The organism is Streptomyces sp. NPDC001980, from assembly GCF_040296885.1.
GTDB lineage: Bacteria > Actinomycetota > Actinomycetes > Streptomycetales > Streptomycetaceae > Streptomyces.
The window spans coordinates 1-57671 of the sequence record NZ_JBEOYD010000052.1 but is presented as its reverse complement, the minus strand read 5'-3'; the positions used below and the strand labels follow the sequence as shown (position 1 = coordinate 57671).

The 57671-nt window shown below is 70.2% G+C and carries 48 protein-coding genes (1 of these 48 running past the window's edge); 36 read left to right on the top strand and 12 right to left on the bottom strand.

Annotated elements, in window-relative coordinates:
* Positions 1-559 carry the 3' portion of a LysR family transcriptional regulator gene (locus ABT137_RS44705; RefSeq protein ID WP_351718302.1) on the top strand. It extends 422 nt beyond the left edge of the window, so 559 of the gene's 981 nt are visible here — the last part of the coding sequence; the start codon falls outside the window, past its left edge; the stop codon is at positions 557-559.
* A gap of 708 nt (positions 560-1267) precedes the next feature.
* Here the strand turns inward: ABT137_RS44705 and ABT137_RS44700 are convergent.
* Positions 1268-1729, bottom strand: coding sequence for a hypothetical protein (locus ABT137_RS44700; RefSeq protein ID WP_351718300.1), 462 nt, complete (start codon positions 1727-1729; stop codon positions 1268-1270).
* A gap of 156 nt (positions 1730-1885) precedes the next feature.
* Here ABT137_RS44700 and ABT137_RS44695 point away from each other — a divergent pair, with 156 nt between their 5' ends.
* Positions 1886-3985, top strand: a complete 2100-nt coding sequence (locus tag ABT137_RS44695) for a bifunctional polysaccharide deacetylase/glycosyltransferase family 2 protein (RefSeq protein WP_351718331.1) — start codon at positions 1886-1888, stop codon at positions 3983-3985.
* The gene (locus tag ABT137_RS44690) at positions 3982-5178 is read left to right on the top strand and encodes an acyltransferase family protein (RefSeq protein WP_351718298.1); all 1197 of its coding nucleotides are present in this window, start codon (positions 3982-3984) and stop codon (positions 5176-5178) included. The genes ABT137_RS44695 and ABT137_RS44690 overlap by 4 nt, the downstream gene beginning before the upstream one ends.
* A 62-nt stretch (positions 5179-5240) precedes the next feature.
* Here ABT137_RS44690 and ABT137_RS44685 read toward each other — a convergent pair whose 3' ends face one another.
* Positions 5241-5708, bottom strand: a complete 468-nt coding sequence (locus ABT137_RS44685) for a hypothetical protein (RefSeq protein WP_351718296.1) — start codon at positions 5706-5708, stop codon at positions 5241-5243.
* A 28-nt stretch (positions 5709-5736) separates the two neighbouring features.
* Positions 5737-10323, bottom strand: coding sequence for an RHS repeat-associated core domain-containing protein (locus tag ABT137_RS44680; RefSeq protein ID WP_351718294.1), 4587 nt, complete (start codon positions 10321-10323; stop codon positions 5737-5739).
* A gap of 371 nt (positions 10324-10694) precedes the next feature.
* Here ABT137_RS44680 and ABT137_RS44675 point away from each other — a divergent pair, with 371 nt between their 5' ends.
* From ABT137_RS44675 to ABT137_RS44640, 8 genes are all read left to right on the top strand, one after another.
* Positions 10695-11348 (top strand): hypothetical protein, encoded by a 654-nt coding sequence (locus tag ABT137_RS44675; RefSeq protein ID WP_351718292.1) that lies wholly within the window; start codon positions 10695-10697, stop codon positions 11346-11348.
* Between the two features lie 176 nt (positions 11349-11524).
* Positions 11525-12214 (top strand): hypothetical protein, encoded by a 690-nt coding sequence (locus ABT137_RS44670; protein WP_351718290.1) that lies wholly within the window; start codon positions 11525-11527, stop codon positions 12212-12214.
* Positions 12215-12474: 260 nt separating this feature from the next.
* On the top strand, positions 12475-13137 hold the full coding sequence (locus tag ABT137_RS44665) for a hypothetical protein (protein WP_351718288.1): 663 nt from the start codon (positions 12475-12477) through the stop codon (positions 13135-13137).
* Positions 13125-14153 (top strand): hypothetical protein, encoded by a 1029-nt coding sequence (locus ABT137_RS44660; protein ID WP_502984677.1) that lies wholly within the window; start codon positions 13125-13127, stop codon positions 14151-14153. Before ABT137_RS44665 ends, ABT137_RS44660 begins: the two co-directional genes overlap by 13 nt.
* A gap of 40 nt (positions 14154-14193) precedes the next feature.
* Complete coding sequence (locus ABT137_RS44655; protein WP_351718284.1) at positions 14194-14517, top strand: hypothetical protein; 324 nt, start codon at positions 14194-14196, stop codon at positions 14515-14517.
* 26 nt (positions 14518-14543) lie between these two features.
* On the top strand, positions 14544-15950 hold the full coding sequence (locus ABT137_RS44650) for a putative T7SS-secreted protein (protein WP_351718282.1): 1407 nt from the start codon (positions 14544-14546) through the stop codon (positions 15948-15950).
* A gap of 82 nt (positions 15951-16032) precedes the next feature.
* Positions 16033-16572 carry a hypothetical protein gene (locus ABT137_RS44645; RefSeq protein ID WP_351718280.1) on the top strand — a complete coding sequence of 180 codons (540 nt, stop codon included), beginning with the start codon at positions 16033-16035 and terminating at the stop codon, positions 16570-16572.
* Positions 16573-16575: 3 nt separating this feature from the next.
* A complete protein-coding gene (locus tag ABT137_RS44640; RefSeq protein WP_351718278.1) occupies positions 16576-17169 on the top strand; it encodes a hypothetical protein in 594 nt (197 codons plus the stop codon).
* Between the two features lie 41 nt (positions 17170-17210).
* On the opposite strand, the gene ABT137_RS44635 is transcribed toward ABT137_RS44640, so the two are convergent.
* Genes ABT137_RS44635 through ABT137_RS44625 form a run of 3 tightly spaced genes read right to left on the bottom strand, consistent with a single transcriptional unit; the run spans position 17211 to position 18901 of the window.
* Positions 17211-17846 (bottom strand): hypothetical protein, encoded by a 636-nt coding sequence (locus ABT137_RS44635; protein ID WP_351718277.1) that lies wholly within the window; start codon positions 17844-17846, stop codon positions 17211-17213.
* 4 nt (positions 17847-17850) lie between these two features.
* Complete coding sequence (locus ABT137_RS44630; protein ID WP_351718275.1) at positions 17851-18036, bottom strand: DUF397 domain-containing protein; 186 nt, start codon at positions 18034-18036, stop codon at positions 17851-17853.
* Between the two features lie 10 nt (positions 18037-18046).
* Positions 18047-18901 carry a helix-turn-helix domain-containing protein gene (locus tag ABT137_RS44625; protein WP_351718273.1) on the bottom strand — a complete coding sequence of 285 codons (855 nt, stop codon included), beginning with the start codon at positions 18899-18901 and terminating at the stop codon, positions 18047-18049.
* Positions 18902-19135: 234 nt separating this feature from the next.
* Here ABT137_RS44625 and ABT137_RS44620 point away from each other — a divergent pair, with 234 nt between their 5' ends.
* The 6 genes from ABT137_RS44620 to ABT137_RS44595 all read left to right on the top strand — a co-directional run bounded on the left by ABT137_RS44620 (position 19136) and on the right by ABT137_RS44595 (position 25613).
* The gene (locus ABT137_RS44620) at positions 19136-19612 is read left to right on the top strand and encodes an ATP-binding protein (protein ID WP_351718271.1); all 477 of its coding nucleotides are present in this window, start codon (positions 19136-19138) and stop codon (positions 19610-19612) included.
* A 139-nt stretch (positions 19613-19751) separates the two neighbouring features.
* Complete coding sequence (locus tag ABT137_RS44615; protein ID WP_351718269.1) at positions 19752-20717, top strand: hypothetical protein; 966 nt, start codon at positions 19752-19754, stop codon at positions 20715-20717.
* A 166-nt stretch (positions 20718-20883) separates the two neighbouring features.
* The gene (locus tag ABT137_RS44610) at positions 20884-22251 is read left to right on the top strand and encodes a nitrate/nitrite transporter (protein ID WP_351718267.1); all 1368 of its coding nucleotides are present in this window, start codon (positions 20884-20886) and stop codon (positions 22249-22251) included.
* Positions 22252-22339: 88 nt separating this feature from the next.
* Positions 22340-23503 (top strand): uroporphyrinogen-III synthase, encoded by a 1164-nt coding sequence (locus tag ABT137_RS44605; protein WP_351718265.1) that lies wholly within the window; start codon positions 22340-22342, stop codon positions 23501-23503.
* Between the two features lie 299 nt (positions 23504-23802).
* Positions 23803-24654 (top strand): alpha/beta fold hydrolase, encoded by an 852-nt coding sequence (locus tag ABT137_RS44600; RefSeq protein WP_351718263.1) that lies wholly within the window; start codon positions 23803-23805, stop codon positions 24652-24654.
* Between the two features lie 395 nt (positions 24655-25049).
* Positions 25050-25613: a helix-turn-helix domain-containing protein gene (locus ABT137_RS44595; RefSeq protein ID WP_351718261.1), complete on the top strand. Its 564-nt coding sequence runs from the start codon at positions 25050-25052 to the stop codon at positions 25611-25613.
* On the opposite strand, the gene ABT137_RS44590 is transcribed toward ABT137_RS44595, so the two are convergent.
* A complete protein-coding gene (locus ABT137_RS44590) occupies positions 25564-26100 on the bottom strand; it encodes a peptidoglycan-binding domain-containing protein (protein ID WP_351718259.1) in 537 nt (178 codons plus the stop codon). The two genes, ABT137_RS44595 and ABT137_RS44590, sit on opposite strands and share 50 nt — an antisense overlap.
* Positions 26101-26388: 288 nt before the next feature.
* On the opposite strand from ABT137_RS44590, the gene ABT137_RS44585 reads away from it, so the two are divergent.
* The 6 genes from ABT137_RS44585 (at position 26389) to ABT137_RS44560 (ending at position 33475) form a co-directional block, all read left to right on the top strand.
* A complete protein-coding gene (locus ABT137_RS44585; RefSeq protein WP_351718257.1) occupies positions 26389-26991 on the top strand; it encodes a CGNR zinc finger domain-containing protein in 603 nt (200 codons plus the stop codon).
* A 424-nt stretch (positions 26992-27415) separates the two neighbouring features.
* The gene (locus ABT137_RS44580; RefSeq protein ID WP_010039908.1) at positions 27416-27937 is read left to right on the top strand and encodes a sigma-70 family RNA polymerase sigma factor; all 522 of its coding nucleotides are present in this window, start codon (positions 27416-27418) and stop codon (positions 27935-27937) included.
* Positions 27937-28758, top strand: a complete 822-nt coding sequence (locus tag ABT137_RS44575) for an anti-sigma factor family protein (protein WP_351718256.1) — start codon at positions 27937-27939, stop codon at positions 28756-28758. The genes ABT137_RS44580 and ABT137_RS44575 overlap by 1 nt, the downstream gene beginning before the upstream one ends.
* A 60-nt stretch (positions 28759-28818) precedes the next feature.
* On the top strand, positions 28819-31170 hold the full coding sequence (locus ABT137_RS44570; protein WP_502984676.1) for a HelD family protein: 2352 nt from the start codon (positions 28819-28821) through the stop codon (positions 31168-31170).
* Positions 31171-31508: 338 nt separating this feature from the next.
* Entirely contained in the window at positions 31509-32912 is a 1404-nt protein-coding gene (locus ABT137_RS44565; protein WP_351718254.1) for an NAD-dependent malic enzyme, read from the top strand.
* A gap of 281 nt (positions 32913-33193) precedes the next feature.
* Complete coding sequence (locus tag ABT137_RS44560) at positions 33194-33475, top strand: HU family DNA-binding protein (RefSeq protein WP_189268239.1); 282 nt, start codon at positions 33194-33196, stop codon at positions 33473-33475.
* Between the two features lie 189 nt (positions 33476-33664).
* Here the strand turns inward: ABT137_RS44560 and murA are convergent, their stop codons facing one another.
* Positions 33665-35005, bottom strand: coding sequence for a UDP-N-acetylglucosamine 1-carboxyvinyltransferase (gene murA, locus ABT137_RS44555; RefSeq protein ID WP_351718252.1), 1341 nt, complete (start codon positions 35003-35005; stop codon positions 33665-33667).
* 251 nt (positions 35006-35256) lie between these two features.
* Here murA and ABT137_RS44550 point away from each other — a divergent pair, with 251 nt between their 5' ends.
* The 11 genes from ABT137_RS44550 to ABT137_RS44500 all read left to right on the top strand — a co-directional run bounded on the left by ABT137_RS44550 (position 35257) and on the right by ABT137_RS44500 (position 48233).
* Positions 35257-35829, top strand: coding sequence for a YqgE/AlgH family protein (locus ABT137_RS44550; RefSeq protein ID WP_217545775.1), 573 nt, complete (start codon positions 35257-35259; stop codon positions 35827-35829).
* 52 nt (positions 35830-35881) lie between these two features.
* Positions 35882-36160, top strand: a complete 279-nt coding sequence (locus ABT137_RS44545) for a DUF3039 domain-containing protein (protein ID WP_351718250.1) — start codon at positions 35882-35884, stop codon at positions 36158-36160.
* A 234-nt stretch (positions 36161-36394) separates the two neighbouring features.
* The gene (locus ABT137_RS44540; RefSeq protein WP_351718248.1) at positions 36395-37687 is read left to right on the top strand and encodes an extracellular solute-binding protein; all 1293 of its coding nucleotides are present in this window, start codon (positions 36395-36397) and stop codon (positions 37685-37687) included.
* On the top strand, positions 37684-38667 hold the full coding sequence (locus ABT137_RS44535; protein ID WP_502984675.1) for a carbohydrate ABC transporter permease: 984 nt from the start codon (positions 37684-37686) through the stop codon (positions 38665-38667). Before ABT137_RS44540 ends, ABT137_RS44535 begins: the two co-directional genes overlap by 4 nt.
* Before the next feature lie 5 nt (positions 38668-38672).
* A complete protein-coding gene (locus ABT137_RS44530; protein WP_351718246.1) occupies positions 38673-39518 on the top strand; it encodes a carbohydrate ABC transporter permease in 846 nt (281 codons plus the stop codon).
* Between the two features lie 13 nt (positions 39519-39531).
* Positions 39532-41154 carry a beta-N-acetylhexosaminidase gene (locus ABT137_RS44525; RefSeq protein WP_351718244.1) on the top strand — a complete coding sequence of 541 codons (1623 nt, stop codon included), beginning with the start codon at positions 39532-39534 and terminating at the stop codon, positions 41152-41154.
* Between the two features lie 289 nt (positions 41155-41443).
* A complete protein-coding gene (locus ABT137_RS44520) occupies positions 41444-42337 on the top strand; it encodes an FAD binding domain-containing protein (RefSeq protein WP_351718242.1) in 894 nt (297 codons plus the stop codon).
* Positions 42334-44052: a 2Fe-2S iron-sulfur cluster-binding protein gene (locus ABT137_RS44515; protein ID WP_351718241.1), complete on the top strand. Its 1719-nt coding sequence runs from the start codon at positions 42334-42336 to the stop codon at positions 44050-44052. Before ABT137_RS44520 ends, ABT137_RS44515 begins: the two co-directional genes overlap by 4 nt.
* Positions 44049-46361 carry a xanthine dehydrogenase family protein molybdopterin-binding subunit gene (locus tag ABT137_RS44510; protein WP_351718239.1) on the top strand — a complete coding sequence of 771 codons (2313 nt, stop codon included), beginning with the start codon at positions 44049-44051 and terminating at the stop codon, positions 46359-46361. The genes ABT137_RS44515 and ABT137_RS44510 overlap by 4 nt, the downstream gene beginning before the upstream one ends.
* Positions 46362-46363: 2 nt before the next feature.
* On the top strand, positions 46364-46894 hold the full coding sequence (locus ABT137_RS44505) for an AAA family ATPase (protein ID WP_351718324.1): 531 nt from the start codon (positions 46364-46366) through the stop codon (positions 46892-46894).
* A 169-nt stretch (positions 46895-47063) separates the two neighbouring features.
* A complete protein-coding gene (locus tag ABT137_RS44500; RefSeq protein WP_502984674.1) occupies positions 47064-48233 on the top strand; it encodes an SUKH-4 family immunity protein in 1170 nt (389 codons plus the stop codon).
* Positions 48234-48266: 33 nt separating this feature from the next.
* Here ABT137_RS44500 and ABT137_RS44495 read toward each other — a convergent pair whose 3' ends face one another.
* The 3 genes from ABT137_RS44495 to ABT137_RS44485 are packed head-to-tail and all read right to left on the bottom strand — an operon-like array spanning position 48267 to position 50973.
* A complete protein-coding gene (locus tag ABT137_RS44495; protein WP_351718320.1) occupies positions 48267-48965 on the bottom strand; it encodes a response regulator in 699 nt (232 codons plus the stop codon).
* 5 nt (positions 48966-48970) lie between these two features.
* A complete protein-coding gene (locus tag ABT137_RS44490) occupies positions 48971-50137 on the bottom strand; it encodes a sensor histidine kinase (RefSeq protein ID WP_351718237.1) in 1167 nt (388 codons plus the stop codon).
* Positions 50134-50973 carry a CPBP family intramembrane glutamic endopeptidase gene (locus tag ABT137_RS44485; protein ID WP_351718235.1) on the bottom strand — a complete coding sequence of 280 codons (840 nt, stop codon included), beginning with the start codon at positions 50971-50973 and terminating at the stop codon, positions 50134-50136. The genes ABT137_RS44490 and ABT137_RS44485 overlap by 4 nt, the downstream gene beginning before the upstream one ends.
* A gap of 244 nt (positions 50974-51217) precedes the next feature.
* Here ABT137_RS44485 and ABT137_RS44480 point away from each other — a divergent pair, with 244 nt between their 5' ends.
* Complete coding sequence (locus ABT137_RS44480; RefSeq protein ID WP_351718233.1) at positions 51218-51868, top strand: DUF3566 domain-containing protein; 651 nt, start codon at positions 51218-51220, stop codon at positions 51866-51868.
* A 238-nt stretch (positions 51869-52106) separates the two neighbouring features.
* On the opposite strand, the gene ABT137_RS44475 is transcribed toward ABT137_RS44480, so the two are convergent.
* Positions 52107-53105 carry a TrmB family transcriptional regulator gene (locus tag ABT137_RS44475; protein ID WP_351718231.1) on the bottom strand — a complete coding sequence of 333 codons (999 nt, stop codon included), beginning with the start codon at positions 53103-53105 and terminating at the stop codon, positions 52107-52109.
* 500 nt (positions 53106-53605) lie between these two features.
* On the opposite strand from ABT137_RS44475, the gene ABT137_RS44470 reads away from it, so the two are divergent.
* Positions 53606-57538: a S8 family serine peptidase gene (locus ABT137_RS44470; protein WP_351718229.1), complete on the top strand. Its 3933-nt coding sequence runs from the start codon at positions 53606-53608 to the stop codon at positions 57536-57538.
* Positions 57539-57671: the final 133 nt, after the last annotated feature.

Below are 57671 nucleotides of genomic sequence, written 5' to 3'. Positions count from 1 at the left end.
CGCGGGGCGGCTCGACGCGTCCTTCGGTCGGTTCGCGGGACTGGATCCGGCACTGCGCTCCGGACTCGAACACCAGCCCGTGCGGTTCGAACCCATGGCCGTAATTCTCCCCTCCGGACACCGGCTCGCGACCCTGGACGCGGTACCGCTGGCCGCGCTCGCGGGCGAGACGGTATACGCCGGTGCTGGAAACGAGCGCACCCTGGAATGGACTGACCTGGCCTTTCACCTCTTCGAGGGGCGAGGTATCACCGTCGCGCCGCCGCTGCCACTGGCTGTCGGGGAGGAGGAGTTCCAGCGAGTCATGGCCAAGGACCGGTATCCCATCCTTGCGGTAGTGGGTTTTCCGGCCATACCTGGAAGCGTGTCGCGGCCGCTCGTCGATCCGGTCCCGTTGTCGCCTGTGTCGCTCGTGTGGCGAAAGGGGCTGGTCCATCCGGGAGTCGACGCGTTGCGGCGGGCGGCCGCCGAGATCGGGCGGGCGGAACGGTGGCTTCAGTGGCCGGCCGGCGGATGGATTCCAGCCAGTGATCAAGAGGTGATGGACGACCACAAATGACACATCGGGAACACGGATCTCCCCCGTGCGCTAGCTTCATGGACCCGAGCGCGGAGAGCTGCAAGGGGGCGCTCGGAGCGGGTGGGGGACCGTTCCGCTGACGTGTGCTCGGGTTCGTCAGTGCGCCCGGAACACTCCCGTGGGGGGATGTAGGCGCGTGAAAAATTGGCGAGAAGAAACCCAACCCGAATTGCCGCAGGTGGCCCTGGATGCCCGGGATGTGCCGATGGCGGGGGACGACGGGGTGGAGGCGGGCGTACCGGACGCTGACGGTGGCGGAGCGGCCGGAGCGGCCGGAGCCGCCGGGACCGCCGGAGCCGCCGGGACCGCCGGAGCCGCCGGGACCGCCGAAGCCGCCGGGGGGACCGAGGTGTTGCGGGCCGCGTCGTTACGGGACCCGTGGAGCGTGGTCGAGCCGCTGCCCCCGGTGTTTCTGCGTGACCCGGCTCCGCACCTCGTCCACGACCCCGACGAGGTGACCGTCCAGAACGACGTCGGTGCCGTACGAATACGGCCGACGGGGTCGGCGGGGTCGGCGGGGCCGATGCGGTCCGCCGCGGCGGAGGGATCCGGTGTTTCCGAAGGCGCAGGTGCATCCGAAGGCTCAGAGGCTGCCGATGCCCCCGTCCCTGCCTTCGTCGACGAGTCGGGGCGCCGCAGCCGCCGGCTCCGCAGGCTCGGGATGGCCGTCGGCCTCGCCTGCGCGGTCTACGCGGTCGTCATCGTCGTCACCCTGCTGTCCGGGAGTTCCGACGCGCCCTGGCTGCCGGTGCCCGGACAGAACGCCGACAGGCCCGCCGGCAAGGTCGACGACTCGCCGCGGCCCGCGCGGTCGTCCCGGTCCTCGGACGACGGCGCCTCGGTGGCCGGCCCGGCCGTGAGCGGCGGTGCGACCCCGTCGGCCGGCGCCTCCTCCCGGGCGTCCGGGAGCGGAAAGGGCTCCGCCCGGCCGAGCGCGTCGGCGTCCGCGCGGCCGACGTCGTCCGGAGGGGTGACGGTCACCTCGCCGAAGCCGGGCTCGTCGTCCGCGTCCGCCTCGCCGTCCGCGGTGGCACCCTCCTCGGACGCGCCCTCCTCTCCCGCCTCGTCGCCGCCTCCGGTCTCGCCCAGCGAGTCGGCTGCCCCGACCGGCGGCCCGGTCGCGGAGGGCCTGGCCCCGCGCACCGGCACCGGCGGCGCCTCCGCACCCGCTTCCGTCCTCTGATGGCACCCCGCACCCGGCGCGGCCTGACCGCCGCCGATGCATCACGGCGCCGCCTGACCGCCGCCGATGCATTACGGTGCCGCCTGACCGCCGCCGACGCTTCCCGGCGCCGCCGCGTCTCGATGCGTCTGGCGCTGCCCGTCCTCCTCCTCGTCGCCCTGATGGCGATGCTGATGCTGCGCGGCTACGTGCACAGCGAGATCCTCGCCGACCACCGCGTCCGCCCCGAGGCCGCCACCGACAAGGTCCCGGAGAAGATCCTGGACGGCGGCCCGGTCATCGACACCTGGGGCGGCCGTACGACGTCCCTCCGCATCCCCGACCACCGCCTGGTCCTCACCTTCGACGACGGCCCCGACCCGACCTGGACCCCGAAGGTCCTGGACGTCCTGAAGAAGCACCACGCGCACGCCGTCTTCTTCGTCACCGGCACCATGACCTCCCGCCATCCGCAGCTGGTCCGGCGCATGGTGGCCGAGGGCCACGAGGTCGGCGTCCACACCTTCAGCCACCCCGACCTGTCGTACCAGTCGAAGAGGCGCATCGACCGGGAGCTGTCCCAGACCCAGCTGGCGATCACCGGCGCGGCAGGCATCCGCACCTCCCTCTTCCGGCCGCCGTACTCCTCCTCCGTCAACGCGATGGACGACCTCTCGTGGCCGGTGACCCGGTACATCGGCGGCCGCGGCTACATCACCGTCGTCAACGACAGGGACAGCGAGGACTGGCGCAAGCCGGGCGTCGACCGGATGGTCCGCAACGCCACCCCGGGCGCAGGCAAGGGCGCGATCGTCCTGATGCACGACTCGGGCGGCGACCGCCACCAGACCGTCCAGGCCCTGGACAAGCTCCTGCCCCAGCTGGAAAAGCGCGGCTACCGCTTCGACAACCTCACCGAGGCCCTGAACGTGCCGAGCGCCCACACCCCGGTCACCGGTCCCGACCTCTGGCAGGGCAGGGCCTGGATCTTCCTGGTCCAGGCGGCGGACGGCATCACGGACGTGCTGGTGGTCGCCCTGGCGGTGATCGGCGCGTCGGTGCTGGCCCGGTTCGCCCTGATGCTCTGGCTCTCCGCTCTGCACACCCGCAGAGTCCGCCACAAGGGCTTCCGCTGGGGCCGCCGCCCGGTGACCGAACCGGTCTCGGTCCTCGTCCCCGCCTACAACGAGGCCAAGTGCATCGAGAACACGGTCCGTTCACTGACCGCGAGCGAGCACCCCGTCGAGATCCTCGTCGTCGACGACGGTTCGACGGACGGCACGGCACGGATCGTGGAGAACCTGAAGCTGCCGGGCGTGCGGGTGATCCGCCAGGAGAACGCGGGCAAGCCCGCCGCCCTCAACCGGGGCCTGCGCAACGCCCGTCACGACATCGTCGTGATGATGGACGGCGACACGGTCTTCGAACCGGCCACGGTACGGGAGCTGGTCCAGCCCTTCGGCGATCCGGCCGTCGGCGCGGTGGCCGGCAACGCCAAGGTCGGCAACCGGGATTCGCTGATCGGCGCCTGGCAGCACATCGAGTACGTGATGGGCTTCAACCTGGACCGCCGGATGTACGACGTGCTGCGCTGCATGCCGACCATCCCCGGCGCGGTCGGGGCGTTCCGCCGTACCGCCCTCGAACAGGTCGGCGGCATGAGCGACGACACCCTCGCCGAGGACACCGACATCACGATGGCGATCCACCGCGCCGGCTGGCGGGTGGTCTACGCGGAACGGGCCCGGGCCTGGACGGAGGCCCCGGAGTCCGTCTCCCAGCTGTGGTCCCAGCGCTACCGCTGGTCGTACGGCACGATGCAGGCGATCTGGAAACACCGGGGGGCGCTGCTGGACCGGGGCCCGTCGGGCCGCTTCGGCCGTGTGGGCCTCCCCCTGGTGTCCTTGTTCATGGTCGTGGCCCCGCTCCTGGCCCCCCTGATCGACGCGTTTCTTCTCTACGGCATCGTCTTCGGCCCGACGCAGAAGACGATCGGTGCCTGGTTGGGGATCCTGGCGGTCCAGGCGGTCTGCGCGGCCTACGCCTTTCACCTGGACCGCGAACGCATGACCCACCTCGTCTCCCTCCCGCTCCAGCAGATCCTCTACCGCCAGCTCATGTACGTCGTACTCCTCCAGTCCTGGATCACCGCGTTGACCGGCGGCCGGCTGCGCTGGCAGAAGCTGCGGCGGACGGGAGTGGTGGGAGCACCGGGCGGTGCGGGGGAGAGGTCGGCGGCATGACGCAGGCAGAGGCAACCCCGGTCGGCACGGGCAAGGCGGCCGGAACCGCCGGCGGCCGGGACCGCTACCTGGACCTCCTCCGCTCCCTGGCCCTGCTCCGCGTGGTGATCTACCACCTCTTCGGCTGGCCCTGGCTGACCGTGCTCTTCCCCTCCATGGGCGTGATGTTCGCGCTGGCCGGCGCACTGATGGCCCGCAGCCTGAACCGCCCCGCGGGGAGCGTGATCCGGGCCCGGCTCCGCCGTCTCCTGCCTCCCCTCTGGCTGTTCAGCGCCGTCCTGCTGACGATGATGCTCACGGCGGGCTGGAATCCGCTGAAGGACCCGGACGCGGGCGGCGGTTGGAGCGGCCGCTCCCAACTCCTCGACTACGTCCTCCCGATCGGCGCCCCGCCGTACCCCGAACACCTCGGCTCGGTGTCGGGCCTGCTGGACGACACCTGGGCGGAACAGGCGGCGGGCCCGCTCTGGTACCTGCGCGCGTACCTGTGGTTCGTGCTCCTGTCCCCGATGCTGCTGCGGGCGTTTCGCAAGTGGCCTCTGCCGACGACCCTGGCCCCCTTGGCGCTGACGGCTGTACTGGCCACGGGGCTGGTGCGGATCCCCGGCGAGACGGGCAACGCGGTGACGGACTTCGCGGTGTACGGCGGCTGCTGGATCCTGGGCTTCGCCCACCAGGAGGGCGTACTGGCACGCGTCCCGCGCTACGCGGCGGTCTCGCTGTCCTGCCTGGTGATGGCGGTGGGCCTGTGGTGGGCGTCGGGCCACCAGGGCCCCGACGGCTGGGACCTCAACGACATCCCGCTCGCACAGGCGTGCTGGTCGTTCGGGGCCGTGCTGATCCTGCTGCAGTACTCCCCGTCCTGGCGTGAGCTGCCGGGCGGCCTGCGCCGCTGGGACAGACTCATCACCCTCTCCAACAACCGCGCGGTGACCATCTACCTCTGGCACAACATGCTGATCATGGCGACGGTCCCGATCATCGACGAGGCGTACAACCTGCCGTTCATGGACTCGGACCGGGCGGCGGGACTGCTGGACTCGACATACGGCTTCTGGATGTTCGTGGTGGTGTGGCCGCTGATCGCGGTGGCGGTGGTGACGTTCGGGTGGGTGGAGGACGTGGCGGCGGGGAGGAGGGCGCGGGTGTGGCCGGACGGCGCACGCCAGAGAAGGCCTCGCCGGCGACTGTGAGTGGAACCCTTTTGACTCTGCACACGTTCCCAGGGCCCTGCACTGCTCCGCTGCCGGTCGGCTCAGCCGCGGTGTCGCCGCAGGGCCCGCCAGGCATCGCCGATCGCGTCCTGGACGCGATGCCACCAGTACTCCAGCTTGTTGCGTACGGTCACATACACCCACCGGCGTTTGAACCACGGCGGCAGATCCCGGAACGGTACGAAGGTCAGCGTGTCCCTGATGGCGTGGGTGGCGAAGCCATGCGGCCCCTCCGCGCGCAGTGCTTCGTACAACTCCGGCGTGAGTGCGCCGTTGATCCGGGCGGCGTCGCCCGCCGCGGTGAACGCGAACCCCCGCTGGTTCGGATCCGGCATCCGCATCGCCTGCACGATCCGGGGGGAAGCCTCCGCCAACGGGCAGTTGAGCGCCAGTCCGATCACCGCCGTCCCGAGGTGGTCCTCTCCACGTGTGAACGCGGCGTCCCATTCCGCAGAATCGTCGAGACCGAGCAGGCCTTCGCCGCCCGCCCAATCCCATCCGGATGCCATGTCCCCTTCCCTCCTCATCCCTGCGCCTTCACCCGTCGCACTTGGGCGGAAGCACCCGCTGCTTCTTGGTGTTGTTGATCATGCCCGCCCTCTTCAGCTTGGTCAGATCACCCTCGTCGACGCTGTTCGACGGGTACGAGGACTGTACGTGGCCGTGGTAGATCTCCTTGACGATGTTGCCGTCCTTGTCCGTGATCGCCCGGTGCCGATCCAGGACGACGATCTCGTTGTTCACGTGGTCCACGCCGAGGCGCCGGGTGACGTTCGGGTTGTTCGGGTCCAGGTCGATGGACCGGTCGAGTGCGGCCTGGCCGTTGGTGGGGGAGCGGCTGATCTCACCCCTGGCGGACGAACTGCTGCCCGAACCGTGCTTGCTGTACTCGGAATCGTCGTAGACCCGAACCGGCTCGGTGCTGTCGCCCTCCAGACCCAGCGGGTCGGTCCAGCGCAGCGGGTTGTCCACATAGGCGTGGTGGTTCGGACCGGGGACCAGTCCCAACGGGTCGGGCGAGAGGTACTGCGCGGTGTCCGGGTCGTAGTACCGGGCCAGGTTGTAGTGCAGGCCGGTCTCGGCGTCGCGGTACTGACCTGGGAAGGCCAGCGGGCACAGGCCCTCGTCGTCGGCCAGGGGCCGTCCCCACAGGCTGGTGGCGGCCCGCCAGGCGATCGTGCCGTCCTCGTCCACGAGTTCGCTGGGTGTCCCCACCGAGTCGGTGACGATCGCGTAGAACCGCCTGCTGACCTCGTCCGCATCGAGGACGCTGCGTCGCCCCCGCGTCTGGGCCGCCGCCCGGTGGGTACCCGGATCCCAGTCCCACGTGTCGGTCTCCACCGCACCGTCCCGGAGCGCCTGCTGCTCCGCGAGGTTGGCTCCGTCCCAGGTGAAGGCGGTCTCGTCGACGGCCGAGCCGTCCTCGTGTACCCGCCATTTGGCGGTACGCCGGCCGAGGACGTCGTAGCGGTACCGCCATACGCCCCGGTCGGGAGTCGCGGCCTCGACGAGCCGGTCGTCGGCGTCCCAGGCGTAGGTCCAGATCCGCCGCAGCCCGGACAGCGTGCGCCGGATCATGCGGACCACGCGTCCTTGGTCGTCGTGCTCGTACGTGGTGCGGCCAGCCGACGTGACCTTCGTGCCGGAGCGTCCGACCGGGCCTTGCGCGTCCTGTCCCGCGGTTCCGGGATGGTTCGCGGTGGTCAGGTTGCCGAGTTCGTCGTACGCGTAGGTCTCGGTCCAGTTCGCGGCCGACACCCGGGTGACGCGGCCGGCCCGGTCCAGGTCGAATCTCCGGGTGCCGGCCAGCCTGTCGTCGACCGAGGTGAGGTGTCCGTCGCCCCGGTAGGCGTAGGAGCGGGCCTGCAGCACGGTGCCGGCATCGGGGCCGGCCGCACCGGTCCCCGAGTGGATGACCTGCTCCACCAGGCGATGTCCGGCGTCCCAGGATTGGGTCAGCGAGGCGGCGCCGGCCAGCCCGCGGGTGGTTTCCCGGCCGGCCGCGTCGTGGGTGAAGGTGAGCTCGCCTGCCGCGGTTACGAGCGAGACGGGCAGGCCCACGGAGTCGTACGACCACCGCGAGGTGGCGCCGGACGGAGTGGTCCGCCGCACCCTGCGGCCCAGCGGGTCGTACGCGCTGGTGACTGTGCGGCCGTCGGCGCTTTCGGTGAGCACCCTGCCCACCGCGTCGTACCCGAAAGCGACCACGCTTTCCGGGCCCGCGGCCTCGACCAGCCGGCCGGCCGGGTCGTAACGCAGGGAGACGACGGCGCCGCCGTCCGTGCGGGTCTCCACCACGCGGCCGGCGGTGTCACGGGTCATCCGGACCGTCTGCCCGATGCCGTTCCGCCGCTCGGTCTGCCGGCCGGTGGGATCGTGGGCGTAGGTGAGCGTCCGGCCGTCGAAGTCCGTCTCGCCGACGAGACGGCCCGCCGCGTCGTAGTGGTAGCTCCAGATGTCGCCGAGCGGATTGGTCACGCCGACCAGCCGTAGTTCGGCGTCGTGGGTGAAGCGGTAGCGGGTGCCGTCCGGATCGGTCCTGGCGCTGGGAAGGTCGAACGCGCCGTACTCGAAGGCGGTGGTGGCCCCGCCGCGGTCACGGTGCTCGGTGAGGTTGCCCTGCGGGTCGTACGACCACGTCTCCCGGCCGCCGTCGGCGTGTTCGCGCCACAGCAGCCGCCCCTCCGGGCTCCATCCCTGGTGGAGAGCCCCGCCGACGGCGTCATCGATCCGGACGATGCGGCCGAACGCGTTCCGGTGCACGGTGACGGTGCTGCCGCGTGGGTCCACGACCCGGACGGGCAGCCCCGCCTCGTCGGTGTCGAAACGGAAGGTGTTGCCGAGCGCGTCGGTCCGTGCGGTCCGGTGGCCGCGCCCGTCATAGGTGTAGCGGCTCACCGCACCGAGCGGATCGGTGCTGGTGAGCAGGTTGCCCCGGTCGTCGTACGTGCACTCCCAACGCGCTCCGTCGGCCTCCGTGACGGCGACGGGCAGACCTTCGTCGCTGTACGCCACTTCGATGACGGTGCCGTCCGGCCGCTCCATCCGGGTCGGCTGGCCGTGGGTGTCAAGAGTGAGGCCAGTGGTACGGCCCAGCTGGTCGGTGCGTGCGAGCAGCCGTCCGAAACGGTCCCACTCGGAGAGCTCGGTGTGCCCGAGCGGGTCGGTCACGGCGACCGGTTGGTAGAGCTCGTTGTAGCGGTATGTCGTGGTCTGGCCGAGCGCGTCCGTGTAGCGCGTCTCACGCGCGTCGTCGTCGTACTCCACAGTGCAGGACAGGCTGCCGTCGGCACCCTCGCCCCGGACACAGCGGTCCAGCCCGTCGTAGCCGAAGCAGTAGTGATAGCCATTGCGGTCGGTCCACGACGTAATGCGCCCGCCGGAGTCGTAGGTGAGGCTCATGGGCAGCTCGCCCGAGTCGTGGATCCCGGTCAGGTCACCGACGGAGCTGTAGTCGAAGCGCCGCAGGACGGTACCCTCAGGGCCGTCCTCAGGATTGCGCAGGCGCAGACCGGTGACGCGTCCGCCGTCGGTGGTGTCCACGTACACGTACCGGCCGCCCGAGTCGTGTACGGCCACGGGTGCGCCGTCGGCATCGCGGTCGAAGTCGATCCGGTAGCCGTTGCGGTCCGTCATCGCCGTGAGCAGCAGGGTGAACGGCTCGTCGATCGGCCCAGGCCGCTGCGGCGGGGCGAAATGACGGGTGATGTCGGTGAGCGGGTCGGTGATCCGTACCGGGGCACCGGAAGTGCCGTCCCAGTCCAGAGGCCACCGCGGCCCCTCCGCCGGCAGTACCGACGCCCCGGGTTCCGGCACGGGATAGACGAGGATCATGCCGTCCTCGGTGGCGAAGACGGCGCCTCGGTCGTCCAACTCCAGACGTTCGTCGAGTGTGCAGGCCCACGACGAGCCGAAGGAACGGCCCGCGCGGTACGTGGACAGGTGGGTGCGCCGTAGGAGAAGTGGAAGCAGCCCGGGTAGCTCGACATCGGTCTCGGCCATGTACATCTCGCCGGAGACCATGTCGATGGGGTCGCCGTTGAGGCACCGCCCCTTGCCCGGCTTGCTCTTGGCGAGCACATCGTCGGCCTCCTTGCGCAGCCCCTTCTTGCCAAGGCTCTCCGCCATGGCCTTGAGGCCGCCCTTGAGGAACTTCATCTCCTTCACGCCCTTGGCGAGCTTGCCGAGGCTGGTGATGCCCTTGCCGCCGGGTATGCAGTCCAGCGCGGCGAACGCCACATCCCACAGGGATGCTTGCCCCTTGGAGTATTTGTAGAGGGTGTCCGCGAGGACGACGAGCGCAGCCACCAGCACGATGGCGCCGAGGATGGGCCCGCCGATGATCATCGCGATGATGCCGACGACCGCGACGACGACCTTGCAGACGGTGACGATGGTGTCCCAGTTGTCCTCGAACCAGTGGCCGACGTCCTGCCACCAGTGCCGGTTCGGGATCCCCGCGTCGGAGGCCTCGTCGATCTTCCGCTTCGCCTCGCCCGCGGCGTCGTCGCGCATCTTGCGGGCGTCCTCGGCCATCTTCTTCGCGGCGTCGAGGGCGTTCTGGGCGGTGGTGACGTCCGACTGGGCCTGGGTGTGCGCGGACCTGGCGCTCTGCACGTCCCGGGTGGCGGCCCGGACCTTGCCCTCGTCCGGCTTGTCACCGTCCGATTTGCTGCCGGTGGGATCGTCCTTGTACTTGTCGGCTTCCTTCGTCGCCCGGGTGACCCAGGAATCGGCCGAGGAGAGGCGGGACTTGGCGGAGGACAGGTCCGACTGGGCCTCCTTCGCCTTGGCGAGGGCCTTGTCGGCCAGGGCCTGGGCGCGCTCCAGCTTGGGCCAGTAGTCGGCGAGGGCGTCGCCGCACATCTCGTAGGACTTCTTGAGCTTCTTCAGGTTCTTCGGGACGTCCTTGAACTGCTCCTTGAAGACCTCGGCGGATTTGCCGGCCCACTGCAGGAGGGTGTCCTCGCCGGCCATGCCCTTGACCAGGCGGAGCGCGTCGGAGACGTCGTCGGCGAAATCGTGCAGCTGCGTGGCGAGGGAGCGGACGCGCTGCGGGTCACCGGGGGTGGGGTCCCTGTCGAGGTCGAGTGGATGCCAGTCCGCCGGTCGGTACCCCGCCATGTCCCGCAACCCCCGTCGCGTACGCCTCATCAACAAACCTGTGCACACGTGAAGTTACAGGTCCCACCTGTATGAGGTGAAGGCCGCTCTGTGACTCCGGCACGGATAGGCGCTCCGCCTTGACGTGTGGATCAACCCGTCTTCCGGAAGCCTGCCCTGTCAACAGCCCTTTGCGGAGGCCAACTGGGGGTCGCGGCGATGTCACGGGACGGCACCAAAGCCGAGATGGGGGCGCTGAGTTGCCTGACTATGGTCTGCCGTGTGCGTTTCGTGCGGCTGGCGTGCAGCAAATCGCTCTGGTGTATTCCGGATGGACCCCGATACCGTATTCGCTGCTTCGCAGACCCCAACCGCCCCACCGGGAGCCCGCTGTGACCCGCCGCCCCTGCCTGCTCGCGACAGCTACCGCCGGTGTGACGGCCGCACTACTACTTGCTGGCTGCGGCGGAGGCGACGGAGCCGAGTCCGACTCGACCGGCAAGAGCGCGGACGCGGGGGCTTCGGCTTCGCCCAGTGCTTCGGCTTCGTCGGCTGACGCCGCAGGGCGTCCGAAGATCACCTTCCCTTCCGATGCCAAGAACGTCTTCGAGGACGCGAAGACGGGAGATGCCACCAAGGATGCGGTCCTTGCGGACAGTGCTCTCGGCGTCAATTCCGTGGATGAGGCGATTTTCAAGGGGAGCACGGGCACCGAAGCGCTGGATTTCTATCACAGCGGAAAGGCCCTGGAGTCGTCGATCGCCTATGTGCAGGGTTTCATCGATGACGGTGACACGTGGATCGGGGAGATTCGCTTCTTCGATCGCAAGGTGACCCTTTCCGGGGTGAACCGCGCCTATGTCACCTATTGCTCCGACGAGAGTAAGGCCTTCGTCAAGAACAAGAAGACCAAGAAGGTCGACCGGAACCCGGCGACTTCGAAGTCCTATGTGCTCTATCGCACTGTGCTCGCCAAGAATGCAGATGGTGTCTGGCGAACCGCTGACATCGTTTCAAACAGGGGAGACAGGGCGTGCCAGCCATAAGGAAGTTGCCGAGGGTTGTAACGGCCCTAGGGCTGGTCGGCGCTCCGGTCCACGCGTGTGGCAGACCGACGCTCTGACTTCGCACCGCGGCGACAAGGCCTGCCTCGGCTAGCCGACGAGCCGCGTGTTCTCGGTACCTCGGGTACCAATCCCAGCCGCCCTACAAGGAGTCATTCGTGAACCCCCGTTCCAGCCTGCCCACGACAGCCGTAGTCGGTCTGACCGCGGTACTCCTGCTCGCAGGATGCGGTGGGGGTGACGGCGACGGCGACGGCGACGGCGACGACGGAGCGAAGGTCGCGGACAAGGCCTCGTCCGCGTCCACAACGACCGGGGCGTCTGCCTCGGCCTCGCCTAGTGCGTCTGCCTCGGCCCCATCGGACGGTCGCCCGGAGATCTCGTTGCCCGCCGACGACACCCTCACGTTCACTCCGGAACAGGATTCCGACCCGGTCAAGGATGCGATCCTCAAGGACAACGCGGAGTTCGTCCGGGCGCTTGACGCGGCCATTGTTGCTCAGAATCCCCGTCTTCCCGCTCTCGAGTACTACACGGAGGGTGAGGGCGCTGTGGCGGCTCAGGACTGGGTTCAGTCGTTCAAGAAGGCCGGTTGGACCGTCACCGGAACCGTGCGGTACACGGACCGTCAGGTCAGCGTCGAGTCCAAGGACAGGGCTTCGCTGACCTACTGCGGGGACGAGAGTAAGGGGTACACCAAGGTCATCAAGACCGGGGTGATCGAGCACACGAAGGTCACCAAGAACAGCTATGTCGCTTATGGCGCCCAGGTCCAGAAGAACGACAAGGGCGTCTGGGAGCTCGTCAAGATCGCTTCCACCCGGGGTGCCGACAAGTGCCAGCCGTAGTGGGGCACTTCTTCCAACTGGCGGAGCGGCCCCTTCCGGAACCCTTTGCAAGGGCCAACCCGACCGCCACGGACAGCTGTCGCAATGTCACAGGAAGGCAACCAATGCCCGCCGAGGGGCGTTCGGTTGACCCCCATTGACCTGGTTGTGCACTGTTTGCGCAAGCGGTGTTCAGTCATTCGCTCTGGTGTCGTTGGGTTCGACCCCGCTACCGTATCGGCTGCTTTCTTCGACATCTCCCGCCCCACTTGGAGCCCACCGTGCCTCGCCGCCTCCGCCTGCTCACCACTGCCACCGCCGGTGTGACGGCGGCACTTCTACTCGCCGGCTGCGGTGGAGGCGACGGAGACAAGTCCGACTCGAACGGCAAGATCGCGGGGGCGGACACGGAAGCCTCGGTTTCGGCTTCGCCCAGCGCTTCGGCTTCGGCGTCCGAGTCTGGGCGGCCGAAGATCACGTTGCCTTCGGATGTGACGTTGACCTTCGAGGGCGGCCAGACGGGGGATGCCGTGAAGGATGCGGTGCTCGCGGACGGCGCGGAAAGGGCGCGGGCGGAGGACGCCGCTATCACCGGGACAGATCCCAAGGGCGAGGGACTCGCCTACTACAACACTGGTAAGGCTCTTGAGGCCACGTTGTCCTGGGTTGCCCAGTTCAAGAAGGCCAACGTCACGATCACAGGCGTTGTCCGGTATTACGACCGCAAGGTGACGCTCAAGAGCAAGACGTCGGCCATCCTCACGTTCTGCGGTGACGAGAGCAAGGGCTTCAGTAAGAACAAGAAGACCAACAAGATTAACAAAACGCCTGTCAACAAGGACAGCTACGTCTCGTACAACACCAGGCTCGACAAGAACTCCGAAGGTGTTTGGCAGACATCGCAGATTATTTCCATCAGGGGGGCAGCTCAGTGTCAGCCGTAGCCAGAGGAACCGCATGCGCTTTCGTCGTCGGCATCGTGTGGTGGACCTCCGGGCCGGCGGCCTGGGCAACCGTCACTCCTGGAGGGGGCTCTGGCACCAACAGCCAGGTGAGCGGTGATCAGAAAGACGGCAAGGTGTCCGCGACCGCCGGTGCCGTCGTCTACGACCTCTCCAAGAACGGTTCCGGGGCATCGACCGGCGCGGTGACGCCGACCTCGACCTGGACCCCGCCGGCCTGTTATTACGCGCCCAAGTACTCACCTGATGCGCTCGAGGCCTACCTGACCCCGATCTGGGCGGCCGACTCGACGGGCTATGAGTGGGATGCCCAGCAGCGCGACCGCTACGTCAACGGGAAGCCGTACACGGACTTCAACAAGGACAAGGCCGGTAAGGGCTACTGGTGGGACTCGTACGTCACGAAGGGCCGTGAGGGAGACCCCGGCGCGCTCGACTGCACGAAGCCCATCTTCTGGGTGGACACGGGTGACAAGCCGCCGGCGGACGTACCCCAGGCGGTCACCCCGGAGATCCTCTCGCAACTCGCCTACAACCAGATCCGCGTCCCCGGTACGAAGGTGACCCTGGCCCCGGCGGATAAGACAAAGGTGAACCTTCCCACCTGGGCCTGGCTGGACGGTGCCGAGTTCAAGCCGGTCTCTGTCACCGCGTCCGTTCCCGCGCTGGGTATCAGCGCCACGACCACGGCCACGCCGTACTCCCTCAAGATCGACCCAGGCACCTCGGATGCGGTGACGTATCCCGTTTCGGGTGTCTGCGAGTTCAAGAACGGCAGCATCGGTGAGGCCTACGCCAAGGGGAAGGCCGGCGAGACGCCACCCTGTGGGGTGAAGTACCTGCGATCCTCGGGCACGGGCTCGTACCCGCTCAAGGCCACGATCACCTGGAAAATCAGCTGGACGGGCACGGGAGGGACGGGCGGACCCTTGGACGACGGGACCTTCGGGGCCACTCAGGATGTCATCGTGCAGGAGATTCAGTCCGTCAACAGGTGAGCGATGAGTCGGCCGGAGCCTTCCGGCCGTGGGAGGCGTCGTGGGTGACCGGACCAGGATCGACGATCTCGACGTGCTCAAGAGCGTTTCCACGGGCATCGAGAAGATCGTCGAGGAGCTGCAAGGGCTCGACGACAAGAACAAGTACGGCTGGAGCCGGGGGGTCGTCGGTCACGAGGAGCTCACGGACCGGCTCGACGACTTCGCCGACAACTGGGACTACAAGCGAGGGAAGCTCGAAGGGGAGTTGGCCAAGCTCGCGGCCATCACGAAGGCCGCGGCTCAGGCCTACGAGCAGATAGACACCGACCTCGCCAACGCAGTCCGCCAGCAGGAGAAGAAGCCCCAGAGGCAAGGGGGATGATGTCCCGACCGAAGGACTGGTCACCGGTGGAGCTGGACTCCGACCCGGTGTCTGGAGACCCCGAGGCTGTGGCAAAGCTGGGGCGGCGATTCCGCTCGGTGGCCGATGCCATCAGGAGGCAGACGGGCAACATCGAAGCCCTCTGCGGTGTGGACGGCTGGCAGAGTGATGCCGCGAACGAGTTCCGCAAGACTGCCGAGGGGACAGCCGGACGGCTGAAGAAGGTCCTGGACCGCTTCGAGACGGCTGCTGACCTCCTGGGCGAGCAGACGGACCGGCCGGATGAGAAGTACGCATCCGTCCTGGCGTCTTCCCAGCAGGCGGCGGACAAGGCCCGTAACGACGCCGAGCGCGACCGTGGGGAGCGGGACCGTCTCGACAAGTCGCTCGACGCCCTGGACAAGTCCGCGAGCGACTACGAGCAGCAGAAGCACGACCTGACCACGAAGCGAGACGAGGTCGACGGTCGTGTCAACGACGCCATCAAGCGGGTGCACGACGCCAAGAACGCCCGCAACCGGGCCGGGGAGAAGGCGGCTCGCGCTCTTGAGGCGCTCATCGACCACGACAAACTGAAGGACTCCACCTGGGAGAACATCAAGGGAGCGCTCAAGAGCATCGCGGACATCGCAGGCTGGGTGGCGACAGCCTGCGCCCTCGCCTCGCTGCTGGTGGGCTGGATTCCGGTGATCGGTTGGGCACTGGCGGGTGTATTGGACGCGATCGCTCTGCTCGCGACGGTGGTGTCCCTCGCCTGTCACCTGGTGCTCGTCTTCTCGGGAGATGCAAGCATCGCCGACCTGGTTCTGGACGGCGTGGCTCTGCTCACGTTGGGGCTGGGCCGTGCCGCCCTGAGCGCGGGCAAGGCGGCTGCCGCGGGTGTGCGGGGCGTGCAGACGGCGAGTCGCTCCGCCAGGGCGGACTACCTCGCCGCCAACTCGCTGTCCGGCAGATCGGTGAAGGCGGCCAACACGCTGAAGGGCAAAGCCACCAAGGTCGCGAACCAGGCCGCCGAAGAGGCGTCGCAGAGACTCGCGGGCGACTTGCCGGGATCCTTCGGGAAGCTCGGGGAGTTCAAGCACGTCCTGAATCCCAAGGTGATCTACCAGGACACGGCAGACGCCGTGAAGGGCCTCAAGGACTTCAAGGACGTTGGGAAGCTTTTCGGCAGGGATGCTTGGCGAGGAGCGCGGCCCTTCGGTAATCCGGAGTGGGTCGAGTCCAGCAAGGCGCTCAAAGAGGTACCGATTCTCGGCAAGTTCGAAAGCATGGGCGGTGTGAAGTTCACCGACTATGTGCGATCCGCCGGGCAGAGATGGCTCGGTTACACTGCCGCGGCGACCGCCATCGACGGAAATGACAAGCTCCACGGCCTCACGGAGTGGAACAATCCATACAACAAGTGGAAGTCTGCTTGGACAGTGGGCTCCTGACCGCGAGGACGATTTCCGGGTGGGTGATGACGTGGTGTGGCAGTGCCTGATCTCCGAGCCGGAGGGCTGTATCAGACTTCCCGTGGGCGAGAACGCCGAGTTCGACGAGTGGGCGAAGCGAGCCGCTCGGAACCATCTGGGCGCTGAGGCTCCGCGCAGCGAACTCCGTGAACTGGCCTCGACGCTGGCACGTGTGGCGGAGACCGCTGAACTGGGCGACCCCACCTTCGCCTATGCCTATGTGATCGACGCGGCCAAAGCGCTGACCGCCGTCTACGAGGTCCATGACTACGACGGGGACGGCTACCGGTCCGTGGACCGACTCCCCGACCTCCTGGCCGATGTTCTGCCCACCTCTCCTGAGCGGCGCAGCGTGACCGAGGTGAATCTGCCGGCCGGTCACGGTGTACGTGTCCAGGAGCTCCTCTCGGTCGAGACCGGCTCGCTCTTCAAGAAGAAGACGATGATGGAGACGGTCACTTACGCGGTGATTCCGCCGCAGGTCGACAACGTCCTTGTGTTCCGCATGTCGTGGACGAACCTCGTCTTCGGCGAAGCATTGCTGGAACTCGCGCAGACGCTGGCCGAGTCGCTGGAGCTCGCTGAGGTCAAGGAAGGCTGAGGAATGCCGGACGCCGTCGCCCACGGCCTCACCGATGGCGGGCTCGTCCCGCCCACCGACTACGGCCTCGTCGTTCCGGACGGCTGGTTTCGGATTCCGCTCGAGCCCGACGGCTGGAAAGGGTCGATCAGGGCACTGGCTGAACGGGTCTTCGACGGTCAGGACGACGCCGTACTGCTCAAACGGGAATTCAGCAAGGCTCTTCTCGCTCGTGCCGAAGAGGGCTACGAGAATGGCGGTGTTGAGCTCTACATCTCTACGACTTCCATCGGGCCGGTGCCCCTGTCCTCCTCGCTCCTGGTCACCGTCGTCCCTCCAGAGCAGGATTTCCGCCTGGACGCCCGGGGTCGTTCTCAGCAGATCACCGCCGTCGAACTCCCCTTCGCGGGCCCCGCGAGCGTGCGACGAACCCGCACGGTCCCGGATGCCGATGACTCCTCCGGCAACCAGCTGCCCGTCACTGTGGTCGACTACGCCGTCAGTGTCCCGGGCACCGAAGCAGTTCTCCTGCTCACCTTCTCGACATCCCTGGACATGTTCGCCGACGCTCTGGTCGACCTGTTCGAGGCGGTCGCCAAGTCGCTGCACTGGAAGTGACCATCGTTCCTGAGTGGGGTCCGGTAGACGATATCGAGCGGTCACTCGTCGAACCACGCCACCAACCGCACGTTCTCCTCGCCATGGACCCCCGCCAGGGCCTCCATCACCGTCCACACCGGCGCCCACGGGCCGTCCTCCGGGACCGCGTCCCGGCGGCGGGCTCGTTCGGCTCGGTAGACCGTGGTGCCGGTGGTCCATTCCGTGCCTTCGGGGTGGAGGCCGGCAAGGTCGGCCGGGGACGTCGTCAGCGTGTTGATGCCGCTAGCTCGGGCGAAGCCTCTGCTCCAGTCGTGGTGGTGGACCAGACGGAGGGCGCCGTCCGGGGCGCGGTGGTAGCGGGCGATGTGGGTGGTGCGGGGGACTGCCGGTTCCGTCCAGTCGATCGCCCTCGCCTCCGGCCAGGTCAGCCAGGTCTCCGCGAAGGCCGAGGCCGCCCAGGTGGCGTGCTCCTTGCGGACCTCGGGGGACGTGTCCGGCGGCAGGCCTCGGTCCGCCGCCACCGGGCGCCAGGTGGCATCGAAGTCACGTACGCCGAAGAGGCAGGCGAAACCGTCGTAGTCCCTCGGCATCCCCAGCATCGACAGGCTGATCGCCGGGGACCATCCCGTCTCGTCGTGGGTCAGGCCTTCCCGCCAGGTGCGGCACTCGATCCAGCCGTGCATGTCCGTTCCCATGCGGTCATTGTGGCCGGGGCTGTACCAGGCAGGAGATGAAGTGGGCCCACGCGGAGGAACCGACTGAGAAGCGGAGGCCTGCCGGGGTCTTCGAGTCGCGGATGTGGACGGCCGCAGAGGTGGTGGCCACCTCGACGCAGTTCGAGCTGTCGCCGCTGTACGTCGACTTCCGCCAGTGGAGTATGTGCACGGTCGCTCTCTCAGATGTCCTGGATGAGGCTCTGGACGAAGTCGTGCGACTCGGCGGGGCCGAGCGCGCAGGACTCCATGTGGTCCAGCACGGCACGGTACTTGCCCAACTGTGCCTCCCCGTCGAGAAATCCGCACCCGCCGTGGTGGGTGTCGAGTTGCACCGTGTCGAGCTGGGGAACCGGGCCCTCGACGTAGTCGAAGGACTGACCCGTGCTCGGGTAGTACTCCGCGTCGAAGGGGATCACCCGGACGGTCACGTTCGGCAGCTCACCCATGTCGAGAAGGTGCTTGAGCTGGCCGCGCCTGACGTCGGAGCCGCCGAACCGGATGCGAAGAGCGGACTCGTGAATGATCGCCGCATATGGCAGCGGCTTCTCGCGGTGGAGGATCCCCTGCCGTTTCATGCGGTGCGTGAGGCGGTGCTCGATCTCGTACTGCCGCATGGCCGGCACCACGGCCCGGAAGAGGGCACGGGCATGGTCGGCGGTCTGCAGCAAGGCGGGAACGTGCATCGCGAGGGCCACCCGCAACCCGGTCGCGTGGTGTTCGAGTTCGGCCAGATCGACCAGCGCAGCCGGGAGGTGTTCGCGGTACGCCTCCCACCAGCCGCCTGTTCGGCGTCCGGTCATCGCGGCCAAGGCGTCGACCACAGCCCCGTCCGAGCAGTCGTACGCCGATGCCAGTGAGCGGACGCGGTCAGCGCTGAGGGAGCTGCGGCCTGTCTCGATCATGCTGACGCGCCCCTGGTTGACGCCCAGGAGCGTCGCGGCCTGGGTGACGGTGAGGCCGGATCGCTCGCGGAGTTTGCGCAGCTCAGTACCGAGACGCCGTTGACGCAGAGCGGGGTTGCTGGTGGGCGGCACGGCATGTCCTTCCCGGCCGATGTGCGGCTCTCTTGTAACCCACAGGAGGTAAACGCGGGCACATCTCCCCAGTTGTAGAGATGTATCTCCCATCCGCGGCCTACTGTAGTGCCTGTACCGCCCAACTCCCCGCGCCCACAAGCCGGAAGCGCACCCCACGGCAGAGCCACCGCCCGGCGCGGTCGTTGAGCCCGATCCGCCTCCCCCTTCCTCTCGTTCTCGCTGGAGGTCTCCATGGGAACCGTATCCCTGCCCGACACCTGGGTGTACGCCCTCCGTCTGCCGCACGACCCGCGCGCGGCACGCGTCGCACGGATGACCGTACGGGCGGCGCTGAGCAGCCACGGCAGACTCGAAGTCCTTGACGTCGTCGAGTTGTTGACGTCGGAGTTGGTCACCAACGCCTACCGGCACACGAGCGGCCCCGCATCCCTCCGCGTGACTGCCCTGCCCGACGGTCGGCTGAGGGTCGGCGTCTGGGACAGTCACCCCCGCGTCCCCGCCCCCTTCGGCGCACCGCCCCGGGACCGTGTCCGGCTCACCCCGGCGGACGCCGAGGAAGGGCGTGGGCTGCATCTCGTACAGGAGTACGCCGACTCGTGGGGCGGTTGGGCCGTGGGGGACGGTGGTCCGCTGGACCGCGGTGCCGGGAAGCTTCTGTGGTTCGAGGTGGGTGGGCGTCGTGTGCAGGTGCGAGGGGCGACGGCGTAACCACCGTTCGGCGGGCGTCAGGGACAGGTCAAGCTCCGGTCAATCCACTCGGTAGCCGTCGCTCTCGGCGCTGCCGCATGGAAGGATTTCCCGGTTGCGGAAGTGAAAAGAGTGGCTCGGTCAACGGGGAGCGGATGCGATGAGCGCGCGGCAGGTACGGAAGATGTTCCAGCTGATGGCCAGTGGCGAGCCCGTCGAGCTCACCAACGCCTGGTCCTCCGTGAAGAAGCTCGCCCGGCTCGCCTTCATCGCCCAGCAGTTCGGGTACGAGTACGCCGACGCTCGCCACACCGGCTCCCGCAACAACGTGCTCAAACTCCTCATCGTGCCCGACCACAGCCCCCAGGGCCGGTCCCGCGCCGCGCAGAACTGGGCGCAGTATCCGAACGCCGCCGACGGCGTCTCGCTGCCGCCCCTCGTCCCCGACGCCGTCGAACTCCTCAAGGCCCGGATCCAGTTCGACCTCACCGGGAAGAACGCCGAGAAGCGCATGCTGCTCGGGGCCGGTGGTATCACCCTCGGTCTGGTGCTGGCCGCGGCGCGGGCCGGTGGGAGTGCGGGCGCCTTCGTCGTCTCCGGTGTCGTATGGGTTCTCCTCATGGCCGTCATGGGACTCGGGTTCTTCGTCACGCGCGGGCGCAACGCCAAGTTCGCGCAGCGGCTCCAGGCCGCCGGGTTCGTGCCGGTGACGGACCAGAGCGGGCGGGTGCGGTATCTGCCGCCCGGCACGCCCATGCCCATGCCTATGCCCATGCCCATGCAACCGGGTGCGGTGCAGCAGCCGCAGTACCAGCCGCAGTACCAGCCCCCGCAGCAGGCCGGTCCCTACGGCCCGTACGGCGGCCAGGGCGGCCAGATCGGCCAGGGCCCCTACGGCGGCCAGACCGGCCACGGCCCCTACGGCGGCCAACCCCCCGCCGGCCCCACTGCCCCGGCCCCCGCCCCCGGTTACGGTCAGCAGCCACCCGCGCCCCACACTCCCGGCCCCTACGCCCCGCCCCAGCAGCCCACCGGGCCGTACGGCGCTCCCCAGCAGCCCACCGGGCCGTACGCTCCCGGCCCCTACCACCAGCAGCCCCAGCAGCCGCCGTACCCCTCCCGCTGAGCCGGCCCCCGCCCCGGACCTCTCACCCGCCCTCTCCCCGGGGTGAGAGCAACGTTCCCTTCCGGTCACCCACAGCCACAGACCGGAAACGCCGCCTCCCTACCTTCGGGCTCAGTCACTCATCCGAAGTCGGCAGACCGAGCACGCGGAGCACCGTGGAGGCGTCATGACAGCCCCAGCCCCTACTTCCCGTAGTCGCTGGATCCAGGAGTGGGATCCGGAGGACGAGGCGTTCTGGAACGCGACCGGCGAGAAGGTCGCCCGGCGGAACCTGGTCTTCTCGGTCCTCTCCGAGCACATCGGGTTCTCGATCTGGACCATGTGGTCCGTGCTGGTGCTGTTCATGGGCCCGGAGTACGGGCTCACCCCGGCCGACAAGTTCCTGCTGACCTCGATGGTCACGCTCGTCGGCGCGGTCGTCCGGGTGCCGTACACCTTCGCCGTCGCGGTCTTCGGCGGCCGGAACTGGACGATCATCAGCGCCGGGCTGCTGCTCGTCCCGACCGTCGCCGCGTTCGCCGTGATGAAGCCGGGGACGTCGTTCGACACGTTCCTGCTCGTGGGGCTGCTGGCCGGCATCGGCGGCGGTAACTTCGCCAGCAGCATGACCAACATCAACGCCTTCTTCCCGATGAGGAAGAAGGGGTGGGCGCTCGGGCTCAACGCGGGCGGCGGGAACATCGGCGTGCCCGTCATCCAGCTGGTCGCGCTTGCGATCATCGGGGCCAGCGGCGGGCCGCGGGTGCTGCTCGGGATCTACATCCCGCTGATCGTCGTCGCCGCCGTCCTCGCCGCGCTCTTCATGGACAACCTCGCCACCGTGAAGAACGACACCGGCGCCGCGATCGACGCCGCCAAGGACGGCCACACCTGGATCATGTCCTTCCTCTACGTCGGGACGTTCGGGTCGTTCATCGGCTACGCCTTCGCCTTCGGGCAGGTGCTCCAGGTCCAGTTCGGCCGTACGCCGCTCCAGTCTGCCTACCTCACCTTCATCGGCCCGCTGCTCGGCTCCCTCATCCGGCCCGTCGGCGGCTGGCTCGCCGACCGGTACGGCGGGGCGCGGATCACGCTCTGGAACTACGTCGGCATGGCCACCGCCACCGCCCTCCTCGTCGTCGCCAGCATGCAGAAGTCGCTGCCGATGTTCGTCACGGTCTTCGTCGTACTGTTCGCGCTCAGCGGGCTCGGCAACGGGTCGACGTACAAGATGATCCCCGGCATCTTCCAGGCCAAGGCCCTCGCCAAGGGGCTGCAGGGGGACGAAGCGGCCGCTTACGGGCGGCGGCTGTCCGGGGCCTCCATGGGGCTCATCGGGGCGGTCGGCGCGCTCGGCGGCGTCGGCATCAACCTCGCCTTCCGCCAGTCGTACCTCTCCTACGGCAGTGGCACCGGCGCCTTCGTCGCCTTCCTGGTCTTCTACGGTCTGTGCTTCGCCGTGACCTGGGCCGTATACCTTCGCCGGCCGGCCGCGCAGCGGCGGTCCGCGACCGCCACCGAGGCGAAGGCGCAGCTCAGCTACGCCGAGGTGTGACGTAACACTGGTGACATGAACCCGAACCGAGCCTGTCACGCACCGTTGACAGGCTCGTTCGGCATGCGGGTCAGCTAGGAGAGCAGCCATGGACGAGGAACAGCAGCAGCGGCCGGAGCCCGGTCAGCACGGCCCTCTCGCGGGGTTCACCGTGGGGGTCACCGCCGCGCGCCGCGCCGACGAGCTCGGGGCACTGCTGCAGCGGCGCGGTGCCGCCGTGCTGCACGCCCCCGCCCTGCGCATCGTGCCGCTCGCCGACGACGGCGAGCTGCTCGCCGCCACGAAGGAGATCATCGACCAGGCGCCGGACATCGTCGTCGCGACCACCGCGATCGGGTTCCGGGGGTGGGTCGAGGCCGCCGACGGGTGGGGCTTCGGCGAGGAGCTGCTCGGCCGGCTGCGGGAGGTGGAGCTGCTCGCCCGCGGGCCCAAGGTCAAGGGGGCGATCCGGGCCGCCGGGCTGACCGAGGAGTGGTCGCCGTCCTCCGAGTCCATGGCCGAGGTGCTCGACCGGCTCCTGGAGGAGGGCGTCGACGGCCGCCGGATCGCCGTACAGCTGCACGGGGAGCCGCTGCCGGGGTTCGTGGAGTCGCTGCGGGCGGCGGGCGCGGAGGTGGTGCCGGTGCCGGTGTACCGGTGGATGCCGCCGGAGGACCTGGGCCCGGTGGACCGGCTCCTGGACGCCGTCGTCTCCCGCTCGGTCGACGCGATCACCTTCACCAGCGCCCCCGCCGCGGCCTCCCTCGTCTCCCGTGCCGAGCACCGCGGGCTGCTCGGCGACCTGCTCGCCGCCCTCGGCCACGACGTCGTCCCCGCCTGCGTCGGACCGGTGACGGCGCTGCCGCTGCAGGCCCTCGGCGTCGACACCATCCAGCCGGAACGCTTCCGGCTCGGCCCCCTCGTCCAGCTGCTCTGCCAGGAACTCCCCTCCCGCGCCCGGGCGTTGCCCATCGCCGGCCACCGCGTCGAGATCCGGGGGCACGCGGTCCTCGTCGACGGCGCGCTGAAGCCGGTACCGCCCGCCGGGATGTCCCTGCTGCGGGCGCTGTCCCGCCGTCCGGGCTGGGTGGTCGCCCGCGCCGAACTCCTCCGGGCCCTGCCGGGCGCAGGCCGCGACGAACACGCGGTGGAGACGGCGATGGCCCGCCTCCGTACGGCCCTGGGCGCGCCGAAGCTGATCCAGACCGTCGTCAAGCGGGGCTACCGGCTGGCGCTGGACCCGGCGGCGGACGCGAAGTACGCGGACGTCTGAGGCAACGGCCGGGGAGCCGCGCCGACTCCTGCGCCCGGCCCTCCGCTTGGGAAGCCTCGGCTCCGGGGCGCCGGCCCCGGAATACACGTCATATGACGGGTGCCGCCGAAAAAGTGCGCTTCGTAGGGTCCATGGCATGCCACACCGATCAAATTCGGCCGTGCGCGACTGAGTCAGCCGACCGCGCTGAACTCCTGACGGCACACCCGTTCAGGTGGTGCCCGCCGCCCGCGCGCAGCCGCTCAGCGGCGAGCTCTCGGTCAGACCCCTTCCCTCAAGACCCATGTACGAGGAGTCCCATGAGTACCGACTTTTCCCGCCGCAATGTGCTGGCCGCCGGAGCCGCGCTGGCCGGGGCGGCGGCGTTGGCAGCCGGCTCGGAAGGTACGGCCGCCGCGGCGACGGCCCCGGCCGGTACCGGTGAGGAGAGATCGAAGGCGAAGCCCACGATCGTGCTGGTGCACGGCGGGTACGCCGACTCGTCCTGCTGGAACGCCACCATCCGGGAGCTGCAGGCCAAGGGCTACACCACGGTCTGCGGGTCGAACCCGCTGCGGGGCATTCCGACCGACGCCCCGTACATCGCGAGTCTGCTGGACTCCATCAGCGGACCGGTGGTGCTGGTCGCGCACTCCATGGGCGGAACGGTCATCACGAACGCCGCTGCCGGGAAGGCCAACGTCAAGGCACTGGTCTACATCGCGGCGTTCGTGCCCGAGGTGGGCGAGACGCAGGGGGAGCTCATCACCAAGTTCCCCGGCAGCGAGGTCGGGCCGGTCAGTGTGCCGGTCCCGTACACGAAGGCCGACGGCACCACCGGCACCGATCTGTACCTGAGCAAGGACGGCCAGGCAGCCTTCGCCGCCGACATATCCGCCGCCGACTTCCGGGTCCTGCAGGCCACGCAGCGGCCGTTCGACGCCGATTCCTTCGTCTTCCCGACCACGGCCGCGGCCTGGAAGACGATCCCGACCTGGGGGCTGGTCGCCGGCCAGGACAAGGCGATCCCGCCGGCCTGCGCGCGCTGGATGTACAGCCGTGCGAACGCGCGCAAGGTCGTCGAAGTGCCGAACTCCTCCCATGTCGTGATGCTCAGTCACCCCAGGATCGTCGCCGACCTCATCAGGGACGCCGCCAAGGCGGTCAGCTGACGCTCGCGACCAGCGCCCCGGTCCACCGTCATGGACCGGGGCGCTGTCGCCGCCCGGTGTTTCTCCCTCAGTGTTCTCCCTCGGTGTTCTCCTTCACGCGGGAGAGCGGGCTGCCGCCGGGGGAGTACGTGCAGCGGTTCTTCGCCACGGGCGATGAGCGGACCGGCTGACCGGCGTACGACGTTCTGGGGAGCCGGTTCCGGCAGCGGGCCGTAGGGGGCGGCTCGTGGTTCGTCACTCCGGTCCGTTCCGTCACGGGCGCGCCGGGCCGTCCCGTGCGGCCGCGCGCGTGCGACGGGCCGTGCCCCGCTCCGCGGGTGTGCGCTCTGCCGGATCCCGGCCGGTGGGCGGCACGCTGGCGCCGGACCACGGCACACGGGGGACGGGGACGGAACATGACACGCTGGCAGCCCTTGCCGGCCACACTGCCGCGCGAGGCCCGGCACCTGGTCGAGCAACTGCGGGTCCTCAAGGGCCGTACCGGCCTCAGCCTCGCCGGACTGGCCCGGCGTACCGCGTACAGCAAGTCGTCCTGGCAGCGCTATCTGAGCGGCGACAGACTGCCGCCGCGGGCCGCCGCGCAGGTGCTGTGCCGACTGGCCGGCGGGGACCAGGCGCGGCTCCTGGCGCTGTGGGAGCTGGCCGAGCAGGCGTGGCCGCAGGGTGTGGCGGAGCCGGCGGTCGAAGCCACGGCCGAAGCGGCGGTCGCGCCCGCTTCGACCGCCATGCCGCCCAAGCCGCCCAAGCCGCCCATGCCGCCCATGCCGCCCAAGTCCTCCATAGGACAGCGGCGGTGGCGGATCGCCGCTGTCGCCGCGTCCGTCCTCGCCGCGCTGCTGGCCGCCGGGCTGCTGTGGGCGCTGCCCCGCAGGGCGGGCGACGCTGTCGTCGCCCGCCCCCGCGGTGCGCTCAGCCGCGCTGGTCGTAGTAGGCGATCTTCCAGGAACCGGTGCCCTTGATGCGCACCCGGTACTTGTTGCTGATCCGCTTGAGCGTGGCGTTGTGCGCGGTGCCGTGGAACGTGACGGCGCTGCCCGCGGCCGGGCCGGTGAGCCGCTGCTGGGCGAAGGTCCAGCTCTGCTCGGTGACCACGCCGTCGTTGTCCGACAGGCCGAAGTGCTCCTGCCACCACTGGGTGGCCGATTCGGTCTCGGGGCCGAACGAGCCGTCGATCTTGCTCTTCTCGAACGGGTGCAAGTCGCCGTCGTCGTCCTGGTACTGGGCGCCGTCCGCCCACAGCACGGTCTCCCACAGGGCCGTGGCGTTGCTCTGGGCGTAGTCGTCGACGCCGAGGTTCTCCTCGTCCTGCCAGTCGTCGGTGACGGCGCCGCCGCCGTCGATGCCGTGGTACGGCGCGGCGGCGCTCGCGGCCGGCGCCAGGGCCAGGCCGCCGGCGCCCAGCAGTACGGCCGTCGCCATCGCGGCGACCCGGGTGCGCATGCTCATGAACGTGTCCTTTCTGAACCGCCGTCCCTCACGGGTCCCCCCTGGGGCGGCTCGCTGTGCGTTCGCAGGACACAGGGTCACGGTCCGGAGCGGGGGGCGGCGAGGCCTGCCGGGGTATCCGGACCGAACGGGGACGGCCCGCGTGCCGGGCACGGGCGTCCCCGCCCGGAACGGGGTCGCACGGGAACCGCGCGGAACAGCGGAACACCGGTACGAGGACTTCCGGCCGCCCGCCGCACCGGGCACTGTGAACAGAACGGTTCCCCTGTCCTAGGCGGTGACAGGCACATGGCACTGGGTACGGCCGCGTCCGCGTCCGCGTACGAGCTGCGCTTCGACGCCGGGCGGATCTGTCTCGATCTGCTCGCGACCACGCATCCCGGCGAACGGCTCGACGGGCTCGAACCGTTGCGGGCCTGGATCACCGGATCCGGACTCGTCCCGCCGGGCACCCCGCTGGCCCACGCCGACGCCGGCTGGCTCGTCGGCTTCCGTGAACTGCGCGGACATGTACAGCAGTTGGTGCGCGGCCGGAACACCCCGGGGGCCCGGCCGTACGACCTCGCGCTCGCCCGCGTCAACGACGTCGCCCGCGCCGCGGCGCCCCCGGCCCCGCGCGCCGTACCCGGTGAGGACGGGTACCTGGTACGGGAGTTGGCCGGGCCGCCGGGCTGCGCGGCACTGCTGGCCGCCGTCGCCAGGGACGCCGTGGAGCTGCTCACCGACCCCGTCGCGCGGGCGGCGGTCAGGGAGTGCGAGGGCGACAACTGCCCCCTCGTGTACCTGGACACCTCCCGGGGGCGCAGGCGCCGCTGGTGCTCCAGCGAGGTCTGCGGGAACCGCGAGCGGGTGGCCCGGCACCGGCGCCGCGCCGCCCTCGCCCGCGCCTGAACGCGCCTGAGCGATCCTGAATGCGTATGGACGCACGTGAACGCATGTGAACATGCGTGAACGTACGTGATCGCCGTCACTCCCCATGTCAATTATCGTCCTATTCACGGCTTTTGTCGGATCTTCATCGAAGCTCCGCGAAAGTGATTTCGACAACACTCCGTTTGGTGACGGGTGAGTACGGGCAGCCCGGCCGTCCTCGACGTTGTGTCGGAAATGTAAAGATCACGCGGTGGGAATGTGGGGTCATGTCCCGCTCGTCATGTCACCTCGCAGAAAAATGTGGGGTCTTGTTGAACACGCCGCGAGCCACTTCCGTACCGGTGGGGGAGCGACCGACTGGGGGAACCCCCGGACACCGGAGGTGGGCGTGCGCAAGGATGCGGCCGTGGCCAATGAACGTGGATCGAGGGCCCGACATCGCATGTCCCAGCCCTCGGAGCCCGATGAGGAGCTGATGCGTGCCCTCTACCGAGAGCACGCCGGACCTCTCCTTGCGTATGTCCTTCGGCTGGTCGCCGGTGATCGGCAACGCGCCGAGGACGTCGTGCAAGAGACACTCATCCGTGCCTGGAAGAACGCCGGCCAGCTCAATCGGGCGACCGGATCTGTACGCCCCTGGCTGGTGACGGTCGCTCGCCGCATCGTCATCGACGGTCACCGCAGCCGGCAGGCCCGGCCGCAGGAGGTCGATCCGTCGCCGCTGGAGGTCATCCCCGCGGAGGACGAGATCGACAAGGCGCTGTGGCTGATGACGCTGTCTGACGCGCTCGACGACCTGACCCCGGCCCACCGGGAGGTGCTCGTCGAGACGTACTTCAAGGGGCGTACCGTCAACGAGGCGGCCGAAACGCTGGGTATACCCAGCGGCACCGTCCGTTCGCGGGTGTTCTATGCCCTCAGGTCGATGAAGCTGGCACTGGAGGAGCGGGGGGTGACGGCGTGATGAGTGTGTACGGGGGACACGGCGGGTTCGGCACAGGTGGTTCGGGTATGTCTGGTGCTATGCAGGAATCTCCGGTGCCCAATGAGCACGAGACTGTCGGCGCGTATGCGCTCGGGATTCTCGACGACGCCGAGGCAACCGCTTTCGAGGCCCATCTGGCCGGGTGCGAATGGTGCGCCCAGCAGCTCGACGAGCTGGCCGGAATGGAGCCCATGCTCGCGGCCCTGGCGGATCTGCCGGGCTCCGGAAGTACCCCGTCCATCGGCGAGTCGCTGTCCGCGAAGCCCAGCCCGCGGATGGTCGAGAAACTCGTCGTCGAGGTCTCCGAGAAGCGGAAGGTCCGCAGCAGGCGGAACGTCTTCGCACTGGCCGCCTCGGTCGTGCTGATCGCCGGCGGCACGGCGGCCGGCGTGGCGCTGAGCGGCAGCTCGGACAACGGCAACGCGGACATGGCCATGGGGCCCGCCCAGGCGGCCTTCCAGACCATGACCGACAAGAAGTCGGCCACGGACCCGACGACCCACGTCACCGCGACCGTCGCCGTCGAGAAGAAGGACTGGGGCACCCACGCGGTCCTCCAGCTCGAGAACGTCACCGGCCCGAAGAAGTGCTCGCTGATCGCCGTCGGCAAGAACGGCGAGCGCGAGACGGTGACCTCCTGGTCCGTCCCGACCTGGGGATACGGCATCACCGACGCCAAGACGGAGAAGGCCAAGGAGCCCCTCTACGTGCACGGCGGGGCCGCCTTCACCCCCAACCAGATCGACCACTTCGAGGTCATGACCTTCGACGGGAAGAAGCTCGTCTCGGTCAGCGCGTAGCTTCGGCGGGCCCCCTTCGCGTACGGTTGACGGCTGCCCAGCACGTCAGAAGGGGGCCCGGTGGCCGCTCAGGCTCAGCAATCCGCGGTCGGCTCTCACGGCTCGGATCGGGATTCCGCACAGGACTCCGTCCAGGACTCGCTCCAGGACTCCGTCCAGGATTCCGTTCGAGACCGTGAGATCAGCGTCGAACAGGTACACCTCGACCGGGTGTACCGCCGTCTCGAGGAGAAGATCCACGAGGCGGAGTTCCTGATGAACGACGCGGCGAAACGCGGTCAGGTAGGCACACCCGGTGCGCTCGCCGAACGCGACGCGCAGGTCTTCCGGGCGGGCGTCCACCTGAACCGGCTCAACAACGAGTTCGAGGACTTCCTCTTCGGCCGCATCGACCTGCTCCTCGGGAAGGACGGCAAGAAGGGGCCCGACGGCGCCTACACCGCCGTGGAACCCGCCGAGGGCGTGGTCCGCGGCGACAACACCGCCGACATCGCCGAGACCCTGCACATCGGCCGCATCGGCGTCCTCGACCAGGACTACGCCCCGCTGGTCATCGACTGGCGGGCCCCGGCCGCCGCGCCCTTCTACCGGTCCACCCCGGTCGATCCCGGGCGGGTCGTACGACGCCGGGTCATCCGCTCCAAGGGCCGCCGGGTCCTCGGGGTCGAGGACGATCTGATGCGCCCCGAGCTGACCGCCTTCCTCGACGGCGACACGCTGCCCGTCATCGGCGACGGCGCCCTGATGGCCGCCCTCGGCCAGGCCCGCAGCCACACCATGCGGGACATCGTCGCCTCCATCCAGGCCGAGCAGGACCTGGTCATCCGCGCCCCCGCCGCCTCCGTCACCTACGTCGAGGGCGGCCCGGGGACCGGCAAGACGGCCGTCGCCCTGCACCGCGCCGCCTACCTGCTCTACCAGGACCGGCGCCGGTACGCGGGCGGCATCCTGATCGTCTCCCCGACCCCGCTCCTCGTCGCGTACACCGAGGGCGTGCTCCCGTCGCTCGGCGAGGAGGGCCAGGTCGCCATCCGCGCCATCGGCTCCCTCGTCGACGGCGCCGAGGCCACGCTCTACGACACCCCGGCCACCGCCCGCGCCAAGGGCTCCTCCCGGATGCTCCGGGTGCTGCGCAAGGCCGCCCGCGGAGCCCTGGAGCTGAACGATTCACCGAACCGGCTCAGGGTCGTCGCCTTCAACCGCCGCCTGGAGCTGGAGGCCGAGGACCTCGACCGCATCCGGCACAACGCGCTGGGCGGTACCGCCCCGGTCAACCTGCTCCGCCCCCGCGCCCGCAAGCTCCTCCTGGACGCCCTGTGGGCCCGCTCCGGCGCGGCCGGCCGGCACACCGACCCGGAGCTCGTCGCCGAACTGCGCTCCTCCTTCGACGAGGACCTCGTCACCGAGGACTCCTTCATCGGGTTCCTGGACGCCTGGTGGCCCGAGCTGACCCCGCAGGCCGTCCTCGCGGCGATGGCCGACGAGAGACGCCTCGGCCGCTGGGCCCGCCGCATCCTCAACCCGGGCGAGATCCGCCGGGTGGCCCGCTCCCTGAAGCGGGACGGCCGCACCGTCCACGACATCGCCATGCTGGACGAGCTCCAGGCCATCCTCGGCACCCCGGCCCGCCCCCGGAAGAAGCGCGAGGCGGACCCGCTGGACCACCTCAGCGGCCTGGAGGAGCTGATGCCGGTGCGCGAGGAGTCGCAGCGCGAGCGCGCCGAGCGGCTCGCCCAGGAGCGGGTCGAGTACGCCCACGTCATCGTCGACGAGGCTCAGGACCTCACCCCGATGCAGTGGCGGATGGTCGGCCGCCGCGGCCGGCACGCCACCTGGACGGTCGTCGGCGACCCCGCCCAGTCCTCCTGGTCCGACCCCGACGAGGCGGCCGAGGCCCGCGACGAGGCCCTGGGCACCCGCCCGCGCCGCCGCTTCGAGCTCACGGTCAACTACCGCAACCCGTCCGAGATCGCCGAACTCGCGGCGAAGGTCCTGGCCCTCGCCATGCCCGGCTCCAAGTCCCCCTCCGCCGTCCGCTCCACGGGCGTCGAGCCCCGCTTCTCCGTCGTGCGCGACTCGCTCGAGAAGACCGTGCGCGCCGAGGCCGAGCGGCTGCTGGACCTCGTCGACGGCACGGTCGGCGTGGTCGTCGCCATGGACCGGCGCGCCGAGGCCGCCCGCTGGCTGGCCGGGCTCGGCGACCGGGTGGTGGCCCTCGGCAGCCTGGAGGCCAAGGGCCTGGAGTACGACGCCACGGTCGTCGTCTCGCCCGCGGAGATCGCCGACGAGTCCCCGGCCGGGCTGCGCGTGCTGTACGTGGCCCTCACCCGGGCGACGCAGCAGCTGACGGTGGTCTCCGGCGAACGGGACGTGCCGGACGCGGCGGGGGTGCCGGACCTGCTCAGGGACTGACGGGCAGGCCCGTTCGGCTGGTTCGGCCGGGGTTTTCCTGTGAAGTCCCCGGACGGGAATGGCCGCGCGGGATCTGTTTGTTAGCCTTGTCGTGACACCGGCTCGATCCAAGCCCCCGGGCCCAACCTTCGTCGCTACGAGCGACCACTTGCCGCGAGGCGAGCATGGCGGGTCGGTGTCATAAACGTAGGAGGAGGCCCACGTCACGTGTGACGTGGGCCTCTTTTTTGCGCGAACAATACGTACGTAATCAGGCCCGGCTAACGCCTACCCGACGGTAGGTGCGACGATCGGACGGCAAAACCAGCGACACGGTGAAACAACGAAGGAAGTCGGCCATGGCAACGGCGCCCAGCGTCTCCTACTCGATGACCATCCGGCTGGAGGTGCCCGCGAGCGGAACCGCCGTCTCGCAGCTCACCACCGCCGTGGAGTCCTCCGGAGGCTCGGTGACCGGCCTCGACGTCACCGCGTCGGGCCACGAGAAGCTCCGCATCGACGTCACCATCGCGGCCAGCTCGACCGCCCACGCCGACCAGATCGTCGGGCAGCTCCGCGAGATCGAGGGCGTCACCCTCGGCAAGGTCTCGGACCGTACGTTCCTCATGCACCTCGGCGGCAAGATCGAGATGCAGTCCAAGCACCCCATCCGCAACCGTGACGACCTCTCCATGATCTACACCCCGGGCGTGGCCCGCGTGTGCATGGCGATCGCGGAGAACCCCGAGGACGCGCGCCGCCTCACCATCAAGCGCAACTCCGTTGCGGTCGTGACGGACGGCTCCGCGGTCCTGGGCCTCGGCAACATCGGCCCCAAGGCCGCCCTCCCGGTCATGGAGGGCAAGGCGGCCCTCTTCAAGCGGTTCGCCGGCATCGACGCCTGGCCGCTCTGCCTCGACACCCAGGACACCGACGCGATCGTCGAGATCGTCAAGGCGATCGCCCCCGGCTTCGCCGGCATCAACCTGGAGGACATCTCCGCGCCGCGCTGCTTCGAGATCGAGGCCCGCCTGCGCGAGGCCCTCGACATCCCCGTCTTCCACGACGACCAGCACGGCACCGCGATCGTCGTCCTCGCCGCCCTGACGAACGCACTTCGCGTCGCGGGCAAGGCAATTGAGAACATCCGGGTCGTCATGTCCGGCGCCGGCGCGGCCGGTACCGCCATCCTCAAGCTGCTGCTCGCGGCCGGCCTGAAGAACGCCGTCGTCGCCGACATCCACGGTGTCGTGCACTCCGCCCGCGAGGACCTCGTCGACGCCTCGGCCGACTCGCCGCTGCGCTGGATCGCCGACAACACCAACCACGAGAACCTGACCGGCACCCTCAAGGAGGCCGTGCGCGGCGCCGACGTCTTCATCGGCGTCTCCGCCCCCAACGTCATCGACGGCGACGACGTGGCCGCCATGGCCGAGGGCGCGATCGTGTTCGCACTCGCGAACCCCGACCCCGAGGTGGACCCGGCGATCGCCCGCCAGACGGCCGCCGTGGTGGCCACCGGCCGCTCCGACTTCCCGAACCAGATCAACAACGTGCTGGTCTTCCCGGGTGTCTTCCGCGGCCTCCTGGACGCCCAGTCCCGTACGGTGAACACCGACATGATGCTCGCGGCCGCGAAGGCCCTCGCCGATGTGGTCACGGAGGACGAGCTGAACCCGAACTACATCATCCCGAGCGTCTTCAACGAGAAGGTCGCGGGAGCGGTGGCGGGCGCGGTCAGGGAGGCCGCAAAGGGCGCCTGACGAGCGCCCTTACCGGGAGCGCCCCGTCAGGGGCACGGGGAACTGCGCGAGCAACCCCCACCGGGCCGCATCCGAAGCACGGACCCAGGCAAACGTTTGTGAAACTTGCCACGCCATCCAATCGGCGCGTCGTGAAACCCCCCCTTCGGCCCACCCGTAGGGTATTGGCGGCACCCGGATTGGCGTTCCCGCCGCAGGTGGGGGCAGGATGCGTCCCGGCCCAACATGCGGCTCCGCCGCGTGGCACGCCTCAATGGCAAGAAGAACACGGGAGTAACAACATGAACCGCAGTGAGCTGGTGGCCGCGCTGGCCGACCGTGCCGAGGTGACTCGCAAGGACGCCGACGCCGTGCTGGCCGCTTTCGCCGATGTCGTCGGCGACATCGTCTCCAAGGGCGACGAGAAGGTCACCATCCCCGGCTTCCTGACCTTCGAGCGCACCCACCGTGCCGCTCGCACCGCGCGCAACCCGCAGACCGGCGAGCCGATCAACATCCCCGCCGGCTTCAGCGTGAAGGTCTCCGCGGGCTCGAAGCTGAAGGAATCCGCGAAGGGCAAGTGAGCGGAGGCGCTTCGCTTGAGCGCCATCGGTGACTGCGGGCCCGTCGTGGCTTGGTCGCGCAGTTCCCCGCGCCCCTGACGGGGCGCTCTCGCCAGGGGCGTGAAAGCGCTCGGCGGGCAAGCGGCAAACGACGATGGGGCGGCCCCTCCACCAGGGGCCGCCCCATCGTCGTACCGGCTCTTGCAGGCGTCAGCCGAGTGCCTTGCCCGGCAGTTCCACCTTCGCGCCCAGCTCTACCAACTTCTCCATGAAGTTCTCGTAGCCGCGGTTGATGAGGTCGATGCCGTGGACGCGGGAGGTGCCCTGGGCCGCGAGGGCGGCGATGAGGTAGGAGAAGCCGCCGCGGAGGTCGGGGATGACCAGGTCGGCGCCCTGGAGCTTCGTCGGCCCGGACACGACCGCGGAGTGCAGGAAGTTGCGCTGGCCGAAGCGGCAGGCCGAGCCGCCCAGGCACTCGCGGTAGAGCTGGATGTGAGCACCCATCTGGTTCAGCGCGGAGGTGAAGCCGAGGCGGGACTCGTAGACCGTCTCGTGGACGATGGACAGGCCGGTCGCCTGGGTCAGGGCGACGACGAGCGGCTGCTGCCAGTCGGTCTGGAAGCCCGGGTGCACGTCCGTCTCCAGCGCGATGGACTTCAGCTGGCCGCCGGGGTGCCAGAAGCGGATGCCCTCGTCGTCGATCTCGAAGGCACCGCCCACCTTCCGGTAGGTGTTCAGGAACGTCATCATCGAGCGCTGCTGGGCGCCCCGGACGTAGATGTTGCCCTCGGTCGCCAGGGCCGCCGACGCCCAGGACGCGGCCTCCAGACGGTCCGACAGGGCCCGGTGGGTGTAGCCGCCGAGCTTTTCCACACCGGTGATGCGGATCGTGCGGTCGGTGTCGATCGCGATGATCGCGCCCATCTTCTGCAGCACGCAGATGAGGTCCTCGATCTCCGGCTCCACGGCCGCGTTCGACAACTCCGTGACGCCCTCGGCGAGTACGGCCGTCAGCAGCACCTGCTCGGTCGCGCCGACGGACGGGTACGGCAGCTGGATCTTCGTGCCGCGCAGCCCCTTCGGCGCCTCCAGGTACTGGCCGTCCGCGCGCTTCTCGATGGTCGCGCCGAACTGGCGCAGCACGTCGAAGTGGAAGTCGATGGGACGTCCGCCGATGTCACAGCCGCCGAGGCCCGGGATGAAGGCGTGGCCGAGCCGGTGCAGCAGCGGGCCGCAGAACAGGATCGGGATCCGGCTGGAACCCGCGTGGGCATCGATGTCAGCGACGTTCGCGCTCTCCACGTACGTCGGATCGAGCACCAGCTCACCGGGCTCCTCGCCCGGCCGTACCGTCACCCCGTGCAGCTGCAGCAGGCCGCGTACGACCCGCACGTCACGGATGTCCGGAACGTTGCGCAGCCGACTGGGTGCACTGCCCAGCAGGGCGGCGACCATGGCCTTGGGTACGAGGTTCTTCGCACCGCGGACACGGATCTCGCCCTCCAGCGGGGTGCCGCCGTGGACAAGCAGGACATCGTCGTTGACGGTCATGAATCTCGCGTTCCATGGAGTTGGGCAGGGCCGGAGAGACAGAGTAATCGCCCATCGGCCCCCTCCCGTAAGCCCACGGACCACCCAGCTACGTCATAGCTGTGTCACAACACGAACGGTGCCTAATCGGACACATGGGGTCACTGCCCGTGACCGTGCGCCGGGGGCGCTCCCTTCCGCCCTGAGCTGCATTCACCCGTGGACCCGGATTGGCTCCCCACGCGAAGGGAAGATGCGGGATCATGTCAGGCATGACCGAGGTGTCCTCGCTCACAGGGCGGCTGCTCGTGGCCACGCCCGCCCTGGCGGACCCGAACTTCGACCGTGCGGTGGTGCTCCTTCTCGACCACGACGAGGAGGGCTCCCTCGGTGTCGTCCTCAACCGCCCCACCCCGGTGGACGTCGGCGACATCCTGGAGGGCTGGGCCTCTCTCGCGGGCGAGCCGGGGGTCGTCTTCCAGGGCGGCCCGGTCTCCCTGGACTCCGCGCTCGGCGTCGCGGTCATCCCCGGCGGGGCCAACGGCGACCGCGCCCCGCTCGGCTGGCGCCGGGTGCACGGCGCGATCGGCCTGGTCGACCTGGAGGCCCCGCCCGAGCTGCTCGCCTCGGCCCTCGGCTCCTTGCGGATCTTCGCCGGTTACGCCGGCTGGGGCCCCGGCCAGCTGGAGGACGAACTGGTCGAGGGCGCCTGGTACGTCGTCGAGTCCGAACCCGGCGACGTCTCCTCCCCGTCCCCGGAAAGACTCTGGCGCGAGGTCCTGCGCCGCCAGCGCAACGAGCTCGCGATGGTGGCCACCTACCCGGACGACCCCTCGCTCAACTGACGGTGAGCCTTCTCGCAACCGTTGTCCGGGCGCTTCAGTACCCTTGGCACTTATGAGCACTCTTGAGCCCGAGCGCGGGACTGGTACCGGGACCCTCGTAGAACCGACACCGCAGGTGTCCCACGGCGACGGCGACCACGAGCGCTTCGCCCACTACGTCCAGAAGGACAAGATCATGGCGAGCGCCCTCGACGGCACCCCCGTCGTGGCGCTGTGCGGCAAGGTGTGGGTGCCCGGCCGCGACCCGAAGAAGTACCCCGTGTGTCCCATGTGCAAGGAGATCTACGAGTCCATGGGCGCCGGCGGCGACGGCGAGGGCCAGGACAAGTAACCCGCTGGTCCGACAGCTCGGCTCACCGAGGCCCCGGGCACGCTTTGGCGTGCTCCGGGGCCTTTGTCGTACCCGTGCGTTGCACGGAGTGCGTCATGCGGTCACAGAGTGGTTGAGACCTCTTGTCGGCATGTTCATGTTGTCCCTAGCCTCCGTGGTGTTGTGCAGAGCGAAATAGCCGTTGCATACCTTGCAACGCTCCCGTGCTTGAGCGCGCTCCCGGAGGGTCACTCCATGAAGCTCCCCGTCCCCGCACTCCTCGTCGGCGCCCTGTTCCTCGCCGCCGCGTGCGCCCCGCAGACCTCCTCCAACTCCGCCTCCGACAAGGACGACAAGAGCGGCACCCTGCGGGTGTGGCTCTTCCAGGAGGTCGGCAACGACCCGAAGCAGAAGGTCGTCGACTCCGTCGTCGCCGCCTTCGAGAAGGCGCACACCGGCACCAAGGTCGACGTGGAGTACATCCCGGTCGACACGCGCGCCCAGCGCGTCAAGGCCGCCTTCAACGACCCGGCCTCGGCTCCCGACGTCATGGAGTACGGCAACACCGACACCGCCGGATACGTCCACGACGGCGGACTCCTCGACGTCACGAAGGACTTCGGCGCCTGGAGCGAGGCGAAGGACACCGACCCGACGGCCCGGCAGTCGGTGACCGTCGGCGGCAAGGTCTACGGCGCCCCCTTCTACGTCGGCGTCCGCGCCCTCTACTACCGCACGGACGTCTTCAGGGAACTGGGCCTGAAGCCGCCGGCCACCCTGGCCGAGCTGGCCTCCACCGCTCGCAGGATCCGTGCCGCGAAGCCCGACCTGTACGGCCTGGTCGTCGGCGGCGCCTACACCTACGGCGCGATGCCCTTCATCTGGGCCGAGGGCGGCGAACTGGCGACGGACAAGGGAGGGTCGTACACCTCGGCGATCGGCAGCGCGGCCGCGCAGAAGGGCATCAAGGAGTACACGTCCCTCTTCGGCGACGACAACTGTCCGGCCGCCAAGTGCGCGGGATTCGGCGGCAACGACACGGTCACCGCGTTCGCCGCGGGCAAGGCGGGCATGGCGATCGGGGGCGACTTCAGCCACGCCGCCGTGGAGGCGGGGAGCGTCAAGGGCAAGTACGCGGTGGTGCCGCTGCCGGGGGCCGCGGCCGGCTCGATCGCGCCGGCCTTCGCGGGCGGCAACAACATCGGGGTGCTGAAGAGCACGACACACCGCACGCTGGCCGTCGCGCTGATGGAGGAACTGGCCTCCAAGAAGACGCAGGCGGAGATGTTCGACGCGATGGGGTTCCTGCCGACGTTCAAGGACGTCCGTGACCAGGCGGCCGCGAAGGAGCCGTTCGTGAAGCCGTTCGTGACGACCCTGGCCGCCGGGACGAAGTTCGTGCCTGCCTCGTCGGGGTGGTCGCAGATCGACTCGTCGCTGGTGCTGCCGACGATGTTCCAGGAGGTCATCAGCGGCAAGAAGAGTGTGGGAGCTGCTTCGCAGGAGGCGGCGAAGAAGATGGACGACGCGTTCGGCTCCGCCGGATGACGCCGACGGTGGGGGTGCTTGCCGAGCGTGGGCGGGTGCGGCGCCGTCGTGGCTGGTCGCGCCCGCGCGGCGGTAGCCGCAAATTCAATACAGCCCCGCGCCCCTTGGCAAGCCGGACTGTGCCTTGGCTGTATCTGGCCCCCGCTCTTGTGGTCCTCGGGGGGCTGCTCGTCTACCCCATCTATCAGCTCGGGCTCATCTCCGTCTTCCGGTACACCCAGGCTCAGGTCAGTGGCGGTGAACCCACCGCCTTCGTGGGGCTCGACAACTACTCGGACGTCTTCTCCGACGACCAGTTCTGGTCGGTGCTGCTGGCCACCGTCGGCTTCGCCGCCGCCTGTGTCGTGTCGACCCTTGCCGTCGGGTGTGCGCTCGCCGTGCTGCTGACGCGGGTGCGTGCGGTGCCTCGGCTGGCGCTGATGCTGGCGGCGCTGGGGGCGTGGGCGACCCCGGCCGTCACCGGGTCCACGGTCTGGCTGTTCCTCTTCGACCCGGACTTCGGGCCGGTCGACAGGGTGCTCGGGCTCGGTGACCACTCCTGGACGTACGGGCGCTACTCCGCCTTCTTCCTGGTCCTGCTCGAAGTGGTGTGGTGCTCCTTCCCGTTCGTCATGGTCACCGTGTACGCCGGGATCCGCGCCGTGCCGTCCGAGGTGCTGGAGGCCGCCGCGCTGGACGGGGCCTCGCAGTGGCGGATCTGGCGGTCGGTGCTGGCGCCGATGCTCCGGCCGATCCTCATGGTCGTCACCATCCAGTCGGTGATCTGGGACTTCAAGATCTTCACCCAGATCTACGTGATGACCGGCGGGGGCGGCATCGCCGGGCAGAACCTGGTGCTCAACGTGTACGCCTACCAGCAGGCCTTCGCCTCCTCGCAGTACGGGCTGGGCGCGGCCATCGGCGTCGTCACGCTGCTGGTGCTGCTCGCCGTCACCCTGGTCTACCTGCGGCTGCTGCGCCGGCAGGGGGAGGAGCTGTGACCGTCGTGAATCTTGTGCGCGGCTTCGTCCGGCGGCCGGGGCGGCTGGCCGCCGAGGGGGCGGCGCTGGCGATCGCCGTCCTCGTCGCCTTTCCGCTGTACTGGATGGTGCTGGGCGCCTTCAAACCGGCCGGTGAGATCGAGTCGGACCGGCCCCGGCCGTGGACCCTCTCGCCCTCTCTGGACTCCTTCCGGCGGGTCTTCGGGCAGCAGGAATTCGGCCGTTACTTCGTCAACAGTCTGGTCGTCGCGGGCAGTGTGGTCATCGTCTCGGCGCTGATCGCCTTTCTCGCGGCGACCGCCGTGACCCGATTCCGGTTCCGCTTCCGGACCACCTTGTTGATCATGTTTCTGGTGGCCCAGATGGTGCCCGTGGAGGCCCTCACCATCCCCCTCTTCTTCCAGATGCGGGACTTCGGTCTGCTGAACACCCTGGGCTCGCTGGTCCTGCCCCACATCGCCTTCTCGCTGCCCTTCGCGATCTGGATGCTGCGGGGGTTCGTGAAAGGGGTGCCGGAGGCGCTGGAGGAGGCGGCGTACATCGACGGGGCGAGCCGGTCGCGCTTTCTCTGGCAGATCCTTTTCCCGCTCGTCCTGCCGGGCCTGGTGGCCACGAGCGTGTTTTCCTTCATCTCCGCCTGGAACGACTTCCTGTTCGCCAAGTCCTTCATCATCAGCGACACTTCGCAGTCCACGCTGCCGATGGCGCTCCTGGTGTTCTTCAAGCCGGACGACCCCGACTGGGGCGGCGTGATGGCGGCCTCCACGGTGATGACGATTCCGGTGCTGGTGTTCTTCGTACTCGTACAGCGACGCCTGGTCTCGGGACTGGGCGGAGCGGTCAAGGACTGAGGTGATTTCGGTGATGGGTCTGATTCCCGCGCCGCGCAGTGTCCTCGCCGGTTCCGGCGAGGTGCGGCTGACGGCGCACTCACAGCTCTACGCCGGTCCGGGGACGGAGGGCGTCGGCCACTGGCTGCGCACCGTCCTGCGGGCGGCCGCCGGTCTGCCGCTGCGCGAGGGGCGGGAGCTCGACGACATCGACGGCGACGGCATCGGGCTCCTGCTCGACCCGCACCTCGGCCCCGAGGAGTACCGCCTCGTCAGCGCCCCGGCCGGCATCCTCGTCGAGGGCGGCAGCGCGGCGGGTGTCTTCTGGGGTGCCCAGACACTGCGGCAACTCCTGGGCCCCGCCGCGTACCGCAGGGCCGCCGTCGAACCCGGCCGCACCTGGGCCGTGCCGCATCTCACGATCGAGGACTCCCCCCGATTCCCCTGGCGCGGCTTCATGCTCGACGTCGCCCGGCACTTCATGCCGAAGGAAGGCGTCCTGCGCCACCTCGATCTCATGGCGGCGCACAAACTCAACGTCTTCCACTTCCACCTGACGGACGACCAGGGCTGGCGCCTGCGGATCGAGCGCTACCCCCGGCTCACCGAGGTCGGCTCCTGGCGGACCCGTACGAAATTCGGTCATCGGGCGTCACCCCTGTGGGAGGAGAAGCCGCACGGTGGCTTCTACACCCAGGACGACATCCGGGAGATCGTCGCCTACGCGGCCGAGCGGCATATCACGGTCGTCCCCGAAATCGACGTGCCGGGACACTCCCAGGCCGCCATCGCCGCGTATCCGGAACTCGGCAACACCGACGTCATCGACACCACCGCCCTCTCCGTCTGGGACTCCTGGGGGATCTCTCCGAACGTACTCGCCCCCACTGACAACACCCTGCGCTTCTACGAGGGGGTGTTCGAGGAAGTGCTGGAGCTGTTCCCGTCGGAGTTCATTCACGTCGGCGGCGACGAATGCCGCAAGGACCAGTGGCGGGCCTCGCCGGCCGCGCAGGCCCGCATCAAGGAACTCGGGCTCGCCGACGAGGACGCGTTGCAGTCCTGGTTCATCGGGCACTTCGCGAAGTGGCTTTCCGCGCGCGGACGTCGGCTCATCGGGTGGGACGAGATCCTGGAGGGCGGGATCGCCGAGGGCGCGGCCGTCTCCTCGTGGCGTGGCTACGGCGGCGGGATCGCGGCCGCGCGGGCCGGCCACGACGTCGTCATGTGCCCCGAGCAGTACGTGTACCTGGACCACCGTCAGGCCGACGGCGCCGACGAGCCGGTGCCGATCGGATACGTCCGCACCCTGGAGGACGTGTACCGGTTCGAACCCGTTCCGCCGGGGCTGGACGAATCCCAGGCGCGGCGGATCCTGGGCACCCAGGCCAACGTCTGGACCGAGGTGATGGAGGACCACGCGCGCGTGGACTACCAGGCGTTCCCCCGGCTCGCCGCCTTCGCCGAGGTCGCCTGGAGCGCCCTCCCGGCCCCCGGGGAACGGGACTTCGCCGACTTCGAGCGCCGTATGGCCGCGCACTACCGGCGGCTCGACGCCCTGGGGGTCGCCTACCGCCCGCCGGCCGGCCCCCTGCCGTGGCAGCAGCGCCCCGGCGTCCTCGGCCGCCCCCTCGACGGCCCGCCCCCGAACCGCTGACCACCCCGGCCCGCCCCCTCACCGGTCCCGCTCGCCGCGCCCTGCCCCCGCTCCGAACGCGTAATGGAAAAAGACCTCAAGAGTCACCGAAGAGTGTCAATCGGTGCGCACCGGTGATGGTGGAAGAAAACGGACCAAGTGGCCGATGAGGTGGGCGAATGCCTCCTAGCGGACCCGTGCGTTCGAGGCTTGCGAAGATGTGCCAGAGTTGCCACGTCCGCCCTGTGAGCACGTACCGTACGGCCACACAGGTGGGACCAGGTGGGGCAGCGGGAAGGGGCAGCCGGTTTTGACCACGCACGCACCGCAGGCGGCGCAGTCCGTCACGCTGCCCACGACGCTGAACGAGGCCGTGGCGGCCCTCACCGCCATGCCCGCCGCGGTCCCGGTCGCGGGCGGTACCGACCTGATGGCCGCCGTCAACTCCGGACAGCTCAGGCCCGCCGCCCTGGTCGGTCTCGGCCGGATCAGCGAGATCCGCGGCTGGCAGTACCAGGACGGCAACGCCCTGCTCGGCGCCGGCCTCACGCACGCCCGCATGGGCCGCCCCGACTTCGCGGCCCTGATCCCGGCGCTCGCCGCCGCCGCGCGGGCCGCCGGTCCGCCGCACATCCGCAACGCCGGCACCCTGGGCGGCAACATCGCCACGGCCGCGCCCACCGGCGACGCGCTGCCGGTGCTCGCCGCCCTGGAGGCGACGCTGATCATCGCGGGACCCGGCGGATCCCGCCGGGAGATCCCGGTGTCGCACCTGCTGGCCGGCGTGGAGATGCTCCGCGCGGGCGAGCTGATCGGCTTCGTCCGGGTGCCGCTGCTGCACGCCCCGCAGGTCTTCCTGAAGGCGACCGGCCGCACCGGACCGGGCCGCTCGGTGGCCTCCGTGGCGCTCGTCCTCGACCCCGCGCGGCGCGGGGTCAGATGCGCCGTCGGTGCCATAGCGCCGATGCCGCTCAGACCCCTGGACGCCGAGCAGTGGGTGGCCCGGCTGATCGACTGGGACAACGACCGCGCGCTCGTCCCGGAGGCGCTGGCCGCCTTCGGCGAGTACGTCGCGGCCGCCTGCATCCCGGACCCGGCCCCCGAGCCCGACGGCTCGGTGCCGGCACTTCCGCCCGCCGTACTGCACCTGCGGCGCACCGTCGCCGCGCTGGCCCGACGAGCACTGGGGAGGGCGCTGTCATGACCGACGACCAGCACGGAGAGGGCGCGCCCGCGAGCGGTGGCGGCCGCTGGAACCCGCTGCCCCACGGCGACTACGACGACGGCGCGACCGCGTTCGTGAAGCTCCCCGAGGGCGGCATCGAGGCCCTGCTGTCCGCCGACAGCCCCCTGGCCGCGCCCGGGCACGGCTATGTGCCGCCGCAGATAGCGGCCGCCCCCGACGCCGACACCTGGGGCGTGCCGGCCGACGGCGCCCGGTGGCCCGACCCGAACACGGTCCCGCAGGAGCGGCCCGCCGACGACCGGTTCACGTACAACCCGGCCTCGACGCAGCAGTGGACCTACGAGGAGCCGCCGCCCGCGCCCGGTCACGATGTGACCGGACAGTGGTCGATTCCGGTCGCGACGGGCGACGTTCCGGACGAATCGGGCGAGTTCACCACATCCGCGCTCATGGAGCAGTGGGGCGGCACGCCGCCGACGACCCTGCCGGGTGGCGCGTCCGCGCCCTGGGTGGCGGAGGCCCAGGGCTGGGAACACCCCGCGGAGGCCCCTGGGTCGCCCGCTGAGCCCTCCGTGGGCCATGGCGACACCTCGGTCGCCGGAATCGCCTCCCGAGCCGCCGGTGCGTCGCCTGTGGCCGACGCGCCGACGAGGGGCGCAGGGGGCGAACGGGGCGAAGCGGCGGATATCGGCGAACCGTACACGGTCGGCCGACCGTCCGGCACCGGCGAACCGGCCGCGTTCGGCGGCCGGGCCGACGCCGGCGAAGCCGACGCGCCCCACGGCGCTCCCGGCTCCCACCCCGCCCACGACCCGCAGAGCGCCGACGGCGAGTCCGCCCCGCAGGGGCCACCCGCACTCGACGAGGAGAGCGTCGCGGGTGACGAGGGCGGGAACGAACACGCCGAAGGCGAGGCCGAGGCGGTCGACGACCACCCCCTCGCCTCCTACGTCCTGCGCGTCAACGGCGCCGACCGCCCCGTCACCGACGCCTGGATCGGCGAGTCCCTCCTGTACGTCCTCCGCGAACGCCTCGGCCTCGCCGGAGCCAAGGACGGCTGCTCGCAAGGCGAATGCGGCGCCTGCAACGTCCAGGTCGACGGCCGCCTGGTCGCCTCCTGCCTGGTCCCCGCGGTGACCGCCGCCGGCAGCGAGGTCCGCACGGTCGAGGGCCTGGCCCAGGACGGCCGCCCCTCGGACGTGCAACGCGCCCTCGCCCGCTGCGGAGCCGTCCAGTGCGGCTTCTGCGTCCCCGGCATGGCGATGACCGTCCACGACCTGCTGGAAGGCAACCCAGCCCCCACCGAGCTGGAGACCCGCCAGGCCCTGTGCGGCAACCTCTGCCGCTGCTCCGGCTACCGGGGCGTGCTGGACGCCGTCAACGAGGTCGTCGCCGAACGCGAGGCACACGCCGCCGCCGACGCTGAGACGGACGGCGACGAGGCCCGTATTCCCCATCAGGCGGGACCGGGCGCCGGCGGCGTCAACGCGTCGGCGTTCGAGTCGCCACGCACCTTCGGGGCCGGAATCCAGATCCCGCACGAGCAGGCGTACGACCAGTCGTACGGTGGCAACCAGTCATTCGGCGGCGACCAGAGCTTCGGCGGGAACCAGTCGTTCGGCGGCGACCAGTCGTTCGGCGGGAACCAGACCTTCGGCGGCAACCAGTCGTTCGACGACCAGAGCCAGAGCTACGACGACCAGCCCTACGGCCCGGACGGAGGCCAGGCGTGACCAACGAGACCGTCACCACGACCACCGCCGCGGAGACCCCCGTCCCCGCCGCCGAGCCGCTGCCGCACGGCCTCGGCGTGTCGCTGCCGGCCGCCGACGCGGGCGCGAAGACCGAGGGCACCTTCCCGTACGCGGCCGACCTGTGGGCCGAGGGCCTGCTGTGGGCGGCCGTCCTGCGCTCCCCGCACCCGCACGCGCGCATCGTGTCGATCGACACCAGCCACGCGCGCGAGATGCCCGGCGTACGGGCCGTCGTCACCCACGAGGACGTGCCCGGCACCCCGCGCCACGGCCGGGGCACCCCGGACCGCCCGGTCTTCGCCTCCGAGGTCGTACGGCACCACGGCGAGCCCATCGCGGCCGTCGCCGCCGACCACCCGGACACGGCCCGCATGGCCGCCGCCGCCGTCATCGTCGAGTACGAGGTGCTCGACCCGGTCATCGACCCCGAGCAGTCCTTCGAGGCCGAGCCGCTGCACCCCGACGGCAACCTGATCCGGCACATCCCGCTCCAGCACGGCGACCCGGACGCGACCGGCGAGATCGTGGTCGAGGGCCAGTACCGCATCGGCCGCGCCGACCCCGCCCCCATCGGCGCCGAGGCCGGACTCGCCGTGCCCCGCCCCGACGGCGGCGTCGAGCTGTACGTGGCCTCCACCGACCCGCACACCGACCGCAACACGGCCGCCGCCTGCTACGGCCTGTCGCTCGAACAGGTGAAGATCGTCGTCACCGGCGTGCCGGGCGCGACCGCCGACCGCGAGGACCAGGGCTTCCAGCTGCCGCTCGGCCTGCTCGCCCTGAAGACCGGCTGCCCGGTCAAGCTCACGGCGACCCGCGAGGAGTCGTTCCTGGGCCACGCGCACCGCCACCCCACCCTGCTCCGCTACCGGCACCACGCCGACGCCGAGGGCAAGCTGGTCAAGGTCGAGGCGCAGATCCTGCTCGACGCGGGCGCCTACGCCGACACCTCCGCCGAGTCCCTGGCCGCCGCCGTCTCCTTCGCCTGCGGCCCGTACGTCGTCCCGAACGCCTTCATCGAGGGCTGGGCCGTCCGCACCAACAACCCGCCCTCGGGACACGTCCGCGGCGAGGGCGCCATGCAGGTGTGCGCCGCCTACGAGGCGCAGATGGACAAGCTGGCGAAGAAGCTCGGCCTCGACCCGGCCGAGATCCGCCTGCGCAACGCGCTCGCCACCGGCGACCTCCTGCCCATCGGCCAGACCGTGACCTGCCCGGCCCCGGTGGCCGAACTCCTCCAGGCGGTACGGGACTTCCCGCTCCCGCAGCTCCCCAAGGACACGCCCGAGGACGAGTGGCTGCTGCCCGGCGGCCCCGAGGGCGCGGGCGAACCGGGCGCGGTGCGCCGGGGCGTCGGCTACGGCCTCGGCATGGTGCACATGCTCGGCGCGGAGGGCGCCGACGAGGTCTCGACGGCCACGGTCAAGGTGCACGACGGCATCGCGACCGTGCTCTGCGCGGCCGTGGAGACCGGCCAGGGCTTCACCACACTGGCCCGCCAGATCGTCCAGGAGACCCTCGGCGTCGACGAGGTCCACGTGGCCCCCGTCGACACGGACCAGCCCCCCGCCGGCCCCGGCTGCCGCGGCCGCCACACCTGGGTCTCCGGCGGCGCCGTGGAACGCGCGGCCAAGATGGTCCGCACCCAGCTCCTCCAGCCCCTCGCCCACAAGTTCGGCATGTCGACCGAGCTGCTCCAGATCACCGACGGCAAGATCACGTCGTACGACGGCGTCCTGTCGACCACCGTCACCGAGGCGCTGGACGGCAAGGAGCTGTGGGCCACCGCGCAGTGCCGCCCGCACCCGACCGAGCCGCTGAACGGCGACGGCCAGGGCGACGCCTTCGTCGGCCTCGCCTTCTGCGCGATCCGCGCGGTCGTCGACGTCGACATCGAGCTCGGCTCGGTGCGGGTCGTGGAGTTGGCCGTCGCCCAGGACGTCGGCCGGATCCTCAACCCGGCACAGCTCAACGCCCGTATCGAGGCCGGTGTCACGCAGGGCGTCGGCATCGCCCTGACGGAGAACCTGCGCACCCCGCGCGGCCTGATCCGCCACCCCGACCTCACCGGGTACGCCCTGCCGACCGCCCTCGACGCGCCCGACATCCGGATCGTCAAGCTCGTCGAGGAACGGGACGTGGTCGCCCCCTTCGGCGCCAAGTCGGTCAGCGCGGTACCGGTGGTGACGTCCCCGGCGGCCATCGCCTCCGCCGTCCGCGCGGCGACCGGCCGCCCGGTCAACCGCCTCCCGATCCGCCCGCAGGCGGCGGTGGTCACGGGCCAGTGAGCCTGTCCGGGGTCGTGGTCATCGCTGGAGTGATGGCGGCCGGCAAGTCCACGGTGGCGCAGGCGCTGGCCGAGTCCCTGCCCCGGGCCGCGCACGTCCGCGGCGACCTCTTCCGCCGCATGATCGTGTCGGGACGGGAGGAGTACACGCCCGGGGCCTCCGCGGAGGCGACCGCCCAACTTCATCTCCGCTACCGCCTGTCGGCCGCCACGGCGGACGCCTACGCCGAAGCCGGCTTCACGGCGATCGTCCAGGACGTGCTGCTGGGCCCGGAGTTGGCGTCGTACGTCGAGCGGATCCGCACCCGCCCCCTGCACGTCGTCGTCCTCGCCCCCAGCGCCGAGGCCGTGGCGGAGCGGGAGGCCGGGCGGCCGAAGACCGGGTACGGGCCCGCGTGGACGATCGCCGATCTGGACGCGGAACTCCGCCTGCGCACCCAGCCGTTGGGACTGTGGCTGGACACCTCGGAGCTCACCGTGGAACAGACGGTGGAGGCGATTCTCACCGGGACGGAACGGTCGAGGGTCGTCTGACGTCTCTTCTGCGGGGCGTTGTCAGTGCCGCGGCGTAGTGTTCCGGGTAGTGGGGACGGCCGTTTCGGAGGGGAAGCCCGGACGGCCCGCCATGCCCTGCTGACGACCTACGCACGACGCACCACTCGACCCACTTGCACGTCTTGAACACTTGATCGCGGGGGCAGCGATGAGCACGATCAGCACGACCGGCAGCGGTGCGACGGCGATCACTCTGACCGAGGCCGAACTGGACAGGTACATCACGCACGAACCCACCCGCAGCTGGCTCACCGGCCCCGGACTGCCCGACAGCGGCGGCCTGCTGACGTTCGAGACGCTGCGCACGACCGGCCTGCGCACCCTGGCGGACGTCACGGACGGCCCGACCCGGCTCGCCGAGGAGCTCCGGGACCGCCTGGTGATAGGGGAGCTGCTGGCCCCGGTCGGCCTGGACACCGAGTCGATCCTCCTCGACGGCGGCACCGGCGAGATCACCACGGCCTACCTGATCGACCCCACCGAGCCGCGCCCGCTGGCGCCCTCGCTGGAGACCCTGCTGCGGTTCGCCGCGGTCACCGAGGAACTGACGGGCCTGCGCGGCCGTTTCGCCTCCCTCGCCGGGACGCACGGCACGAAGGCGGCGACCGAGGCCTCCCGCAGGCTCCTGGAGCTCTTCGAGGAGAGCACGGCCGGCCGCGTCCCGCCGTACTGGAAGGCGACGGCCCTGATCCGCCCCCTCAGCCTGATCGCGGGCCCCGGCACGGACTCCGGGCTCGCCGTCGACCTGCCGGCCCGGCTCCTGGACCAGGAGTTCGGACAGGGCCGGGTGGCCCGCTTCGAGGAGGTCGACTTCCCGCCCACGCTCACCCACGAGCCGACCCGCCGCTTCCTGCGCGAGACCGGCCTCCCGGAGCACGCGGTCGTCTTCCACCTCGACCCGGACGCCCCGCTCCCCACCCTCTGGGAGTACTTCACCGACATCCACACCGGCGACTTCCCCCTGGACGACCTCCCCCGCCACGCCGACCGGCTCATACGCCTCGGCTACCTGGTCGAGGACAACAGCCTCGTCGTGGACGGCTCCACGGGCACGATCCTCAACTTCTCCGAGCCCGAGGCGACCCTCTACCCCCTCAACACCGACATCTCCACGCTCGCCTACACCCTCTGGCTCCTGCACCACGAGCGCACCATCGACGAGCACCTGAACCACGAACTCACCACCGAGGCCTACGACCAGCTCGCCGCGACCATGCTCCACACCCTCGCGACCATCGACCCCACGCCCGTCACGACGGACGCCGACTGGCACTACTGGACGGAGCTGTTCCAGGACGAGGCCGGCGGGGTGCTCTAGCGGGGCGACAGGGCGGGGGCCGGGCGGGACCGGTCAGGTCACCAGGCCCTGGCGGTAGGCGTAGACGACAGCCTGGACACGGTCGCGCAGACCCAGCTTGGCGAGGATGCGGGACACGAAGGTCTTGACGGTCTCCGGGCTGAGCACCAGGGCCGCGGCGATCTCGCTGTTGGAGAGGCCGTCCGCGATCAGGCGCAGCACCTCCAGCTCGCGCGGGGTCAGCGGAACACCGTGCGGGGTGCCGCCGTCGGCGGGGCGGATCCGGGCGGCGTAGCGGCCCACGAGCTGCCGGGTCACCTCGGGGTCCAGCAGGGCCGCGCCCGTGGCCACGGTCCGGATGCCGTGCAGCAGCCGGTCCGGCGGCGCGTCCTTGAGCAGGAAGCCGCTGGCGCCGGCGCGCAGGGCCTCGTAGACGTACTCGTCCAGGTTGAACGTCGTCACCACGAGCACCTTCACCGGATGCGGCACCCCGGCACCGGCGAGCAGCCGGGTGGCCTCGATGCCGTCGAGGACCGGCATCCGGACGTCCATCACCACGACGTCCGGGCGGAGCCGGCCGGCGAGGTCGACCGCGGCCTGCCCGTCCCCGCACTCGCCCGCCACCTCCAGGTCGGGCTGGGCGTCGATGATCGTCGCAAGGCCGGTGCGGACCAGCACCTGGTCGTCGCAGACCAGGACCCGGATCGGCGCCTCGCCGCCGCCGGCGCCGGTCACTCCGGCCACGTCGTTCATGCCGTTCATGCCGGGCTCCCCGCGGGTATCCGGGCCCGGACGACGAAGCGGCCGTCGTCCGCGGGCCCGGCGCTGAACTCGCCGCCCAGCACGGCCACCCGTTCCCGCAGACCGGCCAGGCCCCGCCCGCTCCCGCCCGGGGACGCCGTGGCGTGGCCGGACCCGTCCGTGCCGACCTCCACGGTGATCTCCTTCTCGCCGTGCCGCACCCGGACCGAAGTCCGGCTGCCGTGGGCGTACTTGAGGGCGTTCGTCAGGGACTCCTGCACCACCCGGTAGGCCACCAGGTCGGCGCTGCCCGCCGACGGCGTCGGCGTGCCCTCCTCGGTGAACTCCACCGGCTGCCCGGCCCGGCGCGTCTGCTCCACGAGCGTGAGCAGCCGGCCGGCGGGCGGTGTCCTGCCGCCACCGGTATCGGTGCCGTGGTCGGGATTAAGCAGGTCCAGCAGATGACGCAGATCGGAGATGGCCCGCCGCCCCGTGTCGGTGACGGCGGTCAGCGTCCGGTCGAGACGGTCCGGCGCGGCGGTCAGGTACCGGGCCGCCTCCGCCTGCACGACCATCGCCGTCACATGGTGGGTCACCACGTCGTGCAACTCGCGGGCGATCCGGGCGCGTTCGGCGGCGCGGGTGTCCTCGGCGACGCGCCGCCGCCGTTCGGCCTCCGCGGCCCGGGTGGAGCGCAGCCACGCCCCGATGCCCCAGGCGAGCACCAGCACCAGGTAGAACGTCACGAACCCGCTCGCCGTCTCACCCCCCGACCCCAGCCGGTACAGCGCGACCGCCAACGGCACGTAGGCCGCGGAGAACACCAGCGCGGTGGCCCGCCGGTGCCGTTCCAGATGGGCGCCGGTACTGATCAGGGCGAGCGGCAGCGCGGTGCCGGCGACCGAGTGGTAGCCGCGCAGCTGGTCCACGGCGAAGCCGAGGGACACCAGCGCCAGCGAGAGGGCCGGCCACCGGCGGCGCCCGGCGAGCGGCAGGCACTCCAGGCCGAGCACCGCGATCGTCAGCGCGTCGAAGGGGCGGGTCGGCAGATCTCCGACCTGGGTGCCGTTGCCGTGCAGCGCCGGCAGGAACGACCCGGCCAGGAGCAGCAGCCCGAGCGGCAGATCCCGGACCGTGACGTCGAGCCGGTGCCACCACCCGGGCGCCCGCCGAGGACTGATCACCGGGGCAGTGTAGCGACGGCACCGGCCGGGACGTCCCGACGCCGACGCGGCACCACATGCCCCCGCCGCCTGGCCAGCCACAGGAACGCGACCGTCACCAGCATCCCGAGCAGCACCGAGTACACACTCGCCTCCGGCCCGAACTGCCCGCCGGTGACCAGCTCCGAGCCCGAGGTGGAGGCGTCCAGCAGCCCCTTCTGCGCTCCGCCGCTGCCGGAGACCTCGGTGCCGAAGATGCCGGACTCGGCGAAGTTCCAGCCGAAGTGCAGGCCGATCGGCAGCCACAGGGTGCGGGTGGCGGCGTACGCGGCACCGAGCATGCCGCCGGCCTCGATCGCGATGGCGAGGGCGCCCCACACGGTCGCGTCCTTGTTGAGCAGATGCATCATCCCGAACAGCACCCCGGTCGACACCAGTGCGATCCAGGTCCCGGTGCGCTCCTCGACGATCCGGAACAGCACGCCCCTGAAGAGCAGTTCCTCGGTCACCGCGGCGGCGGCCATGTACCCGACCACTCCCACCGCACCCGTCACCGACCCCACGCCGTGCACCGTGTAGTCCCCGAGGAAGGCGATGTTCCCGATGACGCACGCGAAGGTCGCCACACCTATGAGCGCCCCGCGCCCGAACGCCGCCCGGGCATCCTCGCGGCCCACCTCCACGCTCGGCCGGTGCTCGGTGCGCCGTACCACCCACCCGTAGACGAGCACCGCGACCACGGCGGTGAGCAGGCCGAGGACCAGGGTGAGGAACCAGCTCCCCTGCACCGCGGCGACACCCTGCCCCCCGACGAAGGCGACCGCCGCGACCGCCAGGAGCTGCCAGACCAGCCTCATGATGACTCCCTCACAGGATCCGCGGCCGAAGCGCCGCGACTGGCCCGAACGCTACGGATCGGCCGCCCCGCGATCGTCACCGCTGAGTGGACACCTGCCGGTAGCTCGCACGGGGGACAACCGCGAACCGGCCGCCACCGCCGAGGCCGGCCGGCTCCCGTCACTCACCGTCACCGCCGGGGATGCGCGGCCGCACGCCTCCACATAACGTCGCAGGTGAGGACCAGCCAAGCAGGGAGCGGACATGAGCCGAACCAAGCGCAGCAGGACCCGCAGCACGGCCCGTAAGCCGGCGCCGAGGATCTCGTCCCGCATGGTGACGTCACCGACGGCGCCCACTCCGACGGCACCCGAACGCGGGTCGCCGCAGCCGGCACCGCCCCGTGATCACGCCTTCCCGCACGGCCCACCGCGCCGGCCCACCCGCATGCGCATATCCGGGACCAACCCGTGGTCGGTCACGGTGATGAGCTTCTTCTTCCTGACAGGCCTGGGCGTGTGCGTCCTCGGCGCCGCGCTCGCCACGTCGGTGCTGCTGGACATCGTCGCCCCGGGCGAGTGGCCGACGCCGTGGGAGACGCTGGTCGTCGCCACCGGGGTCGTCGCGCTGGAGATCCTCCTGGGCACCGCACTGGCCTGCCTGTGCGGCTTCATGTACAACTACACCGCCCGGTTCAGCGGCGGTGTGGAAGTGGCCCTGACCGGCGACCTCACCGACCCACCCCCGGCCGCCCAGGCCTTCCGGCTCATGACACACCTGCACGCACGCGCCCGGCGGCGCCTGGAAGCCTGGCTGCCCGCCAACCCCCTTGCCGGCGGCCGCCCTTCCCGCCGCCCCCACGGCGACTCATCCCCACCCGCCACCGAAGCCGACCCCCGCCCCCGGCAGCCGTAGCTCCACGGACAACCACAAGGGCGGCACCCCTCGCAGGGTGCCGCCCTTTCCTTTTGCCTAGCGGTGAACGAGACGCAAACTGAGACGGGCGGTCCGTCGCGTGGCTTCGTTTTGTGCTGGCACTTCTCGACCTCGACAACACCTTGATCGACCGCCGTGGGGGCCTTGAGGACTGCGCCCGCGGCTTTGGGCGCCAGCGGCGCCCGCCCCGTGAGGCGGAGTCCGCCATCTGCGATTTTCACAGCCAGCCGCGTCGGGTGGCGGTGATGCCCGCCTGGAAACGGGTGGAGGCGCCGAGTTGGCACATGAGTTGGTGGACGCGACGCTGGGTGGTCCGCTCGCTCCAGCCTTGGGCGCGCGCGATGGCCGTGTCGGTGAGGCCTGAGGCGAGCAGGGCAAGCAGGGACCGAGTCTCCTCATCAGGCTCTGCGTCCTCGGATTCCGCCGCGGTGGTGGCGTCGCCGGGCGGCAGCGGGTCGTCCGACAGCGGCACTGCGCGCTCCCATTGCGCCTCGAAGAGCGATTCCAGGGCTACGAGCACAGGGGAGCGGTGGACCAGGTAGGCGACTGACTGGCCCCCAGGTCCGAGGCTGAAGGGGAGGATGGCCGCCCGGTCGTCGCTGATGACGAGTTTGAGGGGCAACTCAGGGTGTACCCGTGCCTGCTCGCCTGCCTTCATGCTGGGCACGATGTCGTTGTTCAGTCTGCCGGGCCAGGCCACCGCTTCGCGGTCGTAGATCACCCGGTGGATCACGCCGCGCCGCTGCTGCTGGAGCTGGCGGTCGAGGTTGCTGCCGGGGCCGTCGACATAGGGCGGGCGGTCGAACGCACGCACCTGGTGGCGGGCGTCGACAGTCAGCCGGTGCACGGCGGCGCTGATGTGCTCACGGCTGGTGAGCAGTTCGACGGCCATGTCGGGATGGCTTATCCGGGCCGCCTCCCGGTGAGTCTCGGTCAACCGCTGTACCAGGGCTCGTGCTTCCTTGAGCTGGTGCTCGCGCTGGTCTATCAGCGCGGTGACGGCGACATCCGGGGGAGTGGCGGTGAAGCGTGGCGGGCGGCCGGCGTCCTGCACGGCGAGCCCGGCCTTGACCAGTTTGGACAGCAGTCTTCCCGCAGTGGTCGCGGGCATGCCGCACACGTCGGCCAACTCCGAAGAGGTGCAGCGAGGTTGCCGGACCAGTGCCACGTAGACGTGTTCTGTTTCTTCCGCAAGCCCGAGCACGCTAAGTTCCATACCGCTCCGCCCATTTCCGTGGCGGCTTCCGCCACCTGGCAGAGATCCGCCAGCCTCTTAACCTTGTCTTTCGTTGGTCGCGGTTGACATCTTTCACGCTGAAGTCGGCGCTGTCCTGAGCACGTTCGAGCGGGCAGAGCCTTCCGGTGTGGATCCGTGCTCGCGGATTCGCTCCTTGAGAAAGGTGTCCCATGACGTATGCCCACACCCGCGGCAGACGGCTTGGTGCCGTCGGTATCGCGCTCGTGGCCATCACCGCGGCCGTAACGATACCCGCGGCCGCGTTTCCCTCAAGCTCCCCCGGGTCCGGCTCCGCGGCCACTGATTCCGGCCAGTCGCCGGCCGTCAGGACCCCGCTCGGCAGCAGCTCATCAGCGTCACAGCCCGGTGCGGGGGCCGCGCCGCCCTCCATACCCGGATCTTCAGCGCTCGGTCCGTGGCGCTCGTTCCTGAAGCCCACGCCCGCGCAGTCGGCGAAGAACAGCCCGCACCAGGTCCTCGTGGTCCTTGGCTCGGCCACCGAGGTGACGGGCACGTCGCTGGGCAAGCAGCGCAATCTGCAGGTCCGTACCCCGCTGACCTCGGACACCGCGGTCAACACCGCGCTCCAGCGGGCCCACGCTGTCTCCATGCGTCCCCTGCTGCCGGCGCTGTCGGCAGCCCAGGCGAAGCAGTTGCGCTCAGCCGCCCAGGCGAAGCTGGGCTCCGGGGCGATCGACCTGTCCAAGGTCCAGGTCGTCCAGTTCGCCGGCGGTGACGCCGCGGCCGCCGCCCGGAAGCTGGCCGCCACACCCGGTGTCGTCTACGCCGAGCCCGACCAGACCGTCTCTCCCATGAACACAGGCTCCGTGCCGCTGCCCTCCTCGGTGAGCGCCACGGCGGGGAAGGCCGCCTCGTCGGCCAGGGAACAGGACAGCGGTGCGACCGGCTCCGACGGTGTGCCCGGCAACGCGGCTCTCGGCACCTCGCTGCAGAGCTTCCTCAACGCCGGCGGCGTGAACGCGACGGGCGCCTACAGCTTGCTGAAGCAGAAGTTCGGCCAGTTGCCCGGCACCGGTGAGACCATCACCAACGTCTCGATCGGCAACCTCAGCGACACGTCGACGCCAAACCTCGACTCGCACGGGCCGACGACCGTCGTCCAGAACGGACAGCGGTACCTGGACATCCCCACGATGCCCTTGATCCCCACCTACACCGCGGACTCGACCGGCGCACTCGACCCGACCGGCTCGACCCAGGGGCAGGACCCCGTGCTGGGTGAGGTGCTGCTGGACTTCTCCGTGATGGCGCCGCTTCCGCACGAACTGCAGCGTCCGGACATGCAGGGCAGTGGGTACTCCGACCTGTTGGGCATCGCCCCGGGTGCCCATTACCGGCTCGTCGTCCCGGAGCAGCCGACGTTCAGCCAGATCGCGGTGGCGCTGCTGGCCGCGGCCCGGCAGACGCCGCGACCCAACGTGATCACCGCCAGCCTCGGCTACGGCACCGACGCCCAGGGGCTCCCCGGCCGCTACCTGGAGGACGACCCGGTCCAGCAGGCCGTGATCGCGTCGATCGTGCAGCAGTACGGCATCACCGTGGTGGTCTCGTCGAACGACGGCACCAGGCTGTACACCAACGCGGCCGTCGGGCCCGACGGCGGCAGCACCGCGACCAACGTGACCCGCAAGGCCGCCGGCACTACCCGGATCGACGACGACCAGCTGTCGACCACGCCCAGCAAGGTGCTGGACTCCGGCGCGATCGCTGCGGGCGGTACCACGACCGACGACACGCTGTCCGTGCCGCCGCAGAACGGTGGAGCCGCGTCGGCCAACGGCACCTGGGCGACCACCAGGCTCAACGGTTCCGGGGTCTTCTCCTCGGGATTCGGCACGCGTGTGGACGTCTCGGCGCCCAGTGACGGCATTCCCGCCTTCGAGCATCAGGGCCAGAGCGCGCAGTCGGTGGCGGAGGTCCTCAGCGGAGGCACTTCGGCGTCCGCGCCCGAGATCGCGGCCGCTGCAGCGGTCGTGCTACAGGCCTCCCGGCTGACCGGGCAGCACCCGTCGCCCGATGACGTCCGTTCGTTGCTGGAGCGCACCGGCCGGGTCGTGCCCACGCCGCCGCAGGTCGACCAGCCGCTCCACGTGGGCCCGCAGCTCGACGTCACGGCCGCTGTGCAGGCGGTCCTGGCCAAGGCGGACGGCAGCAGCCGTGCCGACACGGGCACGCCCCGCATCGTCCGGCTCTCCGTGGCGCATCGCCAGACCATGGGCGGGCTCGGTGGCTCGTACCTGGAGGGCACCGATCCCGGACGCATCGATCTGGCCGGACCGGGCACGGGCTCCAGCGCCACCGGGGAGGGCCTGGTGGGACCGGTGACCATCGGCGCCGACGTGACCGGGCTGTCCAGCCGGCAGGGCGTCAGTTACGTGCTGCGCATCGGGAACGAAGAGTTCACCTCCGATGTGTCGGCGATCCGGGTGACCCCCACGCAGATGCTGACCGCGGCCGGACTCCCGGTCATCTCCGCGACGGACCGGCAGATCTCGCTCACCTTCGAGGTGCGCCACGGCCACCAGGTGCTGGCCTCGGCCACCCACGAGCTGACCTTCGGCCCCACCGACGGCAGCTACGTCGAGTCGCTCGCCCCGGTAGTCCAGCCCGTCGTCAACACGGGACACTCCGTGCAGGTGAGCTACGACCTCACCGGAGTGCGGAACGTCAGCTCGCCGAAGTTGGTCGTGTCGGGAGTCGGCCACTGGAACCCCGCGATGGCGCCCATCTTCTCCGCCTCCTACAGCACCCCGCTGACGGCACTTCGCGGCACGGTCACCGTCCCGGCCGACGCCTTCTCCGCCGGCGGCGGCATCTACGGGATCGGTATCCTCGAGAACCCCACAGGCAACTCCAAGTCCGGCCCGCTGTACGGCGAGTTCGCCTCGATCCGGGTCGACGGCGGTGACCCCTCGCAACGCCCGGCGGCGCCGACCCTGGCCGCGAAGGCATCCGGAGAGTTCGGTCACCTGCTGGAGATCAACCGGGCCGCACCGCGGTTCTCGGTGCACTACGACGTATCGCAGGTCAAGGGCGCCACCGGCACGCTGCTGGAGTTCTCCGCGCCCGGACCGAACATGTACAACTCGTACAACCTGGTCAGCAACCAGAACGGCACCACCCGCGACCACAACGGGGTGGACAACCCGGCCACGCTCGACCGCTCGCTGACGGGCACGCGAGGCACGGCGGAACTCGACGCCCTCGCGCTCAAGCTGCCCTCATCGACCACCTACGACCTGCGAGTGTTCGCCGTCGACGAGCACGGCAAGGTAGTCGGGCAGGCTTCGCCGACGTCGCTGCTGGCATACGACGACGGACTGGCCCCCGACGGTACCAACCTGACCAACTTCGCGATCGTCCCCGGCGGCACATCCGTCGCGGCGATCGAAAGCCCCACCGGTGAAGGCTCGGTGTACGACTATGACGCCACCACCGGAATCTATGGACGCAAGGTGACGAGCGACCCCGCGTACGGCTCCATCTACGAGGTGTTCGGCGTCGACTCCGCCCACCACACGCTGGTCCTGCACAAGCAGACCACCACCGGCGAGCAGTGGCTGGAGACCTACGACACCAGCACCGGCAACGCGGTCGGCAGCCCCGTCCGGGTCGACGACCAGTACGTCGTGACGGGCGGGCGGGTGGACGCCAAGCGCCACCGTGCAGCGGTGCTCGCCTACCGTTCGAGCGACCGTGCGAGCTTCGTGCTCCCCGTGGATACGGCGACCGGCGCTCAGGGGATGCCGCTCCAGCTCGAGCCCACCCCGGACGGGAGAAGCTCGTACGGCCTGCTGGACGTGGACGAGTCGACCGGTGTCTTCTCCGCGCAGAAGAATGGGATCGGCGTCAACTGCCTGGCTTCGAGTGGATCCGGCACCATGGCCGCAGTCGACCTGGACAGCGGAACGGTCACCCACAGCCAGGCGGGAATCCCTTGCGCCGACACCCTCGCCTCCGACCAGAAGGGCGGCCTCTACGAAACGTGGTACCACTCGCTTAGCGTCAACTTCGCCGGCACCGGGTACTTCGCGCAGTTGCCCAGCGGGGACCAGGTGAATCTCGGAATGGCCCAGGCACCCGTCGCGCTCGCCGTCGACGGCGAGCACCACCTGGCGCTGTTCGCCTTCCGGTACCCGGACCTGAAGCCGGCGGGCGGTTTCCAGCAGTACGGCTTCGGCGACAACAACGCCACCGGCCGCATCGTCGTCGTCGACCTGAAGACGGGCAAGACGGTGAGCACCGTAACCGGCGTCGAGTACCCGCTGTTCGGCTCCTACAACGGCCGGCTCCAAGCCCATCACGAGCGCGCCGTCCAGCTCGACCCGGCCACCCGGACCGGCTGGACATACGCAGGCGACGGCAGCCAGATCCAGCAGTTCTCCTATTGACCCGATCCGCTGCTCGACCCCCCGGGTCCGGGGGGGGGGGGGCCGCCGGCCCGCCCGCGCGGGGGGTGGGGGGGGGGCGGCGGGGGGCCCCGCCCGCCCGGCCCGCCGCGGCGCGCGGCGCGGACACGCCGGG

Bases quoted from the DNA above. Each gene is read 5' to 3' on its own strand.
- murA (WP_351718252.1), bottom strand. From the start codon at position 35,005: ATGACCGTCAACGACGATGTCCTGCTTGTCCACGGCGGCACCCCGCTG.
- ABT137_RS44580 (WP_010039908.1), top strand. From the start codon at position 27,416: ATGTCCCAGCCCTCGGAGCCCGATGAGGAGCTGATGCGTGCCCTCTAC.
- ABT137_RS44610 (WP_351718267.1), top strand. From the start codon at position 20,884: ATGACAGCCCCAGCCCCTACTTCCCGTAGTCGCTGGATCCAGGAGTGG.
- ABT137_RS44565 (WP_351718254.1), top strand. From the start codon at position 31,509: ATGGCAACGGCGCCCAGCGTCTCCTACTCGATGACCATCCGGCTGGAG.
- ABT137_RS44620 (WP_351718271.1), top strand. From the start codon at position 19,136: ATGGGAACCGTATCCCTGCCCGACACCTGGGTGTACGCCCTCCGTCTG.
- ABT137_RS44545 (WP_351718250.1), top strand. From the start codon at position 35,882: ATGAGCACTCTTGAGCCCGAGCGCGGGACTGGTACCGGGACCCTCGTA.
- ABT137_RS44640 (WP_351718278.1), top strand. From the start codon at position 16,576: ATGCCGGACGCCGTCGCCCACGGCCTCACCGATGGCGGGCTCGTCCCG.
- ABT137_RS44550 (WP_217545775.1), top strand. From the start codon at position 35,257: ATGACCGAGGTGTCCTCGCTCACAGGGCGGCTGCTCGTGGCCACGCCC.
- ABT137_RS44475 (WP_351718231.1), bottom strand. From the start codon at position 53,105: ATGGAACTTAGCGTGCTCGGGCTTGCGGAAGAAACAGAACACGTCTAC.
- ABT137_RS44685 (WP_351718296.1), bottom strand. From the start codon at position 5,708: ATGGCATCCGGATGGGATTGGGCGGGCGGCGAAGGCCTGCTCGGTCTC.
- ABT137_RS44595 (WP_351718261.1), top strand. From the start codon at position 25,050: ATGACACGCTGGCAGCCCTTGCCGGCCACACTGCCGCGCGAGGCCCGG.
- ABT137_RS44540 (WP_351718248.1), top strand. From the start codon at position 36,395: ATGAAGCTCCCCGTCCCCGCACTCCTCGTCGGCGCCCTGTTCCTCGCC.
- ABT137_RS44515 (WP_351718241.1), top strand. From the start codon at position 42,334: ATGACCGACGACCAGCACGGAGAGGGCGCGCCCGCGAGCGGTGGCGGC.
- ABT137_RS44485 (WP_351718235.1), bottom strand. From the start codon at position 50,973: ATGAGGCTGGTCTGGCAGCTCCTGGCGGTCGCGGCGGTCGCCTTCGTC.
- ABT137_RS44525 (WP_351718244.1), top strand. From the start codon at position 39,532: ATGGGTCTGATTCCCGCGCCGCGCAGTGTCCTCGCCGGTTCCGGCGAG.
- ABT137_RS44690 (WP_351718298.1), top strand. From the start codon at position 3,982: ATGACGCAGGCAGAGGCAACCCCGGTCGGCACGGGCAAGGCGGCCGGA.
- ABT137_RS44635 (WP_351718277.1), bottom strand. From the start codon at position 17,846: ATGGGAACGGACATGCACGGCTGGATCGAGTGCCGCACCTGGCGGGAA.
- ABT137_RS44480 (WP_351718233.1), top strand. From the start codon at position 51,218: ATGAGCCGAACCAAGCGCAGCAGGACCCGCAGCACGGCCCGTAAGCCG.
- ABT137_RS44575 (WP_351718256.1), top strand. From the start codon at position 27,937: ATGAGTGTGTACGGGGGACACGGCGGGTTCGGCACAGGTGGTTCGGGT.
- ABT137_RS44500 (WP_502984674.1), top strand. From the start codon at position 47,064: ATGAGCACGATCAGCACGACCGGCAGCGGTGCGACGGCGATCACTCTG.
- ABT137_RS44585 (WP_351718257.1), top strand. From the start codon at position 26,389: ATGGCACTGGGTACGGCCGCGTCCGCGTCCGCGTACGAGCTGCGCTTC.
- ABT137_RS44695 (WP_351718331.1), top strand. From the start codon at position 1,886: ATGCGTCTGGCGCTGCCCGTCCTCCTCCTCGTCGCCCTGATGGCGATG.
- ABT137_RS44615 (WP_351718269.1), top strand. From the start codon at position 19,752: ATGAGCGCGCGGCAGGTACGGAAGATGTTCCAGCTGATGGCCAGTGGC.
- ABT137_RS44590 (WP_351718259.1), bottom strand. From the start codon at position 26,100: ATGAGCATGCGCACCCGGGTCGCCGCGATGGCGACGGCCGTACTGCTG.
- ABT137_RS44605 (WP_351718265.1), top strand. From the start codon at position 22,340: ATGGACGAGGAACAGCAGCAGCGGCCGGAGCCCGGTCAGCACGGCCCT.
- ABT137_RS44495 (WP_351718320.1), bottom strand. From the start codon at position 48,965: ATGAACGACGTGGCCGGAGTGACCGGCGCCGGCGGCGGCGAGGCGCCG.
- ABT137_RS44680 (WP_351718294.1), bottom strand. From the start codon at position 10,323: ATGGCGGGGTACCGACCGGCGGACTGGCATCCACTCGACCTCGACAGG.
- ABT137_RS44535 (WP_502984675.1), top strand. From the start codon at position 37,684: ATGACGCCGACGGTGGGGGTGCTTGCCGAGCGTGGGCGGGTGCGGCGC.
- ABT137_RS44600 (WP_351718263.1), top strand. From the start codon at position 23,803: ATGAGTACCGACTTTTCCCGCCGCAATGTGCTGGCCGCCGGAGCCGCG.
- ABT137_RS44560 (WP_189268239.1), top strand. From the start codon at position 33,194: ATGAACCGCAGTGAGCTGGTGGCCGCGCTGGCCGACCGTGCCGAGGTG.